At 49.0% G+C, this 57,671-nt stretch carries 45 protein-coding genes and 1 pseudogene (2 of these 46 only partly in view); 20 read left to right on the top strand and 26 right to left on the bottom strand.

The genetic code is table 11. The features are described 5' to 3' along the window. The 7 genes and pseudogenes from B153_RS0128475 to B153_RS0128440 form a co-directional block, all read right to left on the bottom strand. A protein-coding gene (locus B153_RS0128475; RefSeq protein WP_020600161.1) for an endonuclease/exonuclease/phosphatase family protein crosses the window boundary here: on the bottom strand, positions 1-378 show its 5' portion. Its footprint begins 465 nt before the window's first position; the window shows 378 of its 843 coding nt (coding positions 1-378); the start codon lies at positions 376-378; its stop codon lies off the left edge, out of view. A gap of 91 nt (positions 379-469) precedes the next feature. Next, positions 470-2,245: a RagB/SusD family nutrient uptake outer membrane protein gene (locus tag B153_RS0128470; RefSeq protein ID WP_020600160.1), complete on the bottom strand. Its 1,776-nt coding sequence runs from the start codon at positions 2,243-2,245 to the stop codon at positions 470-472. Positions 2,246-2,259: 14 nt separating this feature from the next. Continuing rightward, the gene (locus tag B153_RS0128465) at positions 2,260-5,877 is read right to left on the bottom strand and encodes a TonB-dependent receptor (protein ID WP_245564961.1); all 3,618 of its coding nucleotides are present in this window, start codon (positions 5,875-5,877) and stop codon (positions 2,260-2,262) included. A 158-nt stretch (positions 5,878-6,035) separates the two neighbouring features. Beyond that, positions 6,036-7,055 (bottom strand): FecR family protein, encoded by a 1,020-nt coding sequence (locus B153_RS0128460; protein ID WP_020600158.1) that lies wholly within the window; start codon positions 7,053-7,055, stop codon positions 6,036-6,038. 21 nt (positions 7,056-7,076) lie between these two features. Then, entirely contained in the window at positions 7,077-7,625 is a 549-nt protein-coding gene (locus B153_RS0128455; protein WP_020600157.1) for an RNA polymerase sigma-70 factor, read from the bottom strand. A 271-nt stretch (positions 7,626-7,896) separates the two neighbouring features. Beyond that, positions 7,897-9,633, bottom strand: a pseudogene (locus tag B153_RS0128445) (RagB/SusD family nutrient uptake outer membrane protein). A 126-nt stretch (positions 9,634-9,759) separates the two neighbouring features. Further along, positions 9,760-13,044, bottom strand: a complete 3,285-nt coding sequence (locus B153_RS0128440) for a SusC/RagA family TonB-linked outer membrane protein (RefSeq protein WP_020600155.1) — start codon at positions 13,042-13,044, stop codon at positions 9,760-9,762. 449 nt (positions 13,045-13,493) lie between these two features. On the opposite strand from B153_RS0128440, the gene B153_RS36090 reads away from it, so the two are divergent. After that, positions 13,494-13,781 carry a hypothetical protein gene (locus B153_RS36090; protein ID WP_020600154.1) on the top strand — a complete coding sequence of 96 codons (288 nt, stop codon included), beginning with the start codon at positions 13,494-13,496 and terminating at the stop codon, positions 13,779-13,781. A 102-nt stretch (positions 13,782-13,883) separates the two neighbouring features. Here B153_RS36090 and trxA read toward each other — a convergent pair whose 3' ends face one another. Continuing rightward, a complete protein-coding gene (gene trxA, locus B153_RS0128430) occupies positions 13,884-14,189 on the bottom strand; it encodes a thioredoxin (RefSeq protein WP_020600153.1) in 306 nt (101 codons plus the stop codon). Positions 14,190-14,291: 102 nt separating this feature from the next. Beyond that, positions 14,292-15,599, bottom strand: coding sequence for a bifunctional 3,4-dihydroxy-2-butanone-4-phosphate synthase/GTP cyclohydrolase II (locus B153_RS0128425; RefSeq protein WP_020600152.1), 1,308 nt, complete (start codon positions 15,597-15,599; stop codon positions 14,292-14,294). 205 nt (positions 15,600-15,804) lie between these two features. On the opposite strand from B153_RS0128425, the gene B153_RS0128420 reads away from it, so the two are divergent. The 3 genes from B153_RS0128420 to B153_RS0128410 all read left to right on the top strand — a co-directional run bounded on the left by B153_RS0128420 (position 15,805) and on the right by B153_RS0128410 (position 19,729). Beyond that, positions 15,805-17,811, top strand: coding sequence for a T9SS type B sorting domain-containing protein (locus B153_RS0128420; protein WP_157634934.1), 2,007 nt, complete (start codon positions 15,805-15,807; stop codon positions 17,809-17,811). 455 nt (positions 17,812-18,266) lie between these two features. Continuing rightward, positions 18,267-18,596: a YbaB/EbfC family nucleoid-associated protein gene (locus tag B153_RS0128415; protein ID WP_020600150.1), complete on the top strand. Its 330-nt coding sequence runs from the start codon at positions 18,267-18,269 to the stop codon at positions 18,594-18,596. A gap of 98 nt (positions 18,597-18,694) precedes the next feature. Continuing rightward, positions 18,695-19,729: a glycosyltransferase family 2 protein gene (locus tag B153_RS0128410; RefSeq protein ID WP_040762289.1), complete on the top strand. Its 1,035-nt coding sequence runs from the start codon at positions 18,695-18,697 to the stop codon at positions 19,727-19,729. Positions 19,730-19,779: 50 nt separating this feature from the next. On the opposite strand, the gene B153_RS37430 is transcribed toward B153_RS0128410, so the two are convergent. Continuing rightward, the gene (locus tag B153_RS37430) at positions 19,780-20,001 is read right to left on the bottom strand and encodes a PspC domain-containing protein (RefSeq protein WP_083928265.1); all 222 of its coding nucleotides are present in this window, start codon (positions 19,999-20,001) and stop codon (positions 19,780-19,782) included. Between the two features lie 339 nt (positions 20,002-20,340). Between B153_RS37430 and B153_RS0128405 the strand changes: the two genes are divergently transcribed. After that, entirely contained in the window at positions 20,341-20,541 is a 201-nt protein-coding gene (locus B153_RS0128405; RefSeq protein WP_020600148.1) for a cold-shock protein, read from the top strand. Positions 20,542-20,625: 84 nt separating this feature from the next. Here the strand turns inward: B153_RS0128405 and lysS are convergent, their stop codons facing one another. The 5 genes from lysS to fucP all read right to left on the bottom strand — a co-directional run bounded on the left by lysS (position 20,626) and on the right by fucP (position 26,347). After that, positions 20,626-22,380, bottom strand: a complete 1,755-nt coding sequence (lysS, locus tag B153_RS0128400) for a lysine--tRNA ligase (RefSeq protein ID WP_026262523.1) — start codon at positions 22,378-22,380, stop codon at positions 20,626-20,628. Positions 22,381-22,636: 256 nt separating this feature from the next. Then, positions 22,637-23,656, bottom strand: a complete 1,020-nt coding sequence (locus B153_RS0128395) for a zinc-binding alcohol dehydrogenase family protein (protein ID WP_020600146.1) — start codon at positions 23,654-23,656, stop codon at positions 22,637-22,639. Between the two features lie 44 nt (positions 23,657-23,700). Next, the gene (locus B153_RS0128390) at positions 23,701-24,492 is read right to left on the bottom strand and encodes an SDR family oxidoreductase (protein ID WP_026262522.1); all 792 of its coding nucleotides are present in this window, start codon (positions 24,490-24,492) and stop codon (positions 23,701-23,703) included. Between the two features lie 173 nt (positions 24,493-24,665). Further along, complete coding sequence (locus B153_RS36085) at positions 24,666-25,049, bottom strand: sugar 3,4-ketoisomerase (protein ID WP_020600144.1); 384 nt, start codon at positions 25,047-25,049, stop codon at positions 24,666-24,668. Positions 25,050-25,093: 44 nt separating this feature from the next. After that, positions 25,094-26,347 carry an L-fucose:H+ symporter permease gene (gene fucP / locus B153_RS0128380; RefSeq protein WP_020600143.1) on the bottom strand — a complete coding sequence of 418 codons (1,254 nt, stop codon included), beginning with the start codon at positions 26,345-26,347 and terminating at the stop codon, positions 25,094-25,096. A gap of 463 nt (positions 26,348-26,810) precedes the next feature. Between fucP and B153_RS0128370 the strand changes: the two genes are divergently transcribed. Together B153_RS0128370 and B153_RS0128365 are read left to right on the top strand one after the other, a co-directional pair. Beyond that, the gene (locus B153_RS0128370) at positions 26,811-27,659 is read left to right on the top strand and encodes an SPFH domain-containing protein (RefSeq protein ID WP_020600141.1); all 849 of its coding nucleotides are present in this window, start codon (positions 26,811-26,813) and stop codon (positions 27,657-27,659) included. 95 nt (positions 27,660-27,754) lie between these two features. After that, the gene (locus B153_RS0128365; RefSeq protein WP_020600140.1) at positions 27,755-27,946 is read left to right on the top strand and encodes a type II toxin-antitoxin system antitoxin; all 192 of its coding nucleotides are present in this window, start codon (positions 27,755-27,757) and stop codon (positions 27,944-27,946) included. A 78-nt stretch (positions 27,947-28,024) separates the two neighbouring features. Here the strand turns inward: B153_RS0128365 and B153_RS0128360 are convergent, their stop codons facing one another. The 6 genes from B153_RS0128360 to rpmH form a co-directional block, all read right to left on the bottom strand. Beyond that, complete coding sequence (locus tag B153_RS0128360) at positions 28,025-28,549, bottom strand: hypothetical protein (RefSeq protein WP_245564959.1); 525 nt, start codon at positions 28,547-28,549, stop codon at positions 28,025-28,027. Positions 28,550-29,079: 530 nt separating this feature from the next. Continuing rightward, positions 29,080-29,862, bottom strand: a complete 783-nt coding sequence (locus B153_RS0128355) for a type III pantothenate kinase (RefSeq protein WP_020600138.1) — start codon at positions 29,860-29,862, stop codon at positions 29,080-29,082. 145 nt (positions 29,863-30,007) lie between these two features. After that, complete coding sequence (tsaB, locus tag B153_RS0128350) at positions 30,008-30,697, bottom strand: tRNA (adenosine(37)-N6)-threonylcarbamoyltransferase complex dimerization subunit type 1 TsaB (protein ID WP_020600137.1); 690 nt, start codon at positions 30,695-30,697, stop codon at positions 30,008-30,010. Between the two features lie 77 nt (positions 30,698-30,774). Next, the gene (locus B153_RS0128345; RefSeq protein ID WP_020600136.1) at positions 30,775-32,433 is read right to left on the bottom strand and encodes a S41 family peptidase; all 1,659 of its coding nucleotides are present in this window, start codon (positions 32,431-32,433) and stop codon (positions 30,775-30,777) included. Positions 32,434-32,528: 95 nt separating this feature from the next. Next, positions 32,529-32,951, bottom strand: coding sequence for a ribonuclease P protein component (locus B153_RS0128340; RefSeq protein WP_020600135.1), 423 nt, complete (start codon positions 32,949-32,951; stop codon positions 32,529-32,531). Positions 32,952-33,021: 70 nt separating this feature from the next. Next, on the bottom strand, positions 33,022-33,189 hold the full coding sequence (gene rpmH, locus B153_RS0128335) for a 50S ribosomal protein L34 (protein ID WP_020600134.1): 168 nt from the start codon (positions 33,187-33,189) through the stop codon (positions 33,022-33,024). Between the two features lie 163 nt (positions 33,190-33,352). On the opposite strand from rpmH, the gene B153_RS0128330 reads away from it, so the two are divergent. The 4 genes from B153_RS0128330 (at position 33,353) to B153_RS0128315 (ending at position 38,312) form a co-directional block, all read left to right on the top strand. Beyond that, entirely contained in the window at positions 33,353-34,912 is a 1,560-nt protein-coding gene (locus tag B153_RS0128330; RefSeq protein ID WP_020600133.1) for a M61 family metallopeptidase, read from the top strand. 160 nt (positions 34,913-35,072) lie between these two features. Then, a complete protein-coding gene (locus B153_RS0128325) occupies positions 35,073-36,164 on the top strand; it encodes a glycoside hydrolase family 130 protein (RefSeq protein ID WP_020600132.1) in 1,092 nt (363 codons plus the stop codon). A 220-nt stretch (positions 36,165-36,384) separates the two neighbouring features. Then, positions 36,385-36,948, top strand: coding sequence for a hypothetical protein (locus tag B153_RS0128320; RefSeq protein ID WP_020600131.1), 564 nt, complete (start codon positions 36,385-36,387; stop codon positions 36,946-36,948). A gap of 377 nt (positions 36,949-37,325) precedes the next feature. After that, entirely contained in the window at positions 37,326-38,312 is a 987-nt protein-coding gene (locus tag B153_RS0128315; protein ID WP_020600130.1) for a c-type cytochrome, read from the top strand. A 74-nt stretch (positions 38,313-38,386) separates the two neighbouring features. Here B153_RS0128315 and treY read toward each other — a convergent pair whose 3' ends face one another. The 4 genes from treY to B153_RS0128290 all read right to left on the bottom strand — a co-directional run bounded on the left by treY (position 38,387) and on the right by B153_RS0128290 (position 46,362). Beyond that, a complete protein-coding gene (gene treY, locus B153_RS0128310) occupies positions 38,387-41,209 on the bottom strand; it encodes a malto-oligosyltrehalose synthase (protein WP_020600129.1) in 2,823 nt (940 codons plus the stop codon). Between the two features lie 273 nt (positions 41,210-41,482). Then, on the bottom strand, positions 41,483-43,342 hold the full coding sequence (treZ, locus tag B153_RS0128305; protein ID WP_020600128.1) for a malto-oligosyltrehalose trehalohydrolase: 1,860 nt from the start codon (positions 43,340-43,342) through the stop codon (positions 41,483-41,485). A gap of 11 nt (positions 43,343-43,353) precedes the next feature. Then, positions 43,354-44,967, bottom strand: coding sequence for an alpha-amylase family glycosyl hydrolase (locus B153_RS0128300; protein WP_020600127.1), 1,614 nt, complete (start codon positions 44,965-44,967; stop codon positions 43,354-43,356). Positions 44,968-45,609: 642 nt separating this feature from the next. Next, positions 45,610-46,362, bottom strand: a complete 753-nt coding sequence (locus B153_RS0128290; RefSeq protein WP_020600125.1) for a TrmH family RNA methyltransferase — start codon at positions 46,360-46,362, stop codon at positions 45,610-45,612. Here B153_RS0128290 and tamL point away from each other — a divergent pair. The 6 genes from tamL (at position 46,361) to secG (ending at position 54,109) form a co-directional block, all read left to right on the top strand. Then, on the top strand, positions 46,361-49,051 hold the full coding sequence (gene tamL / locus B153_RS0128285; protein ID WP_157634932.1) for a translocation and assembly module lipoprotein TamL: 2,691 nt from the start codon (positions 46,361-46,363) through the stop codon (positions 49,049-49,051). The genes B153_RS0128290 and tamL overlap by 2 nt on opposite strands. A gap of 184 nt (positions 49,052-49,235) precedes the next feature. Then, the gene (gene miaB / locus B153_RS0128280) at positions 49,236-50,723 is read left to right on the top strand and encodes a tRNA (N6-isopentenyl adenosine(37)-C2)-methylthiotransferase MiaB (RefSeq protein ID WP_020600123.1); all 1,488 of its coding nucleotides are present in this window, start codon (positions 49,236-49,238) and stop codon (positions 50,721-50,723) included. An 89-nt stretch (positions 50,724-50,812) separates the two neighbouring features. Further along, a complete protein-coding gene (locus B153_RS0128275; RefSeq protein ID WP_026262518.1) occupies positions 50,813-52,171 on the top strand; it encodes a sigma-54 interaction domain-containing protein in 1,359 nt (452 codons plus the stop codon). Next, the gene (gene lptE / locus B153_RS0128270; RefSeq protein ID WP_020600121.1) at positions 52,161-52,736 is read left to right on the top strand and encodes an LPS assembly lipoprotein LptE; all 576 of its coding nucleotides are present in this window, start codon (positions 52,161-52,163) and stop codon (positions 52,734-52,736) included. Before B153_RS0128275 ends, lptE begins: the two co-directional genes overlap by 11 nt. Positions 52,737-52,820: 84 nt before the next feature. Then, positions 52,821-53,645, top strand: coding sequence for a hypothetical protein (locus B153_RS0128265; protein ID WP_020600120.1), 825 nt, complete (start codon positions 52,821-52,823; stop codon positions 53,643-53,645). A 71-nt stretch (positions 53,646-53,716) separates the two neighbouring features. Continuing rightward, the gene (gene secG / locus B153_RS0128260; RefSeq protein ID WP_020600119.1) at positions 53,717-54,109 is read left to right on the top strand and encodes a preprotein translocase subunit SecG; all 393 of its coding nucleotides are present in this window, start codon (positions 53,717-53,719) and stop codon (positions 54,107-54,109) included. 56 nt (positions 54,110-54,165) lie between these two features. Here secG and B153_RS0128255 read toward each other — a convergent pair whose 3' ends face one another. After that, on the bottom strand, positions 54,166-54,873 hold the full coding sequence (locus tag B153_RS0128255; protein WP_020600118.1) for a hypothetical protein: 708 nt from the start codon (positions 54,871-54,873) through the stop codon (positions 54,166-54,168). A 257-nt stretch (positions 54,874-55,130) separates the two neighbouring features. On the opposite strand from B153_RS0128255, the gene B153_RS0128250 reads away from it, so the two are divergent. From B153_RS0128250 to B153_RS0128240, 3 genes are all read left to right on the top strand, one after another. After that, a complete protein-coding gene (locus B153_RS0128250) occupies positions 55,131-55,427 on the top strand; it encodes a co-chaperone GroES (RefSeq protein ID WP_020600117.1) in 297 nt (98 codons plus the stop codon). A 112-nt stretch (positions 55,428-55,539) separates the two neighbouring features. Beyond that, entirely contained in the window at positions 55,540-57,177 is a 1,638-nt protein-coding gene (groL, locus tag B153_RS0128245; RefSeq protein WP_020600116.1) for a chaperonin GroEL, read from the top strand. A 122-nt stretch (positions 57,178-57,299) separates the two neighbouring features. Further along, positions 57,300-57,671: the 5' portion of a DoxX family protein gene (locus B153_RS0128240; protein ID WP_040762280.1), read on the top strand. The gene runs 51 nt beyond the window's last position; only the first 372 of its 423 coding nucleotides appear in the window; its start codon is at positions 57,300-57,302; its stop codon lies off the right edge, out of view.

The following is a 57,671-nucleotide window of genomic DNA, read 5'->3' as shown; positions in this document are numbered from 1 at the left end:
GGGTTTGTCGGGGGTTTCGCTTAACCAGAAATTGCCTGACTGGAGCACTTTAAACCGATCTTTCCGGTAGAAAATAGCCGAGTGTTCGCCTGCTTCTTTTCCGTCGTCCCGCCCCGCCCCGATAAACGCGTATTCAGACATTTCGGCCAGATCGTTCAACTGATCGCGAAGCCCTTCCTGCGTACCAAACAGATCGAACTCGTGGAAGCGAATGAGCGCCTTCACATTTTCCTTTCGATTGGGCCAGGCATTGATCCCGTCATTTTTCGTGTTATAACGCAGGTTATAGGTCGCCACTGTAATCGGTTCCGATTTTTGGGCAAGCATAGGCTGAGCCATCAGTAGAGTACCCAGTAATAAAAGAATGGTTAAGCGCATGAAACTAAGTTTTTTAAACCGTAAATGTATAAAATAAGCTTCCTCCTGCACCCTTCCCTTTTAAGGAGAGGGTGCAGGGAAGGTCGGTCAGCTACCAGCCCGGATTCTGCCCTAGCTTGGGATTCACCAGCAGGTCGTTGGATGGGATGGGGTAAAGATAAAACTTATCATCCCATTTGCGGTTGATGTTCGTGAGCCAGGTCAGCTCACCGTAGGTGTCGTTTTTGAGCCGTTGTGGATTCGGTACGCCGTTTACGGTTTCGGCTACGTTGACATAGGTAACCCCCGAAATCTGCGTGGCCGGTTTCACTTTATAGAACACCACATCGGGCTTGCCATCTTCGTTGAGGTCCATTGGCGTATCCAGAGCCGGTACATAAAAGCCATTCCAGAGTTGATCCATCAGCGGCCCCCGGTTCCAGCGAATGATGTCGGGGAAACGGAAACCTTCCAGGGCCAGTTCGATACCCCGTTCGCGACGTACTTCGAGCAGAACCGGGTCCGAAATGCCGGGGAAATAGTTGGCTTGCAGATACGGATCTACGGTAGTGGGCTTGGTGGTCAATCCTGACGTAATACCGGCCCGTTTGCGCAAAGCACCGACTGTTTTGGCCCAGTCCTCATCGGTGAGGGTACCCAATTCCGTTTTGGCTTCGGCGTAGTTCAGCAGAATTTCGGCATAGCGCATCATACTGATGGAGTTGATGTTTCGCGAACCACCATCGTAATACACATCATCCAGCGACCATTTGATGGGCATGTAGCCCGTGTAGGTATAGGAGAAAACCGGAGGACCTGGCTCCACGGCACCCCCATTGGTACGGGTATAGCCAGGCGTACGAATGGTTTGTTGCAGGCGTTTATCCCGGTTTTTGGTTTCCTGCATGAAGGTCATGGTCTCGTAGCCCGGCTTCGAGGTGAACGGTGTTCCATCAAGGTTCAGATAGGTGTTGACGAACGTACGGGTAAGGCTGACGCGCGCGCCGTAGGTAGCGCTGGTCCACCACCAGTTGGCATCGTTATACACGCTCAGGGTAGGGTCGGAGATGTTGGCCAGCATGATCTCACTGGTAACGGGCGTGGTACTGGTAAACAACTGCCGATACGATTTGTCGGTACCACCAACTTCGCTGATGCTGAATCCGCCTTCCGTCATTACTTTTTGAGCGGCACTGACGGCTTCGTTCAGCCATTTGCCAGACGTACTGCCCAGATTATAGCTGGTGCGGTATTTTCGGAAGGTGCCTTCAAATAAGCATACCCGCGATTTAAAGCCATAGGCTACGTACTTCGTTACCAGACTGCGGGTGTTGTCGTTCGTCGTTTTGATGTTTTCACAGGCATAGTTGATGTCGGCCAGTACCGAATCCATCACCATGGCCCGGGGGTCGCGTGCATCGTATAGATCGGGATCGTTAACGCCCATGGCTTTATTGATCCAGGGAACATCACCAAACCGTTTTACTTTTTCGAAGTAAAACCAGGCCCGGAAAAAACGGGCAATGCCAATGTAATGCCGCTGTACGTCAGGAGCGATGGCAGGACTATTGCAGTTGGCAATGAAGTAGTTGATGTTGCGCAGGGCTGTCCAGTCCCAGCCCGAGCTTTGCTGAGGGCCATAAGCACCGGGGCGCAGAAAATCGGGCACCTGTGTGCGGGCGGCATAATCGGCCATTTGGTCGCCTTCGTGCAGATCGCTTGCGCTGGGTAGATTGTCGTAAAACGAGGTTACGTATAAATCCAGGCCGGCCGTGCTGCTAAATACGGCCCCTTTGGATGCCGTCGACTGAGGGATCTGCTCCAGTTCGCTACAGCCAACCAAAAACAGGGCGATAAGAAAAAACCAGCTATATCGTAAAGTATTCATGATCGATTGTTGGATTAGAACGTGGCGGATATACCCATCGTAAAGCTTTTCAGAATGGGGTAGTTGTTGCCATTACCACTGCTGTTGTTGTTTGGGTCAGGGCTTGAACCGGATGGCGGATTTAAAACCGCATCGGAGCGACCGATATTTTCTACGTCAATGTCGCGAGTCAGTTTGTAGAGCGGAGACCAGGTCAGCAGGTTTTCGCCGGACAAGAACACACGAGCAGCATTCATCCCTACCTTCCGAATCAGGGTTCGGGGCAGGTTGTAACCGATCTGGATGTTTTTCATCCGCAGGTAGGCTACCCGTTGCAGGTACTTTGTCTGGGCCTGGTAAAGCTCACCAGCGCTGTTCTGCGACACATAGCCACGATACCGGGGTAAGTAGGTATCTGGATTCTCGGGTGACCAGATTTTGCCCAACTGCCACTCCGGTAGTTTGTTGTATGGCCGGTTATACTGCCCCCAGAAAATACTGGCTTCGGCACCGGGCCACCAGTCCTGATGGCCAACGCCCTGGAAGAACGACGAGAAGAAGAAGTTGTTCCAGTCGGCGCCCAGCATAATGCCGTAGGTATATCGGGGCGTTGAGTTGCCAATAATGCGCCGGTCGCCGGGATTGCTGACGGTATTGTCGCCATAGCTGATGACACCATCACCGTTCAAATCCCGAAATTTAATATCGCCGGGCAGCCATTGGCCCGTATTGGAGGCCTTATACAGATTTTGTTTCGGCGATTGGGCTACATCGTCGGTCGAGGTGAAGAAACCAGCCGTTTCATAGCCCCAGATTTCACCAATTCGTTGGCCAACGTAATAGGTCGAATTGTCGGTGCTCAACCGTTTGTTGGGGTTATTGTAGTTATCGATCGTAGCGGTGTAGTCGGCCATTGTCAGCCGAACTTCATAGTTGAAGGGCTTGCTGGCCACCGAGAGCTTATCGCGCCAGGTCAATACGGCTTCCCAGCCTTTGGTGGTCAGGTCGGCGTAGTTGCCTTTCGGTACGCTGGTGCCAAACACGGCGGGTAAGGTCATCCCAACCGTAAACATGCCGGTTGTTTTGCGGAGGTAGGCATCGCCCGTAAAGGTCAGTCGGTTGTTCAGCATGCCCAGGTCAATACCCAGATCGGAGGTAGTTGAGGTCTCCCAGGTCAGGCCGTCCGGCAGAACCGTTGGCTGTCCGGTTTTTTGTGGTTTCACCCCATTCAGGATACGGCTCGACTGCGAAATGCTGAACTGTTCCTGAAAGGCATACGACCCAATGCTACCATTGCCCAGCGAGCCGTACGAAGCTCTGATTTTCAGGTCGGTAATGGCTTTGGGCGATACTTTCCAGAACGGCTCGTTCGAAACCCGCCAACCCGCCGATACTGATGGGAAGAACGCATAGCGCTGATCGGTCGGGAACTTGGACGAGCCATCATAACGGCCGTTCAGTTCGAGCAGATACCGATCTTTGAATGCATAATTGAGTCGATAAAAGCCGCCCAGAATCGCCCAGGTTTCCATACCGCCACTGGTGGAGATTGACTGACCAAGCGCCAGATTTATATCCTGTGCATCGGCGAAAATAAGCCCGTTCCGAACCACTTCGAGCCGACGGAAATTCGAATGTTCGTAGTTATACCCGGCCAGCACTTTCAGATAATGATTGGGACTGAAACGCGGTTCGTACTCCGCATAGAGGTTCGTAGCCGTATAAACGGTTTGCCGATACAGATTTTGCAGGTCGTTGTAGTTGGTTCCCACATACTCGATCACGCCCGGTTTGCGGCTATAAGGCACGGGCACCCGCGTCCGAAACTCGTCATTATCGGTGGTCTGGAAGGTGAAGTTGCCTTTGATGCGCAGTTTGTCATCGAAGAAATTGGTAGCGAAATCGGCTGTATTCCGAAATACCCGCCGGTCCATGTTGATGCCGTTTTTGCCATACCAGAAATCACCTACCGTGTAGGCCGCCGAATAGGTAAGCGTACCGTCGGGGTTGAACATGGGGGCTACGTTATGGCCTTCGTCCGAAATGTTTCGCCAGATACCACCCCCTTCGCCTACGTTGAGCGGATTATGGTATTTCATCGACGAGAAATCGGCATTGTTGGTGACCTTCAGCCAGGGAAAAAGCTGAATTGATCCCTTGGCGCGCAGGCTCATGATCCGGTAGTCGTCGGAGTTGTATTTGAAAAGACCATCCTGCGAATAATAGCGGCCCGTTACGTAGAAATCGGCTTTGCCACTGCTGCCCGAAAACGACAGGTTATGTTCGGTAGCGCTGGTGTTTTTCTTATACAGCTCGCCATACCAGTCGGTGTTTTCGTAATAAACATACTCGCCCGTGGTGGGATCGACAACCGTTTTGGGAAGGCTGGGGTCGTTGTTCCGGCGCTCCAGCTCGGCCAGATAAGCGGCTGAGAATTTAACCGTTTTGTTGATGTTCTGCGGGGTTTGTGCGTAATCGTTCCAGGCCGACCAGCCTTCGTTAAACATCTTGGCAAACGTGTACCCGTTGGTCACAAAATTGGGTACCGACGTAGGGCTCTTGATCGAATGGTTGACCGAATAGGTTACGCTGGTCCGGTCTTTGGTTGGGCTTTTCGTCGTGATCAGTACTACACCAAATGCACCCCGTGCCCCGTAAATAGCGGCCGAAGCCGCATCTTTCAGCACCGATACACTGGCTACGTCATTCGGATTCAAGCGGCTCGGATCGCCTTCTACCCCGTCGATGAGCACCAGGGCGCTACCACCCTGACCAATAGAGGTTGTTCCCCGGATGTTGTAAGTAGGCGATTGGATAGGCTTTCCATCACCCATAGTCAGGTTCAGGTTCGGAATCGTACCCTGAAGCCCTTGTGATAAATTAGGCAGCGAGCGATTTTCCAGTACTTCGCTGGTTACCTGATCGACAGCGCCGGTCAGGTTCACTTTCTTTTGCGTACCGTAGCCCACCACAACCACTTCTTCCAGCGATTTGGAATCGGCTTTGAGCGTCAGGCTGATCACACTCTGGTTACCTACCAGAATTTCCTGACTCAGATAGCCTACAAACGAGTAAATAAGGGTTGCCTTCCCATCGGGCACCGAAATGCGGTACTGCCCTTTGGCATCGGTGGTTGTACCCCGCTGCGTACCTTTGACCACGACACTTACGCCCGGCAGTACTTCGCCTTTGTCGTCGCTGATCGTACCCGTAATGGTCAGATCGGCACTGACAACGGTTGGTATCGACAGGGTGTTGATAGAAGGCAGCGTGAATGAGGTATTTTCAATCGTTTTTTTGCGAAGGAGAATACGGGTGCCGACTACTTCATACGAGATGCGCAGTGGACTCAGCAGTTCGTCCAGCACTTTGGAAAGCTTGCCGTTCGATACATTGACCGATAGTTTCTGATCGGCCCGGATGCTGTTGGTACTATAGACAAACTTAACATCCGTCTGTTTTTCGAGTCGATTCAGGATTTTCCAGATCTCGACCGATTCCATTTTCAGAGTGACCTCTTTGTTAAGGATTTCCTGAGCGTGCGTGTCGCGGGCAAACGACAGGCCATAGCAGAGAGCGAAGAGCAGTAGCTGCACAACCGTTGTCTTCATGGCGTTCCACAAAACCTGTTTTAGGTAAAATTGTCTCGTCATAATAATACGATGTTCATGAAAAAGAGAGATGAGTAATTGGGTAAATTGAGCGTTGGAGGGCAATCTATAGCGCGATGGCGTGTTTCATCCCGCAAAATTAGGGTTGTCAATATTATCAGTATATTAACTCTATAGGTGTAATTATTAAGTTTGTTTGTCTAGTTTTGACAGCCTTCGCCGTTGATAAAAAGGGTGGTCCCCCGCCGTTCGTAGGTGGCATTCAGGGATTTACAGACCAGATCGAGTTGTAGATAAAGTGGTAAATCGTTGAGGTCGCCATTGAATGCGCATTTATTAAGGGCTTGGTTTTCAACGATAAATTCAATGCCATAGGCTTTACTGAGTGTAGCCAGCACCTGCCCCAACGGTACCCGATCAAACACGAAGGACGTTTTGTTTTCGGGGGGCAGCACCATTTGTGGGGTTTCGATTAGGCCGGGGGTAAGTTTCTGTGAGAGTTTATCGAAGGTTATTTTTTGATTCGGAATCAGAATAACGCCATTTCGATTGCCGTCGGACTTCTCAGCGGCCTCATATACCGATACCTTGCCTTTACTAACCCGTACTTCAATTGACTTGTCGGTATCGTATGATTTTACCGTGAATCGGGTTCCCAATACCTGGGTAACCAGATTGCCGGTATGAACGATGAACGGGCGGGAGGTATCTCGGGTAACATCGAAGGTAGCTTCGCCCTGGAGGTATATTTCCCGTGTTTTAGTACCGAACTGTTCAGGATAACTCAGATTGCTTCGCGGGCTGAGCAATACATAACTACCATCTTTCAGGCTGATTTTCTCGGCCTTGTTCGATGTATTTTTAATCGTAATATTCCCTGTTGATTCGGCAGCCTTCCGGGCAATTGATCGGCTAGCCTGATGGATAGTGGCCTGGCGGCTGACGAAGAACCCAGCCAGAATAAAAAGGAGGATAGAAGCGGCAACCGCACTGATCCGGAACCAACCATACCGGACCAGAAAAGGCTGTTGACCTATTGTATTTGTATAAATGCGTTTCCAGATGCGCGTGTGGAGGGTCTGTTTTTCGGTGGCACTCAGGGTAAGCTGACTTTGTTCGATCATACGATCCGACCACTCACGCATCAGTTTTTCCTCGTCGGGGCTGGTTTCTCCGGCAAGGTATTTCTCGATTAGTTTATCAAAATCGTACTGGTTCATGGGGTGGTGTGTTTGTGCGGATCAGTTCTGATAAATCCGAAGTTGCTCCTGAAGTACTTTGAGCGACTTGGTGATATGATATTCGACCGCCTTTTCCGACAGGTTGAGCTGCCGGGCAATACTTTTCACAGGTTGATTTTCGAAACGGCTTAGCTTAAATACTTCGCAGGTTTTTTCCGGTAGCTTTTTCATGACTTCCTCTACCGCTTTCGATAAATCGGAGAACTGAACGGTTTCGTCGGTCAGCTCGGCCTGATGCAATTCGTGAAGAATGAGGTATTCCTGATAACGCCGTTGGGTAATTTTCGACTTGATGTAGTTCGTGGACAGGTGTTTGATGGAGACAACCAGATACGAACTCAGATGCTGTATGGTCGTCTGCTGGCGTTTGTTCCAGAGCGATTCGAACAGGTCGTGCACCAGTTCTTCCGCATCTTCCCGGCTTCCTGTTTCATGATAGGCCACACAGAATAACTTATACCAATAGCGATTGTAGATTTCCTCAAAAGCTTTTTTGTCGCTCTCTTTGAGAAAATAAGTCAATTCACTATCGGTTAACTGTGGATGCATCGAGTCGAGTATCGCCGTTTATGTATAGTCAATTAAGTGGCTGAAATCCCTAAATAATTTTTAAAATTATGAGATAAGTACAATGTGTCCTCTATCCATATGGCCTTTTTTACCGAGAGACCGACTTAGTTTAAGGAAGTTAGCCAAAACGTATAACCCGGAATTGTCCTAAATGACCATCACATTGGCCGATTTAACCTGCCTTCATATAAATAAAAAAGCCCAGCCTGCAATGCAGGCTGGGCTTTTGAATGAATAGTAACTTAGCTGACTAATAACCGGGGTTTTGTGCCAGCACATCCTTACCCTGATAGTCGATCTGGGTCTGGGGAATGGGCTGATACTCATCCTTGCCCGCCGTGAACTTGCCCCCCGAATAAGCCGTTGGCAACAGCTTGCTCTCATACGCCAGGAACGCGTTCAACACCGTAGACGCTGTACCCCAACGAACCAGATCATAGAACCGGTGACCTTCACCCGACAGCTCCAATTTCCGCTCGAACTGCACCGCTGTACGAGCCGTCGCCTTATCAGCAAACGTTGCATAGTTGCTGATCACATAGTTGGCCGCTGGCTTGCCATCCTGCATCACAAAACCGGCTGGGTTAGCCGCCCGGGTACGCACCAGATTCACATAGTTGGTGGCCGTCGCTAAACTTCCCACTTCCACTTCACACTCAGCCGCCATCAGCAGCACATCCGCAAACCGGATGATGTTGTAGTTGATGGCCGAGTAACCATCCGTCCATGAGCTACCATCGGTCAGGGTCTTATCCTGCGACTTGTAGAAAACGAACTTCTTGGGTGAATAAGGACCGGCAAAGCTCTGGTCACGAATCCAGTCCAGACCAGGGTGAGGCTGCCAGTCCAGGTACTGAATACCCCGACGACCAATCGACCAGTCCAGACGAGGGTCGACNGGACCCGCATCGGGAGTGAAGGCNGCACTGGAGGCAATTCCCTGGTCNNTNTTNANNTGNTTAGCACCCGTNTTGTACGAACCATCCANNAGGGGTAAGCCTTTGGCATCGACCCGGAANGAGTTGGCCAGCTCGAAGCTGGGAGCAAAGAAGCCGCAGCAACCGGCCGGACCGTTGGAGCCCGTGTTGTAGGGGAAGTTCAGCACCAGATCCGGGTTCGCGTTGTCNGAGNTNCCCGNGTTNGCAGCCGCCTGAATGGCGAATACCGACTCTGAGCCATTGTCCTTGGCGGCATTGAAGTTGTCCGAGTAATTGGCTAACAGGGCGTACTTCAAGCCATTGCTGGTGACCCCACTGGTGATGACCTGATCAAACAGGGCCTTGGCTTCAGCATACTTCTTCTCGTAGAGGTAGGTTTTAGCCAGATACGCCATGGCAGCCCACTTGTTGGCCCGACCTACCGAGGACTGGGTAGCAGGCAGGTTGTCCTGAGCGAATTTGAAATCNGCTTCGATCTTGGGCCAGATGTCGGNGTTGTTAGCTACTTTCTCGATGCCGGTGCCATAATCGACGGTTTCGTCGATGAAGGGGACCATGTTGAAGTTGCGTTTCAGTTCGAAGTAGTAGTGGCCTCGCAGGAACCGAGCCTCAGCCTGAAGCCCTGTCTTTTGAGCAGCCGTTACATCGGAACCGGCAGAGGCCAGTGACCGGAGGACGGAGTTGCAGCGGGCGACGCCTTCGTACATGGCGTTCCACTTGGCGTTGACTTCGCCACTGGAGGGCAGGAGCTGGTAGGTTTCGTAGGGNGTCAGGGCGTTAAAGTCCCCCGAGTTGGAGCCTTTGTTGGCTTCTCCTCCCGATACGCTACCCCGCACCCAGTTGTAAGATGAGGCTGATTGGGAGAAGCCCCGGGCNTTGAGCTGGGCGTAGGCGCCCATCAGCAGTCCATCCAGACCCGCNTTGNTNGNAAGCTGGGNNCCGGAGAGCTGTCCGGTGGCGGGCACTTCCAGGAATTTGTCAGTACAGGCGAAGGAGACGGCCATCAGCAGGGTGGCGGTCAGCGTGCCTTTTGTAATCAGTGTTTTCATTGTGCGTATATGCCTTAGAAATAATAAGGAATAAGAGTCTTTTCAAATCCCCAGCGACTGATGTTCGTTTGTATCCAGGTTAGTCTATAAACGAACAAGGGTCGTTGGGTTGTATCTCGCCTGCGTTTAGAAACCGAAGCTTAAGCCTACGTTGTAGCCACGCTGAACGGGGTAGTTACCGATATCAATACCGAAGTTGGTATCAGCCGAGCCACCTACACCGGGGTCCATACCTGTATACTTGGTGATGGTGAACAGGTTGGTAGCCGATAACGAAATCCGCAGCCGATTCATGTTGATCTTGTTGAGGATCGTTGACGGCAACGTATATCCCAGGGTCAGATACTGCATGCGGGCATACGAGCCGTTCTCTACGTAGTACGAGTTGGGCTGGGTGTTGGTGCTGAAGTTCGATGCACTCTCGAAAATGGGCACCGTCGTGTTGGTATGCGTAGGCAACCACGAATCTTTCACCCGTGCACCCATTGCTGCCCCGGTGAAGGAGGGGTAGAAATCGGTAAACCAGCGCTGGTTGTTGAAGATNTTGTTGCCCAGGGAGGTGTACAGNTTGGTGTTCAGATCGAACCCTTTGTACTTNAGCGTCAGGGTGATACTACCCGTCATTTTCGGAATCGGGCTACCCAGATACTGCCGGTCATCGGCCGTGATCTTGCCATCNCCGTTGGTGTCGGCATAGCGGAAACGACCCGGACCCGCGCCATCCTGCTGGGGAGCTGCGGCCACTTCTTCCTTGCTGTTGAACAGACCGATCACTTTGTAGCCGTAGAACGAGGACAGATCATGACCCGGCTCGTTACGCACTACGTTACCACTCAGACGGGTTCCTCCGCCGTAGAAGTAAGGCACCAAGGGGTCAATCGATATGATCTTGTTATTAAGGAAACCGGCAATGGCGGTCACTTCGTAGCTCAGATCGCTGTTGATGTTGCCCCGGTTAGTGACTAAGATGTCGATCCCTTCGTTACGCATGCTGGCCAGGTTCTTGAAGGGAGCACCCGAGCGCACCCCGACGACGCCGGGCAGGGCCAGTTGGTAGAGCAGGTCTTTGGTATCCCGGCGCCAGAAGTCGAGCACCACTTCAAGTTTGTTGTTGAAGAAGGCTCCGTCGATACCGATGTTGCTGGTCACGTTGGTTTCCCACTTGGCCGAAGCATTTCCAATCTGAGTACGATAGAAACCAGCGGCAATTGTGTTGTTGGTTCCGTTGATGTCATACCCCTGGCTGGCGTCGCCACCGTACAGGTTGTACTGGTTGGTCGCGCTTAGGAAGTTGGAGTTACCCATGGTACCGTAGCCCCCGCGAATCTTCAGATCCGACACCCAGGGCAGGTTCTTCATGAACTCCTCGGACGACAGACGCCAGGCAGCCGACACAGCGGGGAATACCCCGTAGCGATTCGAAGCGGCAAACTGAGAGGAACCATCCCGACGAACAACGCCCGTAATGATGTACTTATCATTATAGGTATACCGCACCTGACCGAACAGCGAATAGAACTTGTTCCCCAGGCTATAACCGCTGCCAACCTGCCGGGTAGCACCGGGGGTGGTGGTGCTGATGGTGACGTAGTTAGGGTCGGTCGAGAAGGGGTTCTGGCCGGAACCAAAGATATTCCGCCCTGCGCCCGTATTCAAAGCTTCGATACCGGCCAGGGCGTCGATGTCATGGATACCAAACTTCTGTTTGAAGTGGGCCGTGTTGGTAAAGGTCCACGTTAAGCCATAGCCAGATCCTTCGCTGTAGGTGTAGGTGGTATTGTTTTCCGAGTTTTCGTACTGCACCCGACCGTAGCTATTATAGTAGTTGGTGTAATAGGCACCACCAAGGCTACTGCGCAGGGTCAGAGAAGGAATTACGTCATACTCCAGGTAGGCATTACCAAACCCGAAGATGTTGAAATTACTGTCGTTAGCCCGTTGTTGGCGGTCGGCAACGGCGTTGTGCGGGTTGTTGAAGCCCGGAGCAGCTGTACCGGCATACCCACCGAAGGAGTTGTACACCGGAATGATCGGAGGAGTACGGAAGGCCGTTAACACCTCATTTTCATCGGACGACGACGACGAGTTGTTGTTGGTCGAGTTACCCAGGATGCTACCAACGCCACCCAAAGTACCTTTGGTGCGGATGTAGGCGAGCTGGAAGTTTTCGCCGAAACGGAGCTTCTTGGTGATGTCGAACTCGGTGTTGGCCCGTAGGGTGTACCGCGAATAATCATTAAAAATGACAATACCGGCCTGCCGCTGCATACCCAGCGCAACGTAGAATCGGCTCGATTCGGTACCACCCGAGAAACCAATGTTGTGGCGCATCAGGGGGGCTACCCGGGTGATTTCCTTGTACCAGTTGGTACCCGCTTTGTTGGCTGGAATTACATTGTAAATCGCTCCGTTGGCAGGGTTCACGTTGTATTTCGCGGCTTCAGCCGTCAGGTCCACCTGCGAAGCCGACAAGCCTGAGCGGCTNCCCACCAGCAGATAATCGGGCAATACCGGCGTAGCGCCTTCTCCATACTGACCACCGGCTAAGCCTTTGAAGTCGTTGGTAGGGTAGGTACCCTGATAGATGTCGTTCTTACGAGCCTGCCAGGTCCAGTCAGCCTGCTCCTGTGGGTTCAGGATGGGCAGGCTTTTGCCCGGATCGGTTGCTCCGTAGAGTCCGTCGTAACTTACGCTCAGCTTTTGCGCCCGACGCTGACCCTTCTTGGTCGTAATAACAATCACCCCGGAAGCAGCCCGCGCGCCGTAGATGGAAGCCGAAGCGGCATCTTTCAGAACGGTAGTGGTTTCAATATCATCGGGTGCCAGGAAAGAGGTAGTTTGAACGGGTACGCCATCTACCACATACAGCGGCTGGTTACCCCCGAACGAACCGAAGCCCCGAACCCGTACCTGAGAGGAGGTACCCGGCTGCCCGTTGGTGATAACGGTGACCCCGGCTACGCGCCCCTGTAACTGCTGTTCAACGTTGGTCGAGGGAACAACTTTCAACTGAGCGGGTTTCACGGTGGAGACGGCCCCGGTTACATCCCGGCGGTTTTCGGTGGAGTACCCGGTAACGACGACTTCGCTCAGGGCGGTGGCTTCGTCTTCGAGTCGAATACTTAAGCTGCTTTGGTTGCCTACGTTGACTTCCTGGGTTTTGAAGCCGATGGCCGAAATCACCAGAACGGGATCTGTTCCTCTGATATTCAGCGAGAAGTTACCGTTTGCGTCGGAAGAGGTACCGACCTGGGTTCCTTTCAGGACGATGTTGGCTCCGGGTACGGCCCCATCCGACCCTGTAATTGTGCCCGTCACGCGACGGTCTTGGGCTGAAGCATGGAGGCTCCAAAGCAGTAGGACTGCACCCAGAAAAGCGGTCTGCAGAAACCTGTAGAACGATGCTTTCATGAAATTTAGGTTGGTTTGAAAAAAATGAGTAAACACATTACTGTTAAAGTAAGTGGACCAATATTAAGTTGGTTAAATTATATTTCAAAAGGGGATCGTGATAATTCTATTTTGGAAAATAAAGAAAAAAGATCTGTTTTATTGAAAAAATTAAATTAATACTAGATTAATATCCTGGTAATCAATAGTTTAATAGATAAATTATGTTAATATAATTACGTTTTTTCTTGAAAATTAAAGAAGAATTAAATTTGATTTTACAGGTAAACTTTTTGCCTTATTTCTCTATAAATTAGTCCCTGAAAAAGTGATTAAATTGACTTAATGAAATTTAATTGAGTATATTTTTTTTATGGCTCGTAATACTACTCAGTTAAATTACTTAGTCATATTTAATTAAACTACTTAATAAATTTTAACTAGTGCAAAATCATAACTCGACGTAGCAAATGGATACTTATTTTTTTTATGCCTACTATCGCAATCCGAAGGTTACTATTCATAAATCAGCTTGTCGCTTTTGTAACCAGGGTAAAGGCATGCAGCCTAACAAGTGTAGTTGTTCGACAGGGCGTTGGCGGGGAAGTTTTTCCAGTGTTGAGTTGGCTCTGGAGGCTGCCCAGGAAATTGGTAAGCGATTAGGTGTAGAGCCGACGTATTGCCAACGCTGTATGTCTGAGGTAGTTGCGATGGCTATGAAAGAAGAACTTGCTCTGGAAACAGCTATTTTTGAATAGAGGTATTCTGGCGAAGACAGTTTGTAAGGAGCGCAAAAAAGGCCCTGTTTGCAGACGGATGACTGCAAACAGGGCCTCTATAGTCTCTAGCCCAATCAGGAATCAACTGCCAAACTGCTTCACCAGGGTTTCGAGTGTATGCAGGGGTTGAACGCCCGACTGCCGCCAGACAATCTTCCCGTCTTTGAATAGGATCATGGTCGGAATGCTACGAATTTGGTATTGCTGAGCAGCCGCCTGTGCTTTATCGACGTCAATCTTCACAACCCGGACCTTATCGCCCGCCCGATCGGTAAGTTGTTTGAGAATAGGAGCCTGCTGTTTGCAGGGACCACACCAGTCGGCATAGAAATCGACCAGTACGGGTTTATCGCCGTTGATCAGGTCTTTAAACGATTGCTTGTTCATCATCTTGTTGATTTACGGTTCACTGGATTCCGTTTACAGGTTTCATGGGCAGACCGTACAAAGTCAATTTATGCCCGTGTAATCAAAAACAGTCCATTCGTTTTATTGTTCCTCATTGACCGGCTCGTTCAGAATGGTATGTCCCATTTTATCCCGCTTGGTTTGGAGGTAACGTTTGTTGTGTGGATTGGATGGAATTTCGATGGGGACTGTATCGACAATTTCAAGACCATAGCCCATCAAACCGGCGCGCTTCTTCGGATTGTTGGAAATGAGCCGGAGTTTACGTATCCCCAGGTCACGTAAAATCTGGGCGCCAACTCCATAATCGCGGGCGTCCATTGGAAGCCCCAGTTCCAGGTTGGCTTCTACGGTATCGCGCCCCATTTCCTGAAGCTTATATGCCTTGAGTTTGTTCAACAGGCCAATACCCCGCCCTTCCTGAAACATATAAAGAACAACGCCTTTCCCTTCGGCCTCTACCATTTTCATGGCTTCATGAAGTTGAGCACCACAGTCGCAACGGCAGGAACCGAAGATGTCGCCCGTCACACAGGAAGAATGGACGCGTACCAGAACGGGTTCATTAGGCTCCCAGCTTCCTTTAATGAGGGCCAGGTGTGTGTCGCCCGTGTTGCTTTGTTTGTAGGCAATCAAATCAAAATGCCCCCATTCGGTAGGTAGATCAACCCCAATTTCCCGGTGGATAAGCGTTTCGGTCTGGAGTCGGTACTCGATCAGGTCCTGAATGCTCACCAGCTTCATGTCGAAACGGTCGGCCATAACCCGCAGTTGAGGTAAACGGGCCATGGTGCCGTCTTCATTCAGTACTTCGATCAGTACACCGGCCGGTTGCAGACCTGCCAGTCGCGCCAGATCGATAGCCGCTTCGGTATGTCCCGATCGACGAATGACACCCCCTTCAGCCGCCCGTAAAGGAAATATATGCCCGGGCCGTCCCAGATCGTCGGGTGTGATGGTTGGGTCAACCAACGCCTGAATGGTTTTAGCCCGGTCGGATGCAGAGATGCCTGTTGTGCAGCCATGGCCCAGTAAATCGACCGAAACCGTAAATGGCGTGGTATGCACCGACGTATTGCTGGTGACCATCATATCCAGGCCCAATTCATTGCAACGTTCCTGCGTAAGCGGAACACACATCAGTCCACGGGCTTCGCGGACCATAAAATTGACCATTTCTGGCGTGACCATTTCGGCCGCACAGATCATATCTCCTTCGTTTTCGCGATCTTCATCGTCAACGACAATTACAATTTTACCCGCCTTAATATCAGCAATAGCCTCTTCGATCGTATTGAGTCGAATAGGGTTTATATCGGACGGGGCTAACTCATAACCAGAGGCAGATTCTTGCCCTTTGGCGTCAGAGTTGGTACTATTATTGCTCATCTTTTTTGGTCTATGCGTGTCTGTAAAAGTATCTTTGGTAGTGCTTAGCCAGTAACCCACTCGTTTGGTAGGAAGTGCGGGCTTCTGTTTAATCGGAAAACTGAAATTTAGAAAGATACGTTTCGCAGGATGCGAAAATGTCTGTTATTCCGTTTTTAAGCATAGGTGCAATAATTATATAAGAATGCTAAAAAAGTTACCCTCTGTGCGAGTCTTACGATTGTGGTTGATGGAATCTGGGGTGAAAACCAAGGGATTGACTGGCTGGATGAGCCTGGCTATGGGCCTATGTATGTTAATGGGTAGCTCTCAGTTCGCGCAAGGACAGAATGCCTGTGCTAACCCACGGTTTCCTGGAGATTTTTCGGTCGATAAGGCAAAAGTGTGCGTTGGCTCGTCGGTTAATATAGTCGGAGTTCCGAACAATTTGATAAGTGCTCAATATAATTTTGAATATGATGGAAAGAGCACGATTGATAAAGTAACTCTGGCACCTACCAAAGCACATACGTATTCAGTTCCGGGTTCTTATACAATTATTCAGAGTGGGGCCGGCAATGGGGCCGGTACAGGTACGATCTTCTGTAAAGAGGTAATTGTGTTGGCTACCGATCAGGTAAAATTTACGGTCAACATATGTTCCGGGCGCCGGGCCATTCTTGTTCCTGATGGATCAACCCTGGGTCAGTATGACAGCTATGAGATCAGATGGGGCGACGGAACCGTTGAGCGGAAGACCCGGGCCGAATTGACGAACCAACCGTCTCATACCTATAGTAATTCCAGCAATCAAACCCCTACTATCCAACTTCAGGGTGTTTATAATCCCCCGGCCGACTGTAAGTCGACGACATCCCTGGCGACGATCAGTCTGGTTGGCGCAGCCACACAGCCTACCATTTCGTCCTTAAAAACCACCAGCGATAACACCATAGATATCGACTATCAGGTCAGTACCGGCGTTTCGGTACAATTGTATCAAAAGATAAATGGGGCTTATGTGTCTACGGGTAAAACCAGTACAGGAGGAGGAACATTTACTGTGCAGACCGATGCCAAACAGGTACAGTGTTTTCAGGTGGTTACCCAGGATGCCTGCAATAGCACCCCTATGAAATCGGACGAAGTCTGTAGTCTGGTGCTCGATGCGAAAGCCGCCAATAAACAGAATGACTTAAGCTGGCAACCCTATGCGGGCACGGCTACCCAGTTTCGGTTTTATCGGATTCGGCGTAATGGTGCGGTTAATGGTCAGGTCCCCAGCCGGACAACGAGTACGTATTCCGATAATACTAACATTACCTGCGGCACTCAATACTGCTATTCGCTGGAAGCTACGGTTGGCCCAACTACAGTTACGTCGCAGCAGGTTTGTGTAAATGGCATTAACGACGGCACGCCAGGCGATATTGAGGGAGTAGTCGTTTCTATTGAAAACAATCGGCCCCGGATCGTAGCCAGTTTACCCACAACAAGTGCTTCATCTACCTATACACTGGTCGTGAGCCGGGCCAATGGTTCTTCGGGGAGCTATCAGCAGGTTGGAACGTTGGTCAACCAGAACTCTTATGTGGATGATAGTGCCGACCCATCAGCCGGTTCGTATTGCTATCAGGTAAGTTACCTAAGTGCCTGCGGGTTGACCTCAAAACCTTCGGAGCCTGTATGTACGGTATTCCTGACCTCGAATTCGGCCAAAGGGATCGACTGGTCGGCCACATCACCATTTACGCCCTCAACCGTAGCCGAATACATTGTTGAAGTGATCGATTCGGTCAATAATACGAAACGCGAAATACGCGTAAGCTCGAATACGCACCTCGATCTGACCGACGCTGACTTGGAATCGCAAACACAAAAATACCGGATCATTACAGCCTCATCGGATGGGACGGTGAGTTATTCGAACTTTTACACCTTTCGAAGCGAAGTTAAAATATGGCTTCCCGATGCGTTTACACCCGATGGTGACGGGATGAACGAGGTATTTCTGGCGAAGGGCATTTACCTTGACCAGTTCCGCATGACTATTTTCGATCGATGGGGCGAGGTCGTTTTTACAACTACGGACAAACTACAAGGTTGGGATGGTACTATAAACGGGCAGCGAGCGCTGGAAGGGCAGTACCTGTACCGAATAGAAGTAATTGATCAGACCAACCTGAAAACTGTCCGAACGGGGGGCGTCCTGCTGGTGCGAAGTAAACGCTGAAAAGGGCCCTTGATCGAAGGTTTATCCCGTCTCAGTACATTCGTTGAATAGTCGCGTTCGGACCATCGGCCAGAAGGAGCTTCTTAAGCGCATATAGCCAATCCAACGTTTTTTTATTGGCATAATACGTCGAATCGTCTACAATCAAGCGTTTGTGAAGAGGCACTTTGGGCTGGACGTTATCTGTTGATCTAATCTAACACACAATTACGTTTTTCAGCTTTGCCAGATGGGAGTCTGGATTGCTTTAGTCATTTGTTCAACGTTCCTGTCCCGAAATAAAACAAACGCAGGCCGATTCGGGTAATCAGATGAAACATGACTTGTGTGGATTCTATTCCAAAGCGGAAAGAAACTATACTGACTAAAAACGTCGGTTGAACGCAGAAATCGTTTTGCATGTTGCCAGAATTGTGATATTTACAGGTAGAAACGAGATACTTAATCGCTACAATATGAATATGATGGATATGTTCGGGAAAATGAAAGAAGTTCAGTCCCGAATGAAAGACGCCCAGGAAACGCTTAGTGCAGTCACAGAAGTAGGCGAATCGGGGGCAGGATTGGTAAAAGTGACGGTAAATGGATTGAAAAATGTCCTGAAAATAGAGATTGATCCTGATCTGATTAAGCCCGACGACCGCGAGATGCTACAGGATTTGATTGTTGCGGCAACCAACAAGGCGATGGCCAATGTAGAAACAAAGTCCCGTGAACACCTCCGAAAAGCAACCGAAGGCTTACTGCCAAATATTCCCGGACTGAATCTGGACGGGCTTATGTGAGGAAGAGTTTGTAAGTTTGTCGTTCGTAGGTTGAAGTCGGCATAGCACCTTGTACACTATGACAAACGTCAAACTGCGGACGCAAACTTTGAATGGATTTGGATCGTCTTGCCATTGTTATTCTGAATTACAACGGTCAACCGTTTTTAGCGAAGTTTCTGCCAACTGTACTGGCAAATGCTGAAGGGTATCCGGTTTATGTTGCCGATAGTGCGTCTTCGGATGCATCGGTCTCTTTTCTTCGAACTGCTTTCCCCTCCGTTCGGGTGATTGAATTACCCAAAAATGAAGGCTATGCCGGAGGCTATAACCAGGCACTTGATCGGGTTCGATCCGATTATGGAGGGGCTACCTACTATGTTCTGCTAAATTCTGATATTGACGTGACGCCTGATTGGCTGGCACCTATAGTGACCTTATTCGACGCGAGGCCAGCACTGGCAGCCTGTCAGCCTAAAATCCGGTCGTATAGCCAGCCCGACTTATTTGAGCATGCGGGAGCCGCCGGGGGCTTTATCGATTGGCTGGGGTATGTATTCTGTCGGGGGCGTGTGTTTGCTACTTTCGAGGCCGACCAAGGCCAATATAATGATAATAGGCCCGTGTTTTGGGCAACGGGAGCCTGCCTGTTTGTTCGATCGTCGGTATTCCATCAAACTGGAGGGTTCGATGCGTCTTTTTTTGCCCATATGGAGGAGATAGACTGGTGCTGGCGTATTCAACGGTTGGGATACGAAGTTTGGACCTGTGGCCTATCGACCGTATACCATGTAGGTGGTGGAACCCTACACAAATCGAACCCACATAAAACCTTCCTCAATTACCGCAACAGCCTGTTTATGCTCTATAAAAACTGGCCATCTGATGGCTGGTTATGGCCCAAAATTCTGCTGCGATTGGTATTGGATGGCCTGTCGTCACTGTTATTTATAAAAGAAGGACAGTGGCCAGACGTATGGGCTATTATACGGGCACATTTTGCATTTTACGGTCGCTTACCAGTCTTGCACCGTCAGCGAAGCGCCTTGAAAAAGCAGCAAGTAAGCGCGGTTGGGGTATACCCCAACAGTATTGTATGGCAGTACTTTGCCAAAGGGAAGAAAACATTCAGAGAGATTTATACCAATGTATGATTTCCTGCCAGGGACATTGTACTCATCACACATCTGTAACCTACATCGGTTTACAGCTCCCAGATCGTTGGATGAGCATGTCGACGAAGATGCTTACTCATTTCCATCCAGAAAGCCAGTATCAGATAAAGTACAACGGGAGAGCCTAAAGTCAGAAACGAGGTATAAATAAAGTATAAACGGATACTGCTAGCTGAGATATTCATTTTCTCACCTAGGCGGGCGCATACGCCAAAAGCTTGATTTTCAATGAAGTAACGTATCTTGTCCATTTTCTTATTCTATGAAGTGCCAAAAGATCTGGGCAATGATATGACGAAGAACAAACCGGGTTTTTGGTAGATTGTTTGCTCTTTGGATAAAAAAGCAATATAAACTTAGTGAAATTAGCTAAAAAGTGTTGGTAAACTCATTGAAGTCGGAACATTTTTGTTTTCTTTGTGTTGTAACGGCTGTAGCGGTGCGTAAGTGCCGATTTTAGCTATTTTTTTAACAAAGTTCGTTGATTATCAACTAAGTACCCTGGTAACGGGATGGTCTGGTATCTGTTTCCTGAATCTTTGTTAATAACTGACCCTTTAAATGTTTAATTGTTTAATTGTTTAAGTTTTATGCAAACAGGTGAAGTAAAATTCTTTAACGAGAGTAAAGGCTACGGATTTATCGTTGAAGACGGTACCAACAGAGACATTTTCGTTCACATTACCGGTTTAAACGGAATTACCATCCGTGAGAAAGATCGGGTACAGTTTGAAGTGATTGACGGCAAAAAAGGATTGAACGCCGTAAAGGTGCAGAAAATAGCCGATTAGGTTGAGTCTGTGAAAATCAGATTCGTCAGCCCTGAAAATGAATGAAGCCGTTCATTTTCAGGGCTGACGAATCTGATTTATGAATTAATCTGCTATCCAGCCACGAACATCCTCGATACGAGGCATAGCTACGTCCATCTTTAGTTTTTTACGAACTCCGCCAAGATCATTGAACAACTTGTTGGGATTCGTTGCCCGTAGCTGTTCGACCGTCAGAATACCTAGCTTTTGCAGGGCAGCTACCCACTCGGCCGGTACACCGGCAGCGACAAAATCGCCTTCGCCCGATTGGTCAACTTTCTTCTCAGGCCGCATCTGTGGGAAAAACAGCACGTCCTGAATAGAAGGCTGGTTCGTCATTATCATCGTTAGTCGGTCAATACCCAGACCTACGCCGGCCGTAGGGGGCATACCGTATTCAAGTGCTCTCAAAAAGTCTTCGTCCAGGGCCATAGCCTCTTCGTCGCCCCGTTCGGCTAGTCGAAGCTGATCCTCAAATCGTTCACGCTGGTCAATAGGGTCGTTTAGCTCGGAGTAGGCATTTGCAATTTCTTTTCCGTTGCAGATTGCTTCGAACCGTTCGACCAGACCTGGTTTGCTCCGGTGCTTTTTGGTCAGTGGCGACATCTCGACCGGGTAATCGGTAATGAACGTGGGCTGAATCAGGTTGGGTTCGCAGGCTTCACCAAACAGCTCGTCAATCAGTTTCGACTTGCCCATGGTGCTGTCGATCTCGATACCACGACTTTGGGCTACCTGCCGCAGTTCATCTTCCTCCATGGCCGACACATCAACGCCTGTGTATTCCTGAATGGCTTCGAACATGGTCATTCGTTTCCAGGGGCGTTTGAAGTCGATCACGTTGCTACCAACCGTCACTTTCGTGGTTCCCGCTACATCCAGTGCCACTTTTTCGACCATCTCCTCGATGGTATCCATCATCCAGAGGTAATCTTTGTAGGCAACGTAGAATTCAACCTGCGTAAATTCCGGGTTGTGCGTACGATCCATCCCTTCATTCCGGAAGTCTTTGGCAAACTCGAATACACCATCGTAGCCGCCGACGATCAATCGTTTCAGGTACAACTCGTTGGCAATCCGCATGTACAGCGTCATATCGAGTGAGTTATGATGCGTGCGGAAAGGCCGCGCGGTTGCGCCCCCATGAATTGGCTGAAGAATAGGGGTTTCAACTTCCAGATAGCCTTTATTGCTCAGGTACTGCCGAATCGAATTGACCAGCTTCGTTCGTTTGATAAATACGTCACGAACCTGCGGATTGACGATGAGGTCGACGTATCGCTGACGATACCGCTGTTCTGGATCGGTAAATGCGTCGTACACTTCTTTTTCGCCCTGCTCATTGACAACCTCTTTTACGACAGGCAAAGGACGTAGCGATTTATTGAGAAGGGTAAATTCCCGAACATAAACCGATAGTTCACCAGTTTTGGTCGAGAATACATTTCCCCGTACACCAACGATGTCGCCAATGTCGAGCAATTTTTTGAAGACGGTGTTATACAGGGTTTTGTCGTCGCCAGGACAGAGATCGTCACGCCGGAAATAGAGCTGCATCCGTCCGGTCGAGTCCTGCATTTCGGCAAAGGAAGCATTCCCCATAATGCGGAAACCCATCAGGCGTCCGGCTAGTTGAATGTTGCCCCAATGACTGTCGCCCGAAAGGTCCTGTTCGGGCTCGATGGTGGGGAAAGCCGCCCGAATACCGGCAATCGTGGCTGTTACGTCAAACAGTTCGGCAGGGTAGGGGTCAATCCCCATCCGCATTAATTCTTCGCGTTTTTGTCGGCGATTTATTTCTTGTTCACTCAGGAGCATGATCGTCAATGGTCAGTCAACTCGTTCGTTGACCAGGATTTTAGCCCGCAAAAATAGTGAAAAGGATTGGCGTTTGCAGAGTTAGCGTTTGAAGGCGCTAAGTTTTGTTCATACGAGCCAATAGCGAGAACTGATTTCGTACGAAAAAATACCTTATACAGCAGTAGAAGGGACGCGATGCGCTAAAAAGAAATACGGTCGGATACGCGTTGGCCAACGCGTATCCGACCGTAAAACGGATTGTATGGAGTCGTGTTTAGTCGTCCAGCGTCACCATCGCCTTGATAACGCCCTTGGCAGGGTCAAGCCAACTGGCAAATTCATCGCGTACCTGCCCAAACGCCACCCGGTGCGTGATGTACGTCGTAGGATCGACCAGACCAGCCTTCATCGACGAAATGACGTGTTCAAAATCGGCGCGGGTGGCGTTTCGACTGCTCATCAACGTACCTTCCCGCTTGTGAAATTCGGGATGACTAAAACTAATCTCACCCTTCTGCAAGCCAATCAATACGTATCGGGCACCATGAGCCATGTATTGAAACGCGTTGTTTATCGCCCGTAAACTACCCGTTGCGTCGATGACAACTGTGGGCATATCGCCGTTAGTAAGCGCGAATAATTGCTCATACACATCAGACGCAGTGGCTAGTACTGTATGGGCAACCTTCAATCGGTTCTGGCAAAATGCCAGCCTTGATTCGTTGATGTCGAGTGCAATGACGTTACCGCCCGCAATACGGGCAAATTCCATAACGCCCAATCCGATGGGGCCTGCCCCAACGACCAATACCCATTCGCCCGGTTGTACACCTGCCCTACGAACACCATGAGCGCCAATCGCTAATGGCTCAACCAGCGCCAGTTCATCGAAGCTCAGTCCATTGCCGTGAACCAGTGTATGAGAGGGCACCAATAAATATTCGACCATGCCCCCATCGGTATGCACACCACTTACCTGCAAATTGACACAGCAGTTGGGTTTTCCCGATCGACAGGCAATGCAGTGACCGCAGTTGAAATAAGGAAGGAATGTAACGGCTTCGCCCGGTTCAAAACCCGGCGCATTGCTGGCCTCAACTACTTCGGCTGCCAGTTCATGCCCCAGAATTCGGGGGTAGTTAAAAAAGGGCTGCGTGCCTTCAAAGGCGTGTAAATCAGTGCCGCAGATACCAATCCGGCGAATACGCAGGAGGGTACGATCGGGTTGTAAGCTTGGTTTCTCGCCTGGTAGATACGCTAATTGCCCCGGCGTTGTACAGACTAATGTTTGCATAAAATGGAGTGTTCTGCAAAAACTGGATTGATGGCTCAGACAGGCTAAGAAGCGTTGGCTAAAGCGCGGTCGAGGTGAACGTACCCCCCATCGACATACAGTAGTTGGCCGGTAGTATGGCTCGAACGGGGCGACAACAGGAAGGCTGTTGTATTGGCAATTTCTTCAGCCGTGGTCATCCGATTTTCGAGCGGGATATTCGCCACAATGGAGGCCAGTTTTTCTTCGGGGTTTGGTAAGGTTTGAATCCAGCGTTCGTATAGTGGGGTCCAGCATTCAGCTACGATGATGGCATTGACCCGAATGTCGTATTTAAGCAACTCAACAGCCCATTCTCGGGTTAGGGCATTGCGCCCGCCGTTTGCGGCTGCATAAGCCGATGTTCCTCCCTGCCCTGTTTCGGCCGTTTTGGAACTGATGTTTACAATGGCACCTTTCGATTCTTTTAATGCGGGTAAGGCGTGGTGGACAATCAGGTAATAATGCACCAGATTTTTGTGCAGCGAGGCCATAAACGCGTCGTAATTGCCATGTTCTAGCCCAACTCCATCGTTGACACCGGCATTATTGACAACTCCATCAATGCGACCAAATTGTTGAATGACGGCTTTAACGGCTTTTTCTGATTCTTCTGGCTGGGTGAGTTCGGCTGCTACCTGAAAAGCCTGTTTTCCATCGGCTTCCAGTTCAGCTACCACCTTTAGGTTATCAGCTTCATTACGGCCAATAATTACGGGAATGGCCCCTTCGGCTGCCAGTACTTTTACTATACCTTCACCAATGCCTTTAGCTCCGCCTGTAACGATGATAACCTTGTTTTGCAGTTGTAAATCCATATGTTTTGTACGATAAGAAATGCCGGTAAAGTTAAGGTTGTATTTGTCGGTTTTGTATTTGGGTTGGGCCGACGTGTTCGTCATCAGAAGCGATTTCCAAAAAGAAAGTCCACACACAAACCGGTGGGACTTTTCCAGAAAACCAACCTACACTACTAACGAGTTTATGGATCTTAAGCCAGTTGTGGGCACAATCGGTTGAATTCGTCTTCGTAGATGTAGTCAGCCGGATCATACAACTCAGATGCGGCTACCAGCAATACCGTGTCGGTGGCAAATCGAATTTCTTTCCATAGCATGGTTGGAATGTATACGGCCTGACCGGGTTCGGTAAGGTGAAGCTGGTAGGTTTCGCCCTCCGTACTTTTCAAATCGATGGTAAGCTGCCCCTGTAGAACAATCAAATATTCCTGACAAGCCCGATGGGCATGCGTTCCCCGAATGGAATCCGTTGGAACACCGTAAATCCAGTAAAGACGTTTAACCGGAAATGGAGCTTGTTTGAGTAGGGAAAGCGTATCCTTATTCGTGAAGTCAAGTCTATTTATTGTGAGCATTGCTATACGTTTGACGATGAGTTCCACATTCCTTTCTTATTGCTCTAGTGCGAAGTCGTTAGAGCTACATTCTTTACCGTGAAGTTTTTTACCGCAAAATAGAGAATCGGTAAGAAACAGCAGGCTGGTACCAGGTAGGCCGTTTGCATGGTGGTCAGGTCCGAAACCCGACCCATGATGACCGGGAAGAACGCTCCTCCCGCTATCGCCATAATAACAAGCGAAGACCCCAACTTGGTTTTCGAACCTAACCCCCGGATACTAAGGGCAAAAATGGTTGGGAACATAATCGACATAAAAAACTCGACTCCGATCAGGGCATAGACCGGCATTTGGCCATGACCCGTTACTGCAACAGCCAATAGCCCAATATTGAGCAGACTATATAAGGCCAGTAAACGGGGTGGGGCTATGAACCGCATCAGGAAAGTGCCAAAAAAACGCCCAATCATAAAGGCCAGCAAGGCTATTGATAATAAGGTAGCAGCGGGCTTTTCGGTAATATTGGCTGCCTGACTAACAAAGCGAATAAAGAAGCTGCTCACACAAACCTGGGCACCTACGTAAAAAAATTGAGCAATTACCCCTGTAATCAAATTCTTTTCCGTCAAAATCGATTCCTGGTTGGTTGATGGTGAGTCGTCGTCATCGCTGATGGTAGGCAACGACGTTCGGCTGATGAGCAGGGCAACCAATAGCACAAAGCCACCAATGAGCAGAAACGGAACCTGTACCGACGACGCTTCTTCTTTCAGATACGCCTGAAGCTGATCGGCCGACATAGCCTGTTTGTCGGCAACCGAGAGGGTTTTGCCCGACAAAATAAATTGCCCACCAGCCAACGGAGCCAGAAAAGCAGCCAGGCCATTGAACGACTGGGCAAAATTAAGTCGTTGGGTACCCGTTTCTGGATCGCCTAGGACGGTGATGTAGGGGTTAGCCGCTGTTTCGAGTAGGGTTAAGCCGCTGGCAATCACAAACAACGCAATCAAGAATAAGCTGAATTGGAGCGAATCGGCGGCCGGATAAAATAAAAAAGCACCACCTGCAAACAGAAGTAATCCCAGTGTAATACCTGCCTTATAGCCATAGCGTTTCATAAAAAGCCCGGCAGGTATAGCCATCAGAAAATAGGCGATATACGAAGCCGAGTCGATAAACGCAGACTGAACATCACTTAACTGACAGGCCTTTTTCAGATGCGGGATCAGGATAGGATTCATATTTAGGGCGAATCCCCACAGAAAAAAGAGAGCTGTAATTAAGATGACCGCAAAACGATTGGTAGGTTTAGACACTGTACTTTCTGTGGTTTAGTTGTAAATCCCGTTACGATTACGTTGCAAAGAAACTCTATTGGCTATTCTCTATTTTGTAGGAGTTCATCCAAATAGTCAGCTATGTTGGCATACAGCACGAGCCTCCTTCCTGGGTTGAATCCGTGTTTCGTAAAGTCGGCAAAGTAAGCATAACTACTTAGTCGCTGTTCGTTATTTATAATCAGGTAGTGGCCCGGGACAAAGCTTGCAATATACGGTTTATACCGGGGCATTACTAGCGTAAACGGATTGTACGCATGAACCAATGACAAAATTTTTTCCGCTCTCCGCTTCATAGTCATAGCCTGGCATAAATCATATACGCCAATGGCCGTTGATCGGGCCACCTTACCGTTCCTCCCGTTTCTGAATAACGTACCTTATTTTTGACTATCATTGTGCTATCAAAATGATAGCATATCTGAACTAAATTTTTACTGACATGGAAGAGAAAAGACTTACCTCTGTTTCGGGTTACGTGTTTATACTGATTGGCCTGGTCTGTTTTGGCCTGGCTGCCCTCTCAGTGCGCTATAGCCCTATTCTGGGAGGGTTTCTGTTTTTACTGGGCGCTTTTATCCTGAAAGGGATAATCGTCATTTACCCAAATGAGGGCATTGCCGCTACTTTTTTTGGTGAGTACGTTGGAACCATTAAAGAAACTGGTTTACGCTGGGTAAATCCACTGTACAGTAAAACCCGGATCAGCCTGCGGGCTCGTAACCTGAACGGACAGCAACTCAAAGTGAATGATAAAATGGGGAATCCCATTGAGATTGCAGCCGTTGTGGTGTGGCAGGTTGCCGATACGGCCAAAGCCCTGTTCGACGTGGATAACTACGCTAATTTTGTACAGATTCAGTCCGAAGCGGCTGTGCGGTTTTTAGCCAGTTCTCATGCTTACGATAACATGGAAGATGAACATGAAACCGTTACCTTGCGCGATAATACAGGCCAGATTAATAAATTTCTGGAACAGGAACTGGACGAACGGCTCGGACAGGCAGGGGTTCGGGTAATGGAGGCACGTATTAGTCACCTGGCTTATGCGCCTGAGATTGCTGGAGCCATGCTTCAGCGCCAGCAGGCAACCGCTGTGGTGTCGGCCCGGAAACAGATTGTGGAAGGGGCCGTTGGTATGGTCGAGATGGCTTTAGCCCGGCTTGCCGAAAAGGATGTAGTTCAATTGGATGAGGAACGAAAAGCGGCCATGGTAAGCAATCTGCTGGTTGTATTATGTGGCGAAAAAGCGGTTAGCCCGGTCGTAAATGCGGGAACCCTGTATAATTAAGTATTAGGAGCGAGGTGCAAGGGGTGAGAATGGCTGGGGCAAAAATGCCGCCGAGGATTCTCTCCTTGCTCCTCGCTCCTCACTTCTAAAAAGAGATGGCTGCTGAAAAAAAGGCATTTGTTTTACGGATTCAGCCGGAGACACTAAAAGAATTGGAACGGTGGGCTCAGGAAGAATTCCGAAGTGTGAACGGGCAAATTGAATACCTGCTCAACGACGCTCTACGGAAACGAAAAAAACGTGCTCAGCAAATTCCGGGCGATGAAATAAAGCCTACTGATGAATAGCCCGTTGTAGCGAAACGGCCTGTCAGTTTAGGTGGCTGACCGTAGACTGAGCAGACCGGCGACTTTCGTTCGGTCGACCTACTCTTCCTGAGCTTTATCCCGACCTTTGGCAGAGGCCGTCTTGGCGTCCTGCTCAATCAGCAGATTATAGTGATTGATGACCAGCAATCGCCCGAAAAGTAAGCGGTCATTGATATTATGCGTATCGATGTATTTTTTAAGCTGTTGATCGTAGCGGGTCATTAAAGGTTCATATACGTCTGCATAAAACCGATCGAGTGCCCGTAAATGGTCGCCATCGTTTACAAAATACTCGAAATACTCTGGATTGTCGGCCATGGTTGGATGATCGGTATAGTAGGCGGGATGCGTAAACGCAATTTTTCGCAAACCCCGTCGTGGCCTGAGTCGTCTGACTACCGCCAGTGGGCCATCCTGACAGACTTCGAAAAACGACTGCTTATGGGCTGACCGATTCCCCTCATCCGGTAAGGCTCTGAAATCCCGGTATCTGTGTATGCTAAAATCAAACCAGCCGAACTGACTAACCTGATTCGCAGAATAGGCCTGCAACCGTCCATCCTCAGTACGGAACAGAACCATTTCGGTTAGCCAATTATAGCAGATATCGCCTGCCAGGCTGGTTTTGTCCCAAAAGACTAATTTCCCATTTTGCCAGACGGGTTTAGGTACTGAAGCCTGGCTAGGGGAAGATTGGGAAAATACAATTAGTGTTATTAGTATTAATAAGTAACGAAATGTCATTGCATCTACTGTTTGGTGAGAAGTTGGTTTATCAGTAAGCCATGTCAGATTTCGAGGAATACCTGATATGATTTGCTTATGAAGTTAATTATTTCGTATATAGCCTGTTAGTCGATATTTAATAATGCAATTTTCTATTTTTAAATTATATGTAGATACAATAGAACGGATAGGTGAAAAACAAAAGATCATTCTATTTTTCGGTAATTTGATTCAATTCCTCGCTAAAGATAGATTTATCTAATGGTCCTTAAATTTTCAATTGATTTTTTACGTATTGGTATAGTACAAAAAAATAAGTTACCCTAAGCTCTGTTTTAATTAACAAAGTTTAGGGTAACTTATATGGATTTGACGTATAAAAACCTCTACGAGTGGTCGGTAGAAGACGTTACAAAGTCACCAATTAATCGGACGCCTTCCAGGGTTAGTGAGGGTACAATATCCGTAAACACATCGTTTAACGATGGAATCCGCTGCGACAACCCCCCTGTAGCTACGGCAATGCAATCGCCCGCCAGTTCGGTTCGAATGCGGGAAACCAGGGTGCGTACCAGTCCTTCATAACCCAATACCACCCCCGCCTGAATGGCATGGGTTGTACTGGTGCCCAATGCAGATGCCGGCACTTCGATAGGTACTTCCGGTAGCTGGGCCGTATTGGCGAAAAGCGAACGGATGGCTGTTTTCAGACCCGGTGCGATGGCAACTCCCAAAATCTGACCTTCGCCCGAAACCGTGGTAAAGGTGAGGGCCGTTCCAAAATCGACAACCACACAGTTGCGTTGATAATGCATGTAAGCGGCCAGGGCGTTGGCGACCAGATCGGTGCCAATCTCATGCGGGCGCAGAATTTCGAGAGGCAACAAAGGATAAACGCCAGGGCCAACAACAACAGGAGTAAAACCAAACAACTCGGTCAACATAACCCGTATGGTGGGCGTAAGGTCAGGCACAACACTGCTTACTACCGTAGTTTCGATGGCACTAAGTGGAATATCGGCTTCCAGTAACCAGAGCCGGAGTCGTCGTTCATACGATTCGGCGGATTCATCTTTTCGGGCAGGAGTGCGCCAGATGGTGTGCCAGACGGTTTGATTATAAAGCCCAAAAACAGCGTCGGTATTACCAATATCAACAATAATCTGCACAGGACAGGAGATAGACGGTTGTCGGGGCGAAATAAGAACAAAAACCGCACATTCCCGCACATTCTTCCAGAGCGATTTCGGGATGGCCAACTTGGATTAGCCATAGACTATTCCTTTGCATTCCAACAAATCGGTCAGAAATGCGCTAAAGCACCATTTTTCTGGGCTGCGTTGTCATGAAATCTTTGAGGTAAAACGGCTCAATGCTAGCCAGATCCTCAAACTGACCATCGGCATAAGCCTGTACAGCCAACTGACCTACAGTACGGGCTGAAGGCACCAGATGTATTGCCGGGAAAACGGCATTGGGTTGATCACTCAACAGGCTTTTGCATTTGGCAGCTCCATCGCCAAAAAAGACAACGGGGCCTTCCTTGAGCCAATCGCTAAACGACGTTTGATCAATAATCTGAGCTGATGTCGGCTGCCGTTCCCGACCCGTTGTATCGTATAAAGCACAATACACTTCCATTCGCCGGGCATCGATCATCGGACAAAGCAGGTAATCGGCCGGATAATAGGCCCGAACCTGCTCAGCCATAGCGGTTAGCGTATTAATCGCCAGCAATGGTTTGTCCAAAGCAAAGCAAAGCCCTTTGGCGGTAGAAACCGCAATGCGAAGACCTGTGTAGGAACCGGGACCTTTGGCAACGGCAAGGGCATCCAGATGCATCAGTTCGTACCCTGCCTGCTGAACGACGTCATGGATCAGTGTAGTGAGCATGGCGGCCGACGTACGTTCCGTAAACAGTTCGTAGCAACCCAGCAATTGCAAGCCCTGATGCAGGGCTACCGAGCAGGAAGCCGTAGAAGTATCGATGGAAAGAATAAGCATGAAGAGAAATGTGAATACAGAATGTAGGTGAAGAATAGCCATTACGTTAACTGCTATTCTTCACGTGCATTCAGTGTTCACTTGCTTTTTAAGATCGACTGATACCGCCCCATGTCTTTAAACAGGTCAAGGGCTGCTTTTAACTCTGGATCGGTAGCGAAAGAAGCTTCTTTAATGCCTTTTTGCAGGTAGTAATGGCCTGCAATTTCCTGTTCCAGCAACGTCCGGATTTCAGTTTTGAACGTGTTCAGGTCGGCGTCTTTACTGTGCGACATTTTGGTCTTCAGAGACTTCAACTGGTCCTGAATCTGATCGAAATACTTCTCTTTTTTGGCTGAGGCTTCAAGGGTACCCAAATCTTTTTCAACCTGGGTAGTGTAGTCATATTCTTTATCGGCCAGCCATTTGGTAAACTCTGCATACTCAGCGTCGGTAAGCTTGAACTCACGGGCGGGCTTAATCGTGGGGTGATCGTGATGGTATTTGACAGCGTAATCGAAGATCAACCCTTTATTGGTCAGGCTAAGCGCAATGGGGGTCGGAGCCTGAGCGTCGATAACCACATCGGGCAGAACGCCCCCTCCATCGTACACCACACGACCGGCTTTGGTTTTGAAGGCTGTTTTCAGCGAGTCCGGGATTTTACCCACGCTGCCATCGGGGTTACGGTGGCTGTAGTCGATTGCCTGAATGCAGCGTCCGCTTGGAATGTAATACTTGGCAGTAGTGATTTTTAACTTGGTATTGAACGACAGTTCACGCGTGGTTTGTACCAGACCTTTGCCATAGGTTCGCTGACCGATCAACACGCCCCGGTCGTAGTCCTGAATAACGCCCGACACGATTTCGGCCGCCGAAGCACTGTGACTATTGGTCAGTACGATGATCGGAATTTCGAGGTCTAGAGGAGGATTGAGGGCCGTATAGGTTTTGTTCCATTCGGTCACTTTTCCCTTGGTAGTTACTACTTCCGAATCTTTAGGAATAAACGTGTTACAGATGTCGATGGCCATATTGAGCAGGCCACCGGGGTTTTCACGAACGTCCAGCACGAGTTTTTTCATGCCCTTGCCCTTCAATTCCTGAAAAGCCGACCGAACTTCGCGTGAGGCTGTAGCGGTGAAGTCTTTCAGATCGATATACCCCACATCTTCAGAGATCATCCCGTAATAGGGTACATTGGTCATTTTAACCACGTCCCGAACTACGCTCAGATCTACTGGGTTCTTTTCGCCATAGCGCTGTACGGTCAGTTTTACAGCTGTATTGTTCTGCCCTTTCAGCAGTTTGCCGGGATCGGATTCTTTGACGTTTTTCAGCGTGATCCCATCAATCTTAATCACTTCATCCCCAATACGTAGTCCTGACTTTTCGGCGGGGGTTCCCTCATACACCATTAGTACAATATGCTTGCCCTGGCGTTGCCCGATCAGTGCCCCGATCCCATTGTAGCGACCCGTGGTCATGGTCATATAGTCCTCGATTTCATCTTCTGCAAAGAAGTTGGTGTAAGGGTCGAGGGCTTTTAGCATCGCATCGATACTGGTCTTGACCATGCGGTTTGGGTTCACTTCATCGACATAGTATAAATTCAACTCTTTGAAGAGCGTCGCATAGATGTCGAGATTACGAGCGATTTCAAAAAACCGGTCATCGGTCTTGAAGGAGAAGAAGCCAATGCCACCCGCTACCAGCGCCGACGAGGCTAAAAGAGTAAGGCGTTTAGAAAAGCGCATATTGAGTGAAGAATTGAAGACCGGACCGCCGGAGTATGCAGACTAAAGAAGAAGCATGAGGCCAGGAGGGAAAGATCATCCCCTTGGCCCGGTCTTCAATTCTTTACGCTACATTTTACTATAGCTAATTTCATACCTTTTTCTATTTCTTCAAACGAAATTATCTGTTTGGCGGTATAAAGAAAGGCAATATATCCCGGTGTTGACGAACCGTTGGATGGATTTTCGATCTGAAATGCCTGTTTATTAAGGCGATAGGCTTCCCGTACCCGCCGACGAATGAGGTTACGGTCAACGGCTCGCCTGAACGTTCGTTTGGGCACAGTAATGACGATGGCAGGAAGCGAAACGTTGCCTGAAGAATCGGATTCGGGCTGAGGCAGATAAAGCACCCGAAACGGAAAAAGGTAGAACGTCCTGACAGCCTGCTGTGGCCCAGTCGTACTACCTCTCTTAAATAATTCGCCAAGAATCTTTTTGCTGCAAAGCCGTTCGGATTTGGTGAAGGTTTGCAGCATAGAGTCCTTAATCGATAGGAGTTAGTCGTCAGTTGCCAACCAAAATTGGCTAACGACTGACAACTAATGACTAGATTTTAAAGCGATCGCCTTTTTTCTCGTCCGAGACGGTCAGTTTATGCCGACCTTTAGCCCGACGGGCAGCTAATACTTTGCGGCCGTTGGCAGTAGCCATACGCTCACGGAAACCGTGTTTGTTTTTCCGCTTCCGGTTCGATGGTTGGTACGTTCTTTTCATGATCTATCTTGCCTAAAACTCTTGTTTTCCAAATGAGTCCGCAAAGATAGCAGAATTGCATTAGTTTACCAAGACCTTGTTTTAGATTTGTATTTGGTGAATTTAGTTCGCCTGTACACGCATCAACAACCATACCTTTACTCAACTAAATGTAACCAGAACTATGCATTATCGCCTGTCTGCTGATCCTCTTTACCCGCATTACATAGCCGTTGAAGCTCGACTGACTGCCATCGACACTACTGACGTTGAGTTACAGCTACCCGCCTGGCGACCAGGGCGATATGAGTTGCAGCAGTTTGCCAAAAATATCCAGCGATTTACGATTGTTGATGGGGTTGGTAACCCACTCCCTTTTCGGAAGCTTACCAAAGACCGTTGGCTGGTGCAAACGAATGGTGCATCTGAACTGACTGTACACTACAATTACTACGCGTTGGTATCGACTCCCAATCAATTGAATGCAGGCAGCAGTTTTGTGAGCGAGATCCTGATGTACGTCAATCCGGTCAATCTTTGCCTGTATGCCGAGGGACGTATCCAGGACCCTTGCACCCTTAACCTGGATATACCCGACGGCTGGACAATTGCCTGTGGCCTGGAGCAGCGTGAGGCTAAAACACTTTGGGCAGCCGATTTTTATGAACTGGTCGATTGCCCCATTCTAGCCGCTCCGACGCTTCAGCATAGTCAGTATGCGATTGGTGAAACCACATTCCATGTCTGGATTCATGGCGGACGCCGGACGGATGGCGAGCTTACCTTCAATCCTGACCGGATTGTGCAGGATTTCAGCCGATTTTCGCAGAAGCAGATCGACCTGTTTGGGGAGTTTCCTGAAAAGGCGTATCATTTTCTGACGTTGGTGCTAACCGTGCCCTATTATCATGGTGTGGAACATCGAAATTCTACCGTACTTGTACTTGGGCCGAATGACGAAGGGGAAGGTTTGTATCAGGATTTACTGGGCGTTTCGTCGCACGAGTTGTTTCATGCCTGGAACATCATTCGGATTCGCCCCACCGAATTACTGCCTTACGACTTTACGAAGGAAAATTATTTTCCAACCTGTTTTGTGGCCGAAGGGGTAACCACCTATTACGGCGATTTGATGCTTCGGCAGTCGGGGGTTTTTACGGACGAAGCGTATTTGAAGGAATTGCAGGTATTGTTCAAACGTCATTTTGAAGCCAACGGGCGGGCTTTTCAGTCGCTGACCGAGTCGTCGTGGGATTTGTGGCTCGATGGGTATGATAAGGGCGTTCCCGACCGGAAAGTGTCGGTCTATCACAAAGGATCGATTGTCGCTCTGATCCTGGACCTGCACATTCGCCAACTGACAAACCATGCGCGTTCACTGGATGATGTTATGCGGCTGATGTGGCAGCAATTTGGGAAACCGTTTGTTGGGTATACACTCGATGACTACCGGAAGGCAACCGAACAGGTAGCAGGCGAATCGCTGGACTGGTATTATAGCCTGTGTATTTTTGGCAATCAGCCGTTAGAAACAACGCTCAATTCGTACCTGGCCTGGGTAGGTTTACAGATCGTTTATGAAGAGCCAACGATTGAGCAGCCTGGAGGCATCCGACTACTGGAACTGGAGGATGAAGAGGCAGCCCGGCAACGGGCGAAATGGTTTGGTGGCTGGTTGACAGAGGTGCCTCACGACGAACTGATAGCCGAAGAGAAACCAGGTAAAAACGTTGTTGCCAAGTGAAGCCAGTGGTAGCAAAATGAGATCGTCCGTATGCGTAATGAGGTTACACGGTCTGCCCAACCCTAAATGTTGCCTGACTGATTTCGCAGAGCAAGTGTTCTTTTTAAAACGATAGTATAGCTGTAAAGCTTTAAACCAATTAACCTTTAATTTTTTCTTGATGAAGCGTCTAGTTCTTCTTGCCCTGTTCGTGCCTGGCTGCCTGCTGGCCCAGTCAAAACCCGAAAAACCCTGGATGCTGGGGCCTTTTCAAAAAGCAAATGCGTACAATCCAATTCTTTCTGCCAAAGCTACGACTACCTTCGACTGTCCGGTTCGTAAACAAACCATCCATTGGGAGGAAAAAGACGTTTATAATCCAACCACTGTGGTACGGAACAATAAAGTGTACATGCTGTACCGCGCCGAAGATACCGTCCGGAGTGTAGGAGGGACATCGCGACTGGGGCTGGCGGTGAGCACAGATGGTATTCATTTCAACCGGATGCCAAAGCCTGTGTTTTATCCGAACAACGACCCCATGAAGGTATATGAGTGGGAGGGAGGATGCGAAGATCCACGGGTAGTAGAGAGCCCCAATGGGGTGTATGTGATGACCTATACGGCTTATGATGGCGACAAAGCCCGACTTTGCGTAGCCACCTCGCGAAACCTGACCGACTGGCAAAAGCAGGGGCTTGCTTTCGGAGAAGCAGCGAATGGTAAATACAAAAATAGCTGGTCGAAATCGGGGGCAATTGTATGTAAGCGCGTTGGCGATCGATTTGTAGCGCAGAAAATACAGGGTAAATACTGGATGTACTGGGGCGATCAGCCGCAGCTTCGTTTAGCCTCTTCAGACGATCTTCTGCATTGGAACCCGCTGGAAACTGAGTCCGGGCAGCCGGTTGTAGTGGCTGAGTCGCGCAAAGGCAAGCATGACGTCCGGCTGCTTGAACCAGGGCCGTTTGCTATGCTGACCAAAAAAGGTATTCTGTTGATCTACAATGGCATGAACGATGCGAAAAATGGTGATGTAAACCTGCCCGAAGGAGCTTATGCGGGTGGGCAGCTCCTGTTCGACGCCACTGATCCAGTAAAGCTTCTGGATCGTTCTGAAGCGCATTTTATCAAACCCGATCAACCCTATGAACTGGAAGGCCAGGTCAATCAGGTGGTTTTCTTGGAAGGCATGGTGCCATTCCATGGTAAATGGTTTCTCTATTATGGTACGGCAGATTCAAAAATTGGCGTTGCTATTGCCAATCAATAAGGGTACAGAACGGTTTTGTACGATTAGTATTTTAAGTTAATGGTTTGATAATCAGCTGGTAGTCTTTTGGGTGGTTAGACGATTGTTGGCCATGCGGTAGAGTTAGTCTAAAGTTTGGAAAAGGTATAAGTATCCATTTACTGTCAAGTAGAGACCGAAGGGTAGTTCCCTCGTCTAAACGGGTATGTTTATCTTTTCCTTACTTAAACTTTAACCGTTTATGAGGGCTACAGCCAGTGTTGGGCAACTGCTTTCTGAGGAAACCTACCTCGAAAACGTAGCCCAGCAAATTGCTATTCCGGTTGCTAGTGTGCATCTGGCCTTCCGATCGACAGTCTGTTTAATGATGGTTTGTCTGCATCAGAAATTGCAGACAACGATTGGGAAAAGGCTCGTTTATCAAACGTTGGACAAACAGATTCAGCAAAGCGAATCGTACCGGCCTGAAGAAACAGAGCGATCGGTTGAACTGCTGAGTCTCGAAGGCAACAGCCTGTTGGGTAAGTTACTTCCGGGAAAGAAAAGCCCTATAATGACGAGCGTTATCCATCACACCCGGCTTCCTTACAAGCAGGTAAACCAACTTATTGGCTTAAGTGCCTATGCCTTAATTACCCGAATGGCATCACATTGGCAGCAGCATAATGAATTGACGTCCGTATTATTATCCTTTAAAGAACTATCGCAGGTTGCGCCTGAACTGGACGAGAAAGATTACATGGCGATCGGTCTGCATGATAACTTATCGGTTTTTAAAACAGTCCCCGCGTATATATCCATTTAATAGCTGGTCAAAAGCAGATGCTGGTAATCTGGTAAACCGCTCTGACAGAATTGGCACATGGTGAGCGACTAGGCTACCAGCTACGAAAGCCAACGGGTCAGAAAGCTACATTTATAAGTAAGGTTCTGGCACTCTGCGGAACCGAGGTTTATATCGTATATAGATAACCGTGCATTTGTTGTCTACTGAGTTTGCCTACTCCACAATCCGCTGATTGTTCACAAAGGTCATTGTCTGGGAGGTAAACGGCCTTAGACAGATGAAATTTCGCCCGTTTAATAAACGGATGCGATAATTTCGTTTCAGATTTGCTACCAATGCTTGGTGGTCAATAATTTAACGTTCCTAAAACCTCAAATCTTTTTGACCAGTCGTATATGAAAAAGGCTTTAAAAGTTATTGGTATTGTACTTGGTGTAGTCGTTGTGGGTGTACTTGGTGCAATGGCATATGTAAAATTAGCTCTACCCGATGTAGGCGAAGCACCGACCCTAAAAGTAAATGCAACACCAGCCCGTGTGGCGCGGGGAGAGTATCTGGCAAACCACGTGACGGTTTGTATGGACTGCCATAGCACCCGCGATTACACCCTTTTTTCAGCCCCCTTAACGGCTGGTACACTGGGTAAGGGCGGAGAGATGTTTAACCAGCAAATGGGCTTCCCCGGTATGTTTACGTCTAAAAACATAACCCCCTTCGGTATAGGCAACTGGACAGATGGCGAAATTTACCGAGCCATCACGACCGGGGTTAGCCGCGACGGGCATGCGTTTTTTCCGGTGATGCCTTACCCTTACTATGGTAAAATGAATGATGAAGATGTACAAAGCATCATTGCCTATCTGCGCACAATAAAACCCATCGAATCGAAACCGGCTGAATCCAAGGCTGATTTTCCGTTCAACTTTATTTTGAATACCATTCCTAAAAAAGCCGAACCGATGGCCATGCCCGATACGGCAAACGAGTTGGCTACGGGACAGTATCTGGTGATGATCGCGGGCTGTGTCGAGTGCCATACTCAGGTCGATCAAGGTCGCATTATTCCTGAAAAATCGTTTGCGGGTGGACGCGAGTTTGCCATGCCCGGTGGAACGCTTTATACGGCTAACATAACCCCTGATAAAGAAACAGGTATTGGTAACTGGACCAAAGAGGCTTTTATCGCTCGGTTTAAAACGTACGGCGCTGACTATAAAGCCCACAAAGTTGGGCCTAATGACTTTCAGACGATTATGCCCTGGACGATGTATGGAGGCATGACGGAGAAAGATCTGGGGGCTATGTATACTTACCTGATGTCGATCAAACCCATTTCAAACAAAGTAGCCGACAAGTTTAAGCCCCGTCTGGCTATGCGTTAATGAAGAACTGATCAGTTAATAGGCAGGGGCTGTTCACCTTTCACCAGCAAACAACACCTGCCTATTTTGTTTTTTTAAGCGTCAACAGAGCCAAGTTTAAGTACGCCTAAAGGTACATCGGCGAATACGTCGGTAACTCTGATTCCTGTCTCTGCCATGCCCTCTGCCTTTGTTAGTCGGTGTTGCCATTGTTTAGGCGCTTCATTGGGTATCAGAATATGGGTGTCGTTCCAGTCGATAGTAATAGGGGTTGTTTGCTGATCACGACACAGCCGGGCAATGCCCAACGGGATAGCGATTACATACCAGTGTTGGGTGTCGTGTCGGGCAAAAGCGAGTACATGATCTTTATAGTAACCTTCGACCATCAGGGGTGTGTATTGGCCTTCGGCAAAAAGAACAGGCTGTTGCCGACATTCCTGCAAAAGTGTATAGACCAGGTGGAGTTTGATCTGACCATCGTAGCGGCTCCGCCACAGTTCTGACCAGCGATTCGTGCTGCTGTGATGCAGGAGTGCATCGAGGGACTCACAGCGTTGTTCAAAGTCGATAGGTCGACGGTTATCAGGATCTACCATACTCAGGTCCCACCTTTCACAACCCTGGTACACATCGGGCAACCCCGGGCAGGTACATTTAAGTACAACCTGAGCCAGTGAATTGATAATACCTAGGTCGGCTATCTGCCGATAAAAGGCATCGAACCGTTTCCAGAAGGGCCGATTCGTATCCAGCAATTTACGGGCAAACGCCTTGGTGGCTTCTTCATACGCTTCGTTGGGGGTGTTGTGACTTGAATAGCGCTTTGCTTCCCGTATCGCTTTTTGCAGATACTCGTCCAGGCGGTTAGGGAAATCCTCCCCATCCTGGTCCGGCATGGGGTAAGCGCCGACCAGGGTCTGATAAATAAAGTACTCATCATTCGGATCAGGGGATTCGATGGCGCCATTCGCTTCATCCGATTCGTCGGAGCCGTCGATGACTACAGACGTTTTGAGCTGATGATTGAGCGTTTGCCAGATTCGTACTTCATCAAGCCATTCGTCGGGCAGATCGGTCAGTACATTCAGCCGACTACGTACATCTTCACCCCGTTTGGTATCATGGGTGGATGTGGCGTTGAGAGCCAAGGGCCATTTGGCCTGCCGATCCATCATTTTCTGGTGAAACTCATCGACCGTCAGGCCAAAATAAAGTGGAGAGTCACCCACTTCGTCGTGCCCAATAAAGCGGGTATAGGTGTACATAAGCGTATCTTCCACGCCCTTTGCCATTAGGGGCCCCGTAAATTGCATACAACGCTGGTAGAACTGTAAGGCGCGGTTCGTATAAGCGGTATTTTCCTCGCTGGGCCAGGTCAGCAGCACCTTTTCCAGTAAGTCGATAGCTGGAGATAATCGGGACTTGTGTTGGCGAATGTGGTCGAAAATATTTCGGATGGCGTCGGCTTCGGTGGGGTCAAGAGGCATCCGGTTGCCGTAGTATCGATAAACAGGGCATCGAATCAAAAACTCACCAATCGCTTCTTTCAGCGTATCGTTGGGCAGGGCAGTAAGTTGTTCCTCGTTGGCTAGCTGAAGTTCTCTGAACAGATGGAACAGGTTGTCCAGTTCACCGCCCATGTGCTGGAAAAGAATGTACGCTTTTTTGTCGTACAATTCCTTACGTACCACTTTTCGATCCCCTACTAATTCCTGGTAGAACCGGGTAAAACTTTCCTGACTGCTGGTTCGGGTCAGCAAATTATTGACGATAGAGAGAAAACCGTAGCCAGTAGCCCCCTGAATGGGCCAGTTGGTGGGTAAGTCCTCATCGTCTTTCAGAATTTTTTCGACGATAATATAGGCGTCTTCACCTGCCAACTGGCGTAACCGTTCCAGATACTGGCTGGGATCGTACAGGCCGTCAATATGATCGATACGAAGCCCCTGAAAGGCACCCGTTTCGAGCAGTTTTTTGGTAAAGTGATGCACATGGTCGAATACATGCTGGTGTTGAATGTTGAGGCAGATCAGGCTGTTGACGGTAAAAAAGCGCCGATAGTTGATTCGGAAATCGGTTTCCCCATAAAAACACAGCCGATAGGCTTGTTCGTCAATAATTCGTCTTAGCTGGGCGGGGCTTTCATTCAGGGCACGCAGACATTTTCCCAAGAACGACTTAGCCGGAGACTGCCGCAGCCATTCGTCCAGTTTTATCTGCAGGGCGGTACTGTGTAAGGCATAGGTCGTTGGGTCGGTTATATCGTCCAGTTCTGCCAACTGTACCAACAACTCCCGAAGCGGTTCGGACGGTGGCTCATTAGCCGCTTGTAGAATGGAGGCATAGGAACGGAGGTGAAGCGGATATGCCGTATCGAAGTAGGTAAGTACAAATCGCCTGTCCTGATAAGAGACGGTTAGTTCGCCTTGGTTGAGTACGTCATCCAGGGGGTCGCCCAGAAAAGGCACCATAAGTCTGCCCTGATGATGTGGACTGTTCCAGTCGATGTCGAAGAAGGTACTATAAAGTGATAAGGTGCCCTTTTCCAGTACATCCATGAGCCAGCGGTTGTCCGGATGAAACGCCATATGGTTGGGCACGATATCCTGCAACCAGCCGATACCGCGCTGAGCTAATACCTCATGGATACGCTGTAGCTGCTCTTCGGTGCCGATCTCGGGATTGATTCGCTGCGGATTGACGCCATCGTAGCCATGCACACTTCCCGGAACGGCCTCAAAAATGGGCGACGCATATACGGTTTTGATGCCTAATTTATCAAGGTAGGGGATAATGCGTTCAAAGTCAGTGAAGGTAAAGTCCTTGTGAAATTGGATTCGGTACGTTGAAATGGGATTTCTCATGACCCAGGGCGTAAAAACAATGGATTCGGGATGTAAAGTAACTGGTGTCATTCCCGACCGAAGTGGGGAATGGGCCCTGGGTTGGTAACCGGGCTGTCATGGATGGCCGATGTATTGATCTGGCTCCCTTCTCTGGCGAGTGGCAGCCAGATCAATACATCGACCTAATCGATTACGGAAAAGCGATACTAATTGAGCGCTTGTCTACGGATAATTGATTGTTGTGTCCGGGTGTTCAATAAAGTACCTGGTTGGCTAAAGCCATTGGATGTCTATAGGTAAATAGAGACATAGCCTCAAATACGTGCCTCTGGCGTGCCATTATTAGCGCCACTCGTAGGATAACCGGCCTGTATATAGCGTTACACTCCAGGGGGCCAGATGAACAGATTGACCAGGGGCTAATTGATCGGGCCGTGAGGTTACATCCGTTGGCGTGGTTTCCTGCCATTGGGCATCTTTTGAGTCCAGTTGTTTATCCCACTGCGTAACCCAGACGGGTAGCTCGTAGGTGATAACCTCTTCCGAAAAATTGAACAAAATCGTAGCATGTTGTTGTCCATCGATGGTTTGGCGGTGTAACACAAACCCTGATTGGCCCAGCACTGTAACCCGAATGTCGTTTTTACTGACATTCCGCAGGGCAGGTATTGATTGCCGTAATTCGATTAATCGTTTGTGCCACAGCAGCATGGTGGCATGCCGCCCTTCAGTTCGGGTATGCCATCGTATTTTCGATTGATTAAATGTGTCTTCGTCGGCTGGATCGGGAAGTTCGGCGTCACCAATGAACGCCTTGAAATCGTTCCTGCGGCCTTCCCGAACCGCCTGAAGTAAGTCGGTGTCAGTATGGCTGACGAAGTAATAGAAAGGCGACTCGTCAGCGTATTCTTCGCCCATGAACAGCATCGGAACGTAGGGGGATAGGAGGAGAGCAGCCGCAGCTACTTTCTGACGTTCAAAATCGACCAGGAGCGAGAGTCGTTCGGTGCCGAGCAAATTACCGACCTGATCATGATTGAGGTTGAAAACGACAAAACGGTCGCCAGGAATACCTGCCGATGAGCGACCAAATTTCCGTTTGCGAAGCGAAGCATAGTCGCCACTGGCTACGAAACCATCGGTATACGCTTTGGCAAGCTGTTCCATTCGGCCGAAATCATGATAGCGCTGGCGCCCCGGTTTATGAATCAGCACATGCAGCGCATGGTGAAAATCATCGAGCCATTGCGCATCAAAACCATAGCCGCCCACATCGGGTGATTTGACCACCCGTGGGTTGTTCAGGTCCGACTCTGCTACCAGATAAAGAGCTCGGCCCAGCCGTTCTTCGAGATAGGACACCTTGCTATGCGTCAATTCCCAAATGTGGACAGCGCCCATGTCAAACACTTCATGAATGGCATCGAAGCGTAGGCCATCGACATGATACTGTTCAAACCAGAAAAGCGGGTTATTGGACACATAGTCGCGTACGCCATCCGCCCATTCTCGGTCATAGTTGATTGCATTGCCCCAGGGCGTATGGTATTTGTCGGTGAAGTAAGGGCCAAACTGCGTAAGGTAGTTGCCTTCTGGCCCCAGGTGATTGTAGACTACGTCCAGAAAAATAGCCAGCCCACGGGCGTGGCAGGCATCGACCAGTTTTTTTAGTCCGGTTGGCCCACCATACGAGTCTTGAACCGAATACGGATATACCCCATCGTAACCCCAGTTGCGCTCGCCCGGAAACTGGCAAACCGGCAACAGTTGCAGGGCATTTATGCCCAGACTGGCTAAGTTGTCGAGTCGGGAAATGATGGCTTCAAACGTACCTTCAGCAGTGAATGTACCTACATGGATCTGGTAAAAAATCAGGTCATGAAAGGGTAAACCACGCCAGCCCTCATCCTGCCAGCGATAAGCGGAGTGATCGATGACCTCCGATGGTCCGTGAACGCCATTGGGTTGAAAATGGGAGGCAGGGTCTGCAAATTCGCCCTGGTCGTCGAGTCGGTACACATACTGAGTTCCCGGTTCAATATCCTCAACTTCGAGTTTAAAGTAGCCCCATTCGTCGCACAGCATGGGTAGCTCCCGGGGTTGGGGGTGTACAATATGTAAGGTTACCGATTTGCGTTTGGGGGCCCATACCGTAAATATACAGCGCCCATTACCGGTATACGTTGCTCCAATTGGTTTCATGTATCGTTAATTTACTCGTCAAGTAAGCGTATCAATAAGCCATCGTCGCCACCAAGGCTAATGCGGTCAGCCACCTCGACCCCTTCCCATTCGGGAGTTGTTGCGATTTCGACAATGCCTCTAAGTGGATTGTCTTTGGCATTGAAATAAGCGGTTCGGTGACTCAGATTTAGCAGAATAAGAAAACGTGGATGGCCTTCCAGTTGCCGGATGTAGGCGATGAGCTGCGACGTGGCATAAACCGGCACATAGTCGCCAACCATCAGCGCAGGTTCCTGCTGCCGCAGGTTGATGAGCCGTTTGTAAAATGATAGAATAGAAAGCGGATCGTCTTCCTGTCGCCAAACGTTTTTTCGGCCGAAATCAGGAGCCACTCGTAGCCATGGTTTACGTTCGGAAAAGCCCGCATACGTTGTTTGGTTCCACTGCATGGGCGTCCGGGCGGGATCACGGCTTAGGTTTTTATCCGGCATATTCAGCCCCTGGGGGTCCTGAACCTCATTGAAGGGAATCGGGACATCGCGCATGCCTATTTCTTCGCCATAATAAATGGTTGGCGTACCGCGTAGGGTTAGTAGCAACAGGGCGGCCACCCAGGCTTGTTCGACCCCCACCCGGCTCGTAATGCGGGGTTGGTCGTGGTTGCCCAATACCCAGTTGGGCCAGCCGCCTTTGGGTAAAAGACCTTCATACTGGTCGATGGTAGCTGCAATTGTCTGTGCATCCCAGGGTAGAGTTAGTAACTGAAAGTTAAAGGGCAGATGGGCTCCCTTGCCGTCGATGCCATAGTACGCAACAAGCTGATGGATAGGTAGGTATATCTCGCCAATAAGGAGCCGCTCAGGATAAGCGTCGACAACCTGACGCATTTTTAAGACAATATCATGAACGTCTGGCTGGTCGGTAGAATAAACGGGCAGTAGTTGCTCATAGGTTGCCATATGCGGCTGGTAGTCGGGATTGATGGGGTTGTCGCGCAGGTGTTTGTCTTTGATCATATGCCACATCACATCGACCCGGAACCCATCAACGCCTTTGTCCAGCCAGAATCGCATAACCCCCAACATGGCCTCCTGCACCGCTGGATTTCGCCAGTTGAGGTCAGGCTGTTCCTTCAGAAAGGCATGGTAGTAATATTGGCCGGTAAGCTCGTCCCATTCCCAGGCACTGCCGCCGAATACACTGAGCCAGTTGTTAGGGGCTGAACCATCAGGTTTGCTGTCGTGCCAGATATACCAGTCCCGCTTAGGATTATCGCGCGACGAGCGGGATTCGAGGAACCAGGGATGTTGATTCGAAGTATGGTTCGGAACGAGGTCCAGAATCAATTTCATTCCCCGGCTATGGACTCCAGCCAGCAACTCATCGAAATCGGATAGTGAACCAAAGATGGCGTCTACAGTCTGATAGTCAGCGATATCGTAGCCGAAATCGGCCATTGGCGAAGGGTAGATTGGCGAGAGCCACAGGGCCGTAACCCCCAAGCTATTCAGGTAGTCCAGCCGCTTCAGAATACCCTGAAGATCGCCAAGGCCATCACCGTTGCTGTCCTGAAAGGATCGGGGATAAATTTGATAAATAATACCTTTCTGCCACCATATATATTCTGGACTACTTTCGTTCATAGTATTGAGCCGTTACTATTAGGTACCGTCGACCGTCTAACGAATCGTCTGATGCTTAAAGGGAGGAAAGGTGCCTTTTGTTTGCCAAACGAGCCTTCATACACCCAAAAAACGAGGAAATGGCAGAACAAAAATGATCTGTAATGAGGCTACTCGTAGATAAATCACAGGCATCAATTGCCGTGATTATTCACTCTTTATACAGGGGATGCGAAGCTGGGCCGAGGAGAAACTAATACGATTATAAGCTCTATATTTTTCTAATGATAATTGATCAAAGTAACGGTACAATACATCAGGCTCACCTTTTGGATATACACTTTAATGGCGTTTTTATTGGCGTACTGAAGACAGCCGACCAGCGTATTAATCTATTCTACTGGAATCGATTTATGGTGGAAATCCACTGTCAGTTTATTCATCAGCAATGGGAGCCTGTCAGTGTAAATTATTTACTTCGAACAGAAGCCTACATGGATTCATTAATGTCCGGCCTGACAAATAGACAGTTTTGTAAACTACAAGACGCTGTTTGTAGTCAGGAAATGAATTGATTTACAGGTATATATATGGATGCCGAAGCTGATTTAATCAGATTGGCGGATATGCGGAAGAGGGCTGCATAGCTCCCGATAAGCGCATTTAAGCTGTAGTTCGCCGGATATTATCGAGTAGTACGGCTGTGGCAATACCAACATTTAAGGATTCGGCTTCTCCGTAGCGGGGTATGGTAACGGGTTGGGTTATGTATCGGGCAAGGTCAGGCCCGATACCGTTCGATTCATTACCCATCACCAAATAGCCGGATTTTTTGAACGGAAGGGTATGCACATCGGCCCCATCCAGAAAGGCACCGTAAACGGGTAATGTACCAGCCAATTGCGAGAGTACCTGAACCACATTGCCATACCACCAGTTTACTCGGGTAAACGAGCCTTTACTAGCCGAAATAACCTTTGGGTTATACACATCGGCGGTTGTTTCGGAGCAGAGAATTTTTCGAACGCCATACCAATCCGCAATGCGGAGAATCGTACCCAGATTGCCAGGGTCACGGATATCGTCTAAAACTAAGGCAATTTCGTCTGGTTGAGCCAATAGCGGCCGGTTCTCTTTCGTTCTGACCACAGCCAGAGCCGCATTGTTGCTTTCGAGTGTTCCGGCACGGGTTAGCTCCGCTTCTGAAACGATTTCGACGGCTGTTCGTTGGCGATCTGTAAGGTGAACGTTTTCTTTGTAAAATGCTTCGGTCGCCACGACCAGTTCGGTCTGGAAGTTTGATTGCAGAACTTCCTGAACGCTCTTGGCTCCTTCGACCAGAAAGGCCCCATGGTGTTGCCGGTATTTTTTCTGGTGCAGCGATTGTATGTATTTAAGCTGATTTTTGGAAAGCATGAAAAAGATGTATGATATAGGATGTAGGATGTATGATGGGTTGGTTAGCTATACATCAAATACCCTGCATCATACATCGCGAATAAGCCTGTTGGTAATCGTCGTTTCTCTGTCCAGTTGCCTGAGTACCAAACGGCTGGGCATCAATCAGTATATCCTGACGGCCCAAACGGTAAAGGGTAACCGAACCATTTCCCGCGAAAACCTCGAAAGTCTGATTCCACAGAAACCGAACCGTCGGGTGCTGGGACTCCCGATCACCCCACCACTTTGGTTTTATCAATTGGGTTTACGTCGATACAACCGGGAAGCGGCCGTTCAGGAGTTACAGGCCAAAACTAATGAATTTGAACAGCAAAGCCAGCAACTGGCCGACCAGCCCAGGGCATTGAAAAAATTAAATAAGCAATATGGGCGAAAACTGAAACGCCTGCGCCTTAAGGCAGAAGAAGGTAACTGGCTGATGCGGAGCCTTGGCGAACCCCCCTCTTATTTTGCCGAAGCAGATGCCAAAGCCAATGCCACTAAAATGCAGAAATACCTGTCGGACAAAGGCTTCTTCAATGCAAAAACCAGCTATACGCTCGACACGATTCGTCGGTCGCAGATTCGGGTGAATTATCTGATTCGAGAAAACGAAGGGTTTTACCTGCGCAACATCAATTATCAGATTGCTGACCCTCGGATTGATTCCATTGTCCGGCAATCATTCGACCAGTCGAAACTAAAAGTAGGCGAACGATTCGATTTTGAGAACATGTCGGGCGAGCGCCTTCGCATAGAGTCCTTACTACGTGATCGGGGGTATTACACGTTTTCCCGCCAGTATATTCGGGCTACGGACGTCGACACCATTCGGCGGGGAAATGCCCGTCGCTATCTGGAGGGAGCCGAACCGGGTGATTCTACCCGTCGTACGGTCGATGTTGCCATTCTGATCGCGAACCCACCCGGTAAATCATCGCACCCGATTTATCACATTGGGGATGTCGATGTGCAGATCAGCCCCAATATTGATTTGGCTACCAGCGGGCAACCCACGATGATGAATCCGCTGGATACCGCCAAACGGAACGGGATTACCTACATGCTAAGTGGCCGGGATATTTCATTGCGGTTACTGGAATCAAAAATTCTGCTTCGTCCCAATCAGCTTTACAGTCAGACCAACTTTCGTGACACGCAGCGGCAGCTGTTCATGCTGAATCAGTTCAAATACATCAACCTCAATTTCATCGACACCACCAATCGCCGATTGCATGCCCTCATTACGGCCAGCCCCTTAGATAAATACGAAGCGACAGCCGAAGGAGGAGCTACTGGATTATTCTATCAGGGGCAAGGGTATCCGGGTGGGTTTGGAAGCCTGATTTTTCGGGTACGGAATATGTTTGGTGGTCTGGAAACCTTCGAAACCTCCGTACGCTATGGGGTAGAAGCGCAGACCGGGTTTGTGCCCGATCCGAATAATTTTAACAAAGTCGTGTATGCATCGCAGGAATTAGGGGTCAGCAGTTCACTTATTTTTCCACAAATGCTGCTGCCTGGTCGATTTCGGTTTCGGTTTACGCCCTACGCTCCTCGTACTCAGGTTAGCTTAAGCTTCAATAATACCTTCCGGCCCGATTTCCGCCGATCGTTATTGCGGGCAACAATGGCCTATAACTGGCAAACCACTCCGGCCAAACAATTTAATTTTCTAATTGCCGATATTAACCTGATCAATGCTGGAGATGGTACCAATAAGGTCATAAGTCAGGCGTTCTACGACCAGCTCCTGGCCTTGCGAAGTCAGGGAAGTACGATTTATTTAAACTTTTTTCGACGGTCGCTCAGTTCAAGTTTTAGCTTCGCTTACACATACAATACCAATACGCCCGGGCAAAATCGGCAGGCTAATTTCTTTCGTACCGTTCTGGAATCGGGGGGGACAACACTCAATTTCTTTTCGGATAAGACGGTTTCCCAGTGGAGTGAAGAAAATGGCGGAATTGGTGTTCAGCTTTATAAATTCCTTCGGGCAAGTTTTGATTATCGCCATTACATACCGATTCGTTCCCGAACCACATTGGCCTTTCGGGTCAATACTGGGTTGGCGTATGGGTATGGTCCTGGTGGAGGGCCAGTCCCGTATGAAAAGTTGTTTTTTGCGGGCGGTAGTAACAGTGTCCGGGCCTGGCTACCCAGGCGTTTAGGACCAGGCTCTGCGTTCCCATACCAGTCGGGCGATCCATCAAAACCCGCCATCGACACATTGACCGGGCAGTTTAAATATTTATTCGAGCAGCCGGGTAATATATTGATCGAAGGGTCGGCCGAATTACGGGGGCGCTTATTTCACCTCGGAGCGGATATAAACGGGGCTGTTTTTATCGATGCGGGTAATGTATGGGCTTTTCGAAGTCGTTCGGCAACCACTGATCAACCTCGTGCCGGTTCAATTTTTCAGTTCGATTCGTTCCTACCACAAATTGCGGTCGGTACGGGAGTAGGGTTACGCATCGACTTCTCATTTTTTGTGATTCGTTTCGATGGCGGGATCAAAGTATGGGACCCCGCCCGGAAATATACTAATGAGAAAGGGGAGATCGTTGATCAACGATTTATTCTCCCCAAGTTCTCCCTGGCCAAATTATCCAGTGGGCCTAATCCGCTGGTAATCAATTTTGGGGTAGGCTATCCATTCTAGCTCACCTTTCTGAAGAGCGCTGTTGACCAGCGTATTAACGAAATTTAACGGCTAGTTTCTGCCAAAATGACAGGATTTTCAGGTCAATCTTCTTAATTTTGTAAAAAAGAGTCGCCAAATCGTAAAAAAATGCTGTCAACAACAGCTCACAATCAACTTACGCTGGAGCGACCATCGACGAGCAATGGCAGTGATTAGCGAACTAACTATACTTCAACCGGCTGATAAGGAACAGATTGATTTGCCCCGTACTTCTGAAGAGGAACTGGCCGTGGGTAAAAAACGACTGTACATTGAAAGCTACGGTTGCCAGATGAACTTTGCCGATAGTGAGATTGTAGCGGCCGTCATGCGGAATGCCGGTTTTGCAACTACCTCGTCGGCCGAGGAAGCAGACCTGATTTTTTTAAATACCTGCGCCATTCGGGATAATGCCGAGCAGAAAGTTCGTAACCGACTCAAGCATCTGACGGGCCTCAAACGCCAGAAACCTGAACTGTTGGTGGGTATGCTGGGCTGTATGGCCGAACGACTGAAAACCAAGCTGCTGGAAGAAGAGAAAGTAGTCGACATTGTGGCTGGTCCCGATGCCTACCGCGACATTCCCAAACTGGTAGAAGAAGCCGAGTCGGGTCAGAAAGCCGTTAATGTGTTTCTTTCCCGCGAAGAAACCTATGCCGATATTTCGCCAATTCGTCTGAATTCCAATGGGGTTACGGCGTTCGTTTCCATTATGCGCGGCTGCGACAATATGTGCAGTTTCTGTGTAGTGCCGTTCACCCGTGGGCGCGAACGTAGTCGTGACCCACACAGCATTGTTCGGGAAGCCCAGGAGCTTTTCGAGCAAGGATACCGCGAAGTAACACTGCTCGGCCAGAACGTGGACAGTTATAAGTGGCATGTGGCAGAGGGCTTGGGGCAGAGGGTAGAATCTGGGGAGAACCAGTTACCTCATGCCCTTACCACTGTGCCCTCTGCACCCACCACCTTTGCCAATCTCCTCGAAATGGTAGCGCAGATTCATCCTGATTTGCGGGTTCGATTCTCCACCTCGCATCCAAAGGATATTACGGATGATGTGTTACATACCATGGCCCGGTACGAAAACATCTGTAAGTACATCCACTTGCCTGCCCAAAGTGGGAACAGCCGGGTATTGCGGCTGATGAATCGGACCTACGATCGGCCCTGGTATATTGGCAAGATTGATCGGATTCGTGAGATTCTGGGTGAAGACTGCGGTATTTCGACCGATATGATTTCAGGGTTCTGTACCGAAACCGAAGAGGAGCACCAGGAGTCGCTTTCGCTCATGGAGTATGTGCGGTATGATTACGCCTATATGTTTGCCTATTCGGAACGTCCGGGTACACTGGCTGCTAAAAAATATACTGACGACATTCCGGAAGAAGTGAAAAAACGCCGGCTGAATGAAATCATCGCCCGTCAGTTGGAGCACTCGGCCGAACGGAACCAACGGCATATCGGTCAGGTGCAGCGTGTGTTGATCGAAGGGCCTTCCAAGCGTTCCGACGAGTTTCTGTGCGGCCGGAATGACCAGAACAAAATGGTTGTATTTCCGAAAGGAAGCCATCAGAAGGGCCAGTACGTCGATGTTTTAGTGACCGAATGTACCTCTGCAACTTTGCTTGGGCAGGTAGTTAGTCATTGATGATTATTGATTGTCATTCACTGGTCATGGACTTGTATCAGCAAAGAATGACTGCTTAATGACTATCAATGACAGTAAATGACATCTATATGAACAATCAGGAAATACAGTCGGTTAAACAGCGCTTTGGTATTATTGGGAACGCGCCCGCTCTAAACTACGCCATCAACGTAGCTATGCAGGTAGCCGCTACCGACCTGACGGTGCTTATTACGGGCGAGAGTGGCAGTGGGAAAGAATCGTTTTCGAAAATTATCCATAGCCTCAGTGTACGTAAACATGGCCAATTCATTGCCATCAACTGTGGAGCTATTCCTGAAGGCACCATCGATTCGGAACTGTTTGGACACGAAAAAGGCTCATTTACCGGTGCTGTCGATTCACGAAAGGGATATTTCGAGACGACAAATGGCGGTACAATTTTCCTGGATGAGATAGGCGAAATGCCACTTGGCACCCAGGCCCGTTTGCTACGGGTGCTGGAAAACGGTGAATTCATCCGCGTTGGCTCCTCCAAAACCCAGAAAACCGATGTGCGGGTGGTGGCGGCTACCAACGTGAACCTGATGGACGCCGTTGAGAAAGGGAAATTTCGGGAAGATTTATACTATCGGCTCAATACGGTTCCGATTTATGTGCCGCCCCTGCGCGAGCGGGGCACCGATATAGAACTTCTGTTTCGCAAGTTTACAACCGATTTTGCAGAACGTTATCGCATCAAACCCCTGCAACTGACCGAAGGGGCCAAACAGGTGCTGATGTCGTTTCCGTTTCCGGGTAATATCCGTCAGTTGAAAAATATTGCTGAACAGATATCCATCCTCGAATCGGAGCAGAACAAACCTATTGAGGCCGACACACTGGCCAAATACCTGCCCAGTTCCCAACAGCCAAGTCGTACGCTAGCCTTGTTTCCGCAGGCTTACGGGAGCAATACCGAAAATTTCTCCGAACGCGAGCTACTGTACAAAGTATTGTTCGATATGCGTCGGGATATGAATGAGCTGAAGAAGCTGGTTCGGGATATGCTGGGTAATGAACAGGATGGTCGACAAATTTTACATACCCACAAAGACCTATTTGATTCGATTGTTCCGGACAGCGATACAAGACCGGCTGGCGACATGGGTATTACCCGCTTTTTGCCTGCTACCAACGGAACGGTTCGCCCTGATTCGCCACCCCCCACAGAAACCTACGGCAGCCATCCGCCCGTACAGATTTTTGATGATGTGAATGGCGATATCAATGACCTGACCGAAGTAGAGGACGTTACGCATGAAACGGAAGAAGACGACTCCTTGTCGCTGGAGCGGCAGGAGAAAGAGATGATCCTGAAAGCCCTTCGGCGTAATAATAACAAGCGGAAATATGCCGCTCAGGCACTCGGTATTTCCGAGCGAACATTATACCGGAAAATTAAGCAGTATGAGATTGATGAAGAGTAAGTTTTTGGTGAGGAGGGAAAAAGTAAGACCGGGCTGCCGGTCGGTAAAGAATAATCTTTTAAAACGATTAACTAGTTTAGGATTTGCGCTGCTCATTTCACTCTTCATTCAATCATGCGGGGTTTATTCCTTCACGGGCTCTACGCTTTCGCCCGATATCAAGACGGTTACGGTCAATAATTTTGTGCTGGCAACGGCTGGGGGACCAGCCAACTTACCGCTTACCTTCAACGAAAAGTTGAAAGAGTATTACCAGCGGTATACCAATCTGAAAGTAGTACCAGCCAATGGCGATATTGTACTGGAAGGAAATATTACGGGCTACGACCTGCTGGCCGTAGCGCCCACAGCCCAGGATCAGGCAGGGGTTAACCGATTGCAAATCACCGTGCTGGTCCGGTTCTACAATAACAAAGATGAAAGCAAAAACTTTGAGCAGTCGTTTTCATTTTATCAGGACTTCCCACAGGGGCAGACCCTGAGCCAGAACGAAAGCCGTTTGGTTCCCAAAATCCTGGATCAGATTGTCCTCGATATTTTCAACAAGACGGCGGCTGACTGGTAAAAAAAATAGGAATTACGCTTTACGAATTAGGCTTGAAACCGTACTTTCGCAAATCGTAAGTTGTACCCATAAATTGTATTTTCCTTGCTTTCGCTCGATAAAGAAACCTTTTCTTACTGGGTTACCCATCCCGATGATTTATCGCCAACCGACTTTGCTCAACTGCAGGAAAGTCTGGCTGCATACCCATATTGTCAATCGTTGCATACCTTAACGGCTAAAGCGGCTTCTGTACACCAGCGGGGGCAGGCAATCTCATTTGTACGTCGGGCAGCAGCTCATGCACTAAGCCGTAATGCGTTGCGTAAGTTGATCGAAAACGAATTTCAGTGGTCCGAAAATCTGTTGTCGAAGCTAAATGAGCTGTCGGCAAAACACGTTCCCATTCCCGACGATTATCAGCAGGAAAGCTACGCGATCTTTAAGTCGAAGGCAGGGGTGAGCAACGGCTTTCCCAAACTATCACTGCTTCGCCTGGCTGCACCCGGCGAAGCCGATCGGATCGAAACGAAACCTTTGCCCGAAGATCCGACATTAGCGGAAACGAATCTGCAGCACGAACTCGTACAAATTGCTGAACCGCTTGAAGAGCCACAGCCTGTACAGTCGGCGGCTGATCTGGAGCGGCAGCGGCAATTCGATCTGATTGAGAGTTTTATCCGAAATGAGCCCAGTATTTCACGTATTTCGGCAAGAGGTAAGATCAGTGAATCGAACGAACAGGAAGATCTGACGAAACGAAACAGAACGATTGGCGGGGGATTGGTGACGGAGAGTTTCGCCAAAATATTAGAGAAACAAGGAAAAATTGACAAAGCCCGTGAAATGTATAGGAAGTTGATGGTGAAGAATCCAGAAAAAAAGGCGTACTTTGCGGCAAAAATTAGTGAATTGGAAAGTCGTCAGTAAGCAATAGAGGAATGATTTTTGATCTCTCCAATTTATAAACGCATTAACTAAACAGAGTAAGCATCTTTTTCATGGTAACGGCACTTATTATTCTTATTTGTATTCTCACCGTACTGTTGATCCTTATCGTGTTGATTCAGAACTCAAAAGGGGGCGGATTGGCCGGTGAATTCGGTGGCTTAGGATCAAACCAACTGATGGGCGTGAAAAAAACGACCGATTTGCTTGAGCAAATCACCTGGGGATTAGGTATCGGGGTAATGGTGTTGACGTTAGCATCGTACATCATGGTTGATCGTACGCAGACCACCACCATCAATAGCGCAAACGTTGACCGGGCACAAACACAAACCCTGCCCGGTGCCGCAGCTCCAAGTGCTGCCAACGGGGCAGCCCCAAGTCAGGCGGCTCCAGGGGCTCAGTCACCAGGCGCTTCTACTTCGGCTTTAACTCCGCAGAAGTAACACAAAACGCATACGCATTGAAGAGCCACTCCCGTCGAAGGAGTGGCTCTTTTGTTTTAAGCGGCCGCTTGAGCCAGTAATTGACGGGCGATCGGCAAAAGTGTTTCCTGAATGGGGTAGGTACGTTTGCTTTCCAGAATAAAAGTTGCTGGGTTGGGCAAATGCTGATGTCGACGAATAAGATCAAGCTTGATCTTTTCAAAGGTATTGACCAGGCTTTTTGTGACGACATCGACCAGGCGTAATTGCACGAGTCGACCGCCCGGTTCATTTTCTGAATAAAGGGTAACTGCAAAATAATACACATGCATTTCGGCATGACTGGTCGCGTGGAGCAGCAAATACCCCTCTTCAGGCCGAAGTGGTAATAAGCCTACCGGAGCTAATGTAAGCGATTGCGCTATGTCGGCCCAGCGTTGATGCCCTTCTGTCAGCATAGCCTGAAATCGGGGGAGGGCAAACTCCATAATGGCATCCAACTCCGCCATAAAGGCAGGGTCCGTTACCTCAGATTTGTATTCGATTCGGGGAGGGGGGCCACTTATTCGGCTGACACGCTTGGGGAACGCCCCATTTAGCGTACCTTTACCCCTCGTAAAACGAAGACCTTCGTGGTAGTGGTCGCGTAGTTCGGGTAAATCGGGACAAAGCTTATGCTCGGCGAAGTTCTGTTGAACACCCTGTAAGTATGCCATCACGACATATTTTTGGTATTCGGCGTCGATCCAATTTTGTGTAAACCAGTCAGATTGTAACTTTTTCATACGCAGAAATCTGCCATTTGGCGGGGAAATGACTTGGTTAATTTAACCAGTACAGGTTAAAAAACCAAATTCTGTTTGTTAAAAAGACTGAATCTGCCGAAGAAAGTTTAATGAATTAGTCAAATGGCAGTATGTCAGTCCTGAAACTGAAAATTTGACAGTCTGACCGGGTTGGCACAGTAATTGGCGAGTCCAGAACGTCGTGTAACTAAAATCAGTACACAAACAGTTTAAAAAACCTTAATCAACTCATTATCATGGTAGCAGAAACGGAAAGCGTTAAAGTGAACGTGAAACCGCTGGCCGACCGAGTGCTGATCGAAGCCGCACCGGCCGAAGAAAAAACCTCCTTTGGTATTATCATTCCCGATACCGCAAAGGAAAAACCCCAGCGTGGTACGGTCGTTGCCGTTGGCGCAGGTAAGAAAGATGAGCCGCTGACGGTTCAGGTGGGCGATACGGTATTGTATGGTAAATATGCCGGTACAGAAATTACCGTTGATGGCAAAGAATATCTTATCATGCGTGAATCCGACATTTTCGCAATCCTGTAATTTAATGATTGAATGATAAACGATGAATGATGAATTGTTTCCCTAAGGATTACAACTCGCCTTCATCCCGCTCATTCATAATTAATCATTCATAATTCATCATTAACCAACAATGGCTAAGAAAATATTTTTTGATACCGAAGCCCGCGAACGCATTAAGAAGGGCGTCGACACTCTCGCCGATGCGGTGAAAGTAACCCTGGGTCCTAAAGGCCGTAACGTTATCCTGGATAAAAAATTTGGCTCGCCTGCCATCACCAAAGATGGTGTGACGGTGGCTAAAGAAATTGAACTGAAAGACGCCATGGAAAACATGGGCGCTCAGTTGGTAAAAGAAGTCGCTTCGAAAACCGCTGATTCGGCAGGTGATGGTACCACTACGGCTACCGTACTGGCACAAGCCATCTATTCGATTGGCGCGAAAAACGTAGCTGCCGGTGCGAACCCGATGGACCTGAAGCGCGGTATCGATAAAGCCGTTTCGGCTGTTGTGGCTAATCTGACCGAACAATCGCAGACGATTGGTGACGACTTCGGTAAAATCGAGCAGGTAGCTACCATCTCGGCTAACCACGACGAGGAAATCGGTACGATGATTGCCGAAGCCATGAAGAAAGTGGGTAAAGAAGGGGTAATTACGGTTGAAGAAGCGCGTGGTACCGAAACGGAAGTGAAAACCGTAGAAGGTATGCAGTTCGATCGGGGTTATCTGTCGGCTTACTTCGTGACCAACACCGATAAAATGGAAGTTGAACTGGATCGTCCGTTCATCCTGATTACCGAAAAGAAAGTGTCGTCGATGAAAGAGCTGCTGCCTGTTCTGGAGCAAGTAGCTCAGACCGGCCGTCCGCTGTTGATCATTGCTGAAGATGTAGACGGTGAAGCTCTGGCAACACTGGTTCTGAATAAAATCCGTGGTGCTCTGAAAGTAGCGGCTGTTAAAGCACCTGGTTTCGGGGATCGTCGGAAAGCAATGCTGGAAGATATCGCTATCCTGACCGGCGGACAGGTGATCAGCGAAGAGCGTGGTTTCAAACTTGAAAACGCTTCGATCGAATATCTGGGACAAGCCGAGAAAGTGCTGATCGACAAAGACAACACAACTGTTGTGAATGGAGTTGGCCACAAGGACGATATCACGGGTCGTGTGAACCAGATTAAAGTTCAAATTGAAAACACCACATCGGACTACGATCGCGAGAAATTGCAGGAGCGTCTGGCCAAACTGTCGGGTGGTGTAGCTATTCTCTACATCGGTGCTGCTACCGAAGTAGAAATGAAAGAAAAGAAAGATCGCGTTGACGATGCGCTGCACGCAACCCGTGCTGCCGTTGAAGAAGGTATCGTAACGGGTGGTGGTATCGCTCTGATCCGTGCTATTCCTGCTTTGGAAGGTGTGAAATCGATCAACGAAGACGAAAAAACGGGTATCAGCATTATTCGCCAGGCGCTCGAATCGCCATTGCGCACAATTGTTGCCAACGCAGGTGGCGAAGGTTCGGTAGTGGTCAATAAAGTGAAAGAGGGTGAAGGTGGCTTTGGTTACAATGCCAAGAATGATAGCTACGAAGACCTGTTTGCGGCTGGTATCATTGATCCGAAAAAAGTAACCCGTCTGGCACTGGAAAACGCAGCGTCGATTGCGGGTCTGTTGCTGACCACCGAATGCGTTGTGGCTGATGAGCCTGAAGAGGCTCCGGCTGGTGGCGCTGGTCATGGCCACCCAGGTGGCATGGGCGGTATGATGTAATACCTGTCTGAACCGGGATTTGTGTGATTTAACAGATTTTCCGGATTTTGCAAAACGCTCCCGATCGTTCGACCGGGAGCGTTTTATTTTTTGCTTATTTAGCTCATTACTGGATGATTTTTATGAGAACGTTTTTATCGGCCGAAGGTATCTGGCAGGAAAGTGGGCTGGCACTAGTACGAATTGTTGTAGGGCTACAGTTGGTTTACCACGGATGGGAAGTCTTCGATCCGGCTCAGATGAAGGAATATGCAGCCTGGGAAATTTTCAGGCAGTCAGCTTCCCCTTTATTCATGGTCTATTTGGGTAAAGGTTCCGAATTGGTCGCCGGACTTTTACTGACGCTGGGGTTTCTAACAAGGGTAGGCTGTCTGATTACGATTGGCACGATGGCCTATATTACCTTCTTTGTTGGCCACGGCAAATTCTGGTATGAAGATCAGCATCCGTTTTTATTTGTATTGCTTGCCCTGGCGTTCCTTTTCACGGGCGGA

Source organism: Spirosoma panaciterrae DSM 21099, from assembly GCF_000374025.1.
GTDB classification, from domain to species: Bacteria; Bacteroidota; Bacteroidia; order Cytophagales; family Spirosomataceae; genus Spirosoma; species Spirosoma panaciterrae.
Note: the sequence above shows the minus strand (reverse complement) of the source record. Positions and strands in the feature narration are given on the sequence as shown.

Coding starts and splice junctions, on each gene's coding strand:
- B153_RS0128390 (WP_026262522.1), bottom strand. CDS start 24,492: ATGGATTTACAACTGCAAAACAAGGTTATCATCGTTACAGGCGGAGCT.
- B153_RS0128415 (WP_020600150.1), top strand. CDS start 18,267: ATGAATATGATGGATATGTTCGGGAAAATGAAAGAAGTTCAGTCCCGA.
- B153_RS0128290 (WP_020600125.1), bottom strand. CDS start 46,362: ATGCTTTCCAAAAATCAGCTTAAATACATACAATCGCTGCACCAGAAA.
- B153_RS0128405 (WP_020600148.1), top strand. CDS start 20,341: ATGCAAACAGGTGAAGTAAAATTCTTTAACGAGAGTAAAGGCTACGGA.
- B153_RS36085 (WP_020600144.1), bottom strand. CDS start 25,049: ATGCTCACAATAAATAGACTTGACTTCACGAATAAGGATACGCTTTCC.
- tsaB (WP_020600137.1), bottom strand. CDS start 30,697: ATGCTTATTCTTTCCATCGATACTTCTACGGCTTCCTGCTCGGTAGCC.
- B153_RS37430 (WP_083928265.1), bottom strand. CDS start 20,001: ATGGACAAGATACGTTACTTCATTGAAAATCAAGCTTTTGGCGTATGC.
- B153_RS0128470 (WP_020600160.1), bottom strand. CDS start 2,245: ATGAATACTTTACGATATAGCTGGTTTTTTCTTATCGCCCTGTTTTTG.
- B153_RS0128370 (WP_020600141.1), top strand. CDS start 26,811: ATGGAAGAGAAAAGACTTACCTCTGTTTCGGGTTACGTGTTTATACTG.
- secG (WP_020600119.1), top strand. CDS start 53,717: ATGGTAACGGCACTTATTATTCTTATTTGTATTCTCACCGTACTGTTG.
- tamL (WP_157634932.1), top strand. CDS start 46,361: ATGAAAAAGATGTATGATATAGGATGTAGGATGTATGATGGGTTGGTT.
- treZ (WP_020600128.1), bottom strand. CDS start 43,342: ATGAAACCAATTGGAGCAACGTATACCGGTAATGGGCGCTGTATATTT.
- B153_RS0128275 (WP_026262518.1), top strand. CDS start 50,813: ATGAACAATCAGGAAATACAGTCGGTTAAACAGCGCTTTGGTATTATT.
- B153_RS0128300 (WP_020600127.1), bottom strand. CDS start 44,967: ATGAACGAAAGTAGTCCAGAATATATATGGTGGCAGAAAGGTATTATT.
- B153_RS0128365 (WP_020600140.1), top strand. CDS start 27,755: ATGGCTGCTGAAAAAAAGGCATTTGTTTTACGGATTCAGCCGGAGACA.
- groL (WP_020600116.1), top strand. CDS start 55,540: ATGGCTAAGAAAATATTTTTTGATACCGAAGCCCGCGAACGCATTAAG.
- B153_RS0128465 (WP_245564961.1), bottom strand. CDS start 5,877: ATGACGAGACAATTTTACCTAAAACAGGTTTTGTGGAACGCCATGAAG.
- B153_RS36090 (WP_020600154.1), top strand. CDS start 13,494: ATGGATACTTATTTTTTTTATGCCTACTATCGCAATCCGAAGGTTACT.
- lptE (WP_020600121.1), top strand. CDS start 52,161: ATGAAGAGTAAGTTTTTGGTGAGGAGGGAAAAAGTAAGACCGGGCTGC.
- lysS (WP_026262523.1), bottom strand. CDS start 22,380: ATGCTCCTGAGTGAACAAGAAATAAATCGCCGACAAAAACGCGAAGAA.
- B153_RS0128255 (WP_020600118.1), bottom strand. CDS start 54,873: ATGAAAAAGTTACAATCTGACTGGTTTACACAAAATTGGATCGACGCC.
- B153_RS0128330 (WP_020600133.1), top strand. CDS start 33,353: ATGCATTATCGCCTGTCTGCTGATCCTCTTTACCCGCATTACATAGCC.
- miaB (WP_020600123.1), top strand. CDS start 49,236: ATGGCAGTGATTAGCGAACTAACTATACTTCAACCGGCTGATAAGGAA.
- B153_RS0128345 (WP_020600136.1), bottom strand. CDS start 32,433: ATGCGCTTTTCTAAACGCCTTACTCTTTTAGCCTCGTCGGCGCTGGTA.
- B153_RS0128315 (WP_020600130.1), top strand. CDS start 37,326: ATGAAAAAGGCTTTAAAAGTTATTGGTATTGTACTTGGTGTAGTCGTT.
- B153_RS0128250 (WP_020600117.1), top strand. CDS start 55,131: ATGGTAGCAGAAACGGAAAGCGTTAAAGTGAACGTGAAACCGCTGGCC.
- B153_RS0128360 (WP_245564959.1), bottom strand. CDS start 28,549: ATGGTTCTGTTCCGTACTGAGGATGGACGGTTGCAGGCCTATTCTGCG.
- B153_RS0128425 (WP_020600152.1), bottom strand. CDS start 15,599: ATGAGCAATAATAGTACCAACTCTGACGCCAAAGGGCAAGAATCTGCC.
- B153_RS0128340 (WP_020600135.1), bottom strand. CDS start 32,951: ATGCTGCAAACCTTCACCAAATCCGAACGGCTTTGCAGCAAAAAGATT.
- treY (WP_020600129.1), bottom strand. CDS start 41,209: ATGACACCAGTTACTTTACATCCCGAATCCATTGTTTTTACGCCCTGG.
- B153_RS0128320 (WP_020600131.1), top strand. CDS start 36,385: ATGAGGGCTACAGCCAGTGTTGGGCAACTGCTTTCTGAGGAAACCTAC.
- B153_RS0128395 (WP_020600146.1), bottom strand. CDS start 23,656: ATGCAAACATTAGTCTGTACAACGCCGGGGCAATTAGCGTATCTACCA.
- B153_RS0128455 (WP_020600157.1), bottom strand. CDS start 7,625: ATGCATCCACAGTTAACCGATAGTGAATTGACTTATTTTCTCAAAGAG.
- B153_RS0128460 (WP_020600158.1), bottom strand. CDS start 7,055: ATGAACCAGTACGATTTTGATAAACTAATCGAGAAATACCTTGCCGGA.
- trxA (WP_020600153.1), bottom strand. CDS start 14,189: ATGAACAAGCAATCGTTTAAAGACCTGATCAACGGCGATAAACCCGTA.
- B153_RS0128325 (WP_020600132.1), top strand. CDS start 35,073: ATGAAGCGTCTAGTTCTTCTTGCCCTGTTCGTGCCTGGCTGCCTGCTG.
- rpmH (WP_020600134.1), bottom strand. CDS start 33,189: ATGAAAAGAACGTACCAACCATCGAACCGGAAGCGGAAAAACAAACAC.